The sequence below is a fragment of the Bacillus sp. JJ783 genome, assembly GCF_036963225.1.
Taxonomy (GTDB): Bacteria; Bacillota; Bacilli; order Bacillales; family Bacillaceae_G; genus Bacillus_A; species Bacillus_A cereus_U.
This window is the reverse complement of record NZ_JBALMG010000036.1, coordinates 1-41720: the sequence shown is the minus strand read 5'-3', so window position 1 is coordinate 41720 and position 41720 is coordinate 1. Positions and strand designations below refer to the sequence as shown.

Here is a 41720-nt window from a genome sequence, read left to right as displayed (position 1 = left end):
GAGTCACCTTTTTTATTTTTACCCCTATTTCAAATACCCCAAGCAGAATTTCAAATACTGCCTAGTGTAATTTCAAATTCCGGCAGTATTATTTGAAATTACTCACAATGAAATTTCCTTTCTCATTTTATATTGTAGAGGTACCGCGGAATACTGAAGAGGTATACCTTTTAGAAACGGGCACTGTGTGAAGCCAGCGACTTTTACAGATACGGTTGTTTTGTATGAAGGTATGATTGTAAATCAAATAAAGAGGTTACATATTTACCAAGATTATGAAGAGTATTATCAATGTGGTTTAATTGGTCTTTGGCATGCGTATGAAAGGTATGAGGAGGAGAAAGGTAGTTTTCCTGCTTATGCGGTTGTAACGGTACGTGGTTATATATTGGAGAGGTTGAAGAAAGAATGTGTAGTGCAAGAGAGGTATGTGTGTACCGGAGAGTATGGTGAACGATTTGGGTATGAAGATGTGGGAACGAGGGCGAAGGACTTTATGAGCGTGTTAGATGAGAGGGAGAGGCACATCATTTCAGAGCGATTCTTTACAGGGAAAACGATGGGAGAGATAGCTACTGAAATGGGGATGACGTACTATCAAACGAGATGGGTATATCGACAAGCACTTGAGAAAATGAGAGATAGTGTAAGGAAGTAACAATAAGACTGGAAGGCGAGAAAATGTTGCCTTCCAGTCTATTTATTTTAAGGTAGTGAATCTTTCATGTTCATTCGGGATAATACATGTCCAGATTTTAAAAATTGTTGCTGTAACTTATGAGAACCTATTTGTATTGTTATGGTAGTTCCGTTAAAAAAATGAATGTTAGCTTTGTTAGTTTTTTTGGAAAACCCTATCTCCTCTATATGGTTATAGAACAACCAAATGCAGTTTGGAGACGAAGGAGATTCTGTTGGGAAAACGCAAATGTATTCTTTGTGATTAATCGGAATCGGAACATTTTGTTTGAGCTTAAAGTTTATTTGGACTGCATTACGTCTACCTTGGTAAGTAGAATGAATATGTGTTAGACAATATTTCTTGATGAGTTGTAGACTTGTGTGGCAAGAGTGCAAATGGTTTCCGCTACTGTCGATAATTTTTGTCCGGTAATAAGGGTGTTTACAAGGTTCGAGCATCATTGTAGAGCTAGAAATAAAAATATCATTTTCATTATCCATGATTCTAAATCCTCCCTTATAAAATTATTGTTTCGAATATAATTATATATGAATTATGTAAAGTTATTATTAATCTTCTATTGCGTATTGTAAATTTTTACGGTTCGTTTACAATCAATAGATGATAGTCTTTCTAATTTGCATCGCTTGTACATATATATGAAAATAGAAAAGAGTAGGCGGTGATATAGCATGAAGAAAAAGTATATTATTATGGCTCTAGCTGTTGTTCTCTTAGTTTATTTAGCAAACAGTAATCCGGGTAAGGGAGAATATACGGATTGGGCAGCAAAACAATTTATGAAGCGTAATGATGTGAGTAAGAAGCTAGAAGAGTTTGAGAAAGAAAACAAAGAGGGTATACTTGGCGACTTAGCATCGGCGGGAAAAAAATTGGCAAATAAGTATGTTGAACCACAAGTTGGATTATTAATCGAACATTATACAAAGCGAAATGATTATATTTTCTTCTCAACATATACGACAGAGTTTGATTTAGGCGGAGAGAATTATAAGTATGTTTGTGTTGGTTTTTCAAATATCTTTATCCCAATTGAAATGCCGAAGAAAAAAGACGAATCTGCAAAATAATGCAGATTCGCCTTTTTGATTTACGGAGTGATCTGAACTTCAGATACAGTTTTTTCTACGAGGCGAGCTCCTTTTTTACGAGTATTTTCACCAATTGATGAAAATACAGATGAAGAAAGAATGGTATCCATTACTTGATTTACGACTTGTTCATTTACTGGTGTAATGGGATTATCGATAGAAAAGGCAACTGTTTTTCCATCTTCTTTCACGAAAATTAACTCTAGTACTTGCATGCTTTATTCCCTCCTTTTTAATTACAGGTTAGAAAGATCTGACGTGCTTACAAGTTGTACAGCGTGAAGTGATGATTGTTGTAGTGAAGCAAGAGCGCGTGCTACTTCATGCACTTTTCCTAAATCTGCATTTGTTTTCACACGTTTGAATTGCTTGTTCTTAAAAACTGTTTTACCGTTTTTGTCTAATCCTCCGTTTAATACGAGACGTAAAGTTAAATCCATTACGATTGTTTCAATTGCCATGTTTATCACCCCCTTTCACTTTATAAATAGGTGGTAAATGTCATGTTTTGGCGTGAAATTTTTTCTTTTTTTTGTTACTCTTAAAAGACTAAGAGAGGAGTTTTCCGGAGAATGAATCGTAAATGGTTATTTTGGATTCCTGTATTACTATGGATGGGGATTATTTTCTATTCTTCAGCACAGCCATATAAAAAACAGGATATGCGCTCGGATATTGAGCAATATATAAATGTTGAGTTTGTGAAAGAGCATTTTTCATGGGTATCTATCGATTATGGCGGAGGTACACCTGTTAGTATCGCAAATAAAGGTGTAGGTGGATTTGTTGAGTTTTTCCTTCGTAAAGGTGCTCATTTTATGGTGTTCTTTATGCTCGGTTCATTGACGTATTATGCTTTTCATCAATCGGGTTATTCGAGAAAAAGGTGCTTTGCATACGCCCTCCTTTTCGTTGCGGGGTATGCAACACTTGATGAAATTCATCAATGGTTTACGGGAGACCGTACACCGATGTGGCAAGATTCATTGCTTGATACGTGCGGCGGGTTAACAGGAATTATAATAAGCAATTGGTTTTGGCATAGAAAAAGGAGCTAATCTCAGTTAGAGATTTGCTCCTTTTTCATTTATCCACCTTATCCCGCATTAACGGGCAGTAAAACTCCCACCTCAAAATTCAGCTGGATCAAAGAAGTTAGGTGGGAGATTAACAGCCCGTAAACGCCCGATTGGTGAAGGCTAATAATCAGTGGGGGATGAACAAAACCCCCACTGATTAAAGTTTCACTTTATACGCCAAGTAATTCTTTTAGTTCGTCTGTTGATAGTTCGGTCATCCAACTATCGCTTGTAATGACGGCGTTGTTTAATGATTGTTTTCGTTCTAACATTTCATCAATTTTCTCTTCAAGTGTTCCTGTTGTAATAAGTTTATGAACGTGAACGAAGCGTTTTTGACCGATGCGATAAGCACGGTCTGTTGCTTGGTTCTCTACAGCTGGATTCCACCAACGGTCATAGTGAATGACATGGTTGGCAGCAGTTAAGTTTAATCCTGTTCCACCGGCCTTTAACGATAAGATGAAGATGTCATACGTTCCGTTTTGGAACTGCTCAATCATCTTGTCACGCTCTTTCTTCGGTACGCTCCCGTTTAAGAAGAGGACGCGCTGACCAAATGTTTCTTCTAACATACTTTTTAGCATGTTCCCCATACCAATGTACTGAGTGAAGATTAAGCAACTTTCATTTTGGTCTTTTATATTTTCGATGAGCTCCATTACCGTTTTTGTTTTCATAGAGCGCTCGACGATATTTTGTGGTTCTTCTTCTTTTAAATAAAGGGCTGGATGGTTACAAATTTGTTTTAGCTTGTTCAGCATAAGTAATATAAATCCGCGTCTTTCAATTCCGCTTAATCCTTCTACATTTTGCAATGTATCTTGAACAAGTTGTTCGTATAAGGAAGCCTGTTCACCAGTTAGTGGACAATAAGCTTTCTGTTCTTGTTTATCTGGTAAGTTTAATGCGACTGTTTGATCTTTCTTCGTACGACGCAGTAAAAACGGCGAGATAAATCGTTGAACTTGCTGGATTTTTCCTTCATCGCGGTCCTTTTCAATCGGTGTGACGAAGCGGCGCTGGAATTGTCCTAAGCTTCCGAGATACCCATGATTGATAAAGTCGAAAATAGACCAAAGCTCAGCAAGTCGGTTTTCCATTGGTGTACCAGTCAAAGCAATTTTATGATTTGCTTGTAAGTTTCTTACTGCTTTCGACTGTTTCGTATGTGGGTTTTTTATATTTTGTGCTTCGTCTAAAATAACAGCGTCCCAGCATAACGTACTAAGTTCTTCTTCATCAAGCTGAGCTAATGCATAAGAAGTTAATATAACATCTGCTGATTGAAGAAAATCTTTAAATGACTCATCCTTAGCTCGGTTACTACCATAGTGTAACTGAACACGTAAACTTGGTGCGAAACGCTCAAATTCTTTTTGCCAATTTCCAAGGACTGATGTTGGTGCCACAATTAATGCAGGACCTGTTTGGAGATTGTTTTCTTTAGCGTATAGTAAGTAAGTTATCGTTTGAATACTTTTTCCAAGCCCCATATCATCGGCTAATAATGCCCCAAATCCAAGCTTTCGTAAGTATAGCAACCATTCAATCCCGTGTTGTTGATACGGGCGGAGTGTTGCTTGTAGCGAAGATGGTGTATCTACTTTTGGAATATCTCCAATGTGCAGAAGCTTTTGGAAAAGTTCTTCATAATATCCATCTAGTTCGATTTCAATATCGCTAAACGGACTATCGTCTTCTACAATTTCTGTTTCCGCCGTGCTCGATAAATGTTGCTGCAACACGTCTTTCATTTCTAGTCCATATTTATCGGCACGGTGCATTAGTTTTCTTACTTCTTCAATAAAGGCAGGATCAAGTCTCATCCATTGACCATTTAAATTGAAAAGACGTTTGTTCTGCTCAACGAGTTCGAAAAATTCGCTTTCTGATAAATCAATTCCGTCCGTTGAAATGCGCCAGTCGAAATTAACGAGCGTATTCATGCCGAAGAAAGACTGTGTTTGTGCTGTACTTTGCTTCAGCTGTACACGTAACCTCGGTTTTGTTGCTTTTAAATTTTGCCACCATGATGGTAGTAAAATTGTAATACCTGCTGCGAGTAATTCATTACTTGCTTCGGTTAAGAAGTTCCAAGCTTCCGTTTCAAAGAGTTCTTCTCGGAACTTGTCGTCCTCTTTTAGCCACGGTACGAGCTTACTGAATCCTTCTTGTGTTTCAAGAATCCGTTCTTCGTAATCGTGCCATCGTTTTGGCAAGGAATCGATACTTTCATATACATATATGCGATGCGCACCACGTTTTGGTGTAACTATTGTTTCAAGCTTCCACATTTCAAGTTCTTCTTGCGGTTCTTGTAGTCTTAAGCCGACTGTAAATGGAAGATCATCTTCAATGTAACCAATTTTTCGAAGCCAATCTTCTTCATGTAGTGCTGCTTCCAATTGCCTTTTCGTAAAGTCGTAATGTTCATATAGTCTCTTTGCATCTTCCCATCCGTCATTTGAGCGAGCATCTTGCAAAATACTTTCGTTCACAGCGGCAGAGAAAAGCGATGCTAACATGTCATCTTCAATTGAGGTAGTCTGAACTTTCCAAGATGGCTGCTGAGACCAATGCTTCATGTCAGGTGCGAAGCTGCCGCTGACGAAAGCGTCCCATAATTCACTTGCGTCCTTTGTAAGTGCCGTAATAGGACCGTTCATTTGCATATTTGCAAATGAATTCATCGGTTTATTTGCGATGTATTCAAATGCCTGTGCATTCGTTAACATAACGCCTTGTTTTCCCTCATACGTTGCTTCTTTTAAAAACGTTCCGTAGAAGGAAGTAGAGTGCCATGCGAATGCATTTTTTTTCCAAGTTGCTACGGATAAGAGCGTACCGCTATCATCTTCTCCCCAAAGGAACCAACCTTGACTAACGTGCTGGAGCCTAATTGTTACTTCAGTTTGTATGATCATCGATTAATTTTCCTCTCCGTAATTCCTCTTGTAGTGCACGCAGACGTGAATGTAAGTTAGCGATATGAATAATGAAAGCATCCCATTCATCAGTTCGTTTCAGTCGTTTATAAAGCATACGTAATTTCTTTAAGTAACGAACGGCACGTTTATATGATTTGCGATTTCGCTCTTCAATTGCTTCCATTGCGGCATGGTGATAAAGAGGAAGTGCTGCTTCGGGCGCTTCTTTTTCAATATCTTTCAATGGTTCTTTCAAAAGTTCGATTACTTCGAATCCATATAAGAGCTGAAGCTCCGTCCATGCATGGTATTGTTTCTTCGCAAGTACATATTGTTCATAATTTGTGAAACTATACGGTAATAGTTCTTGTAAAATCATTTCTAATCCCGCTTGTTCATTCGTATGCGTTGCATATGTCTCATACATCATCACAAATAATCGAACGATATCTTGTATGAAGACGGTATTTTCTTGTTCCGTTATCGTTTCTTTTACTTGTTTATAAGTAAAGGAAAGCCAATCTTTCCCGCGGTCCCACTCCATCGCACTTAATAACTCTTCTAACCAATAGAAGTAAAGGCTCACAACAGAAGCAGGCTGTTTTTCCAGTAATTCCATTGCCGATACATCTTCACCGTTTAAAAAGAGCAGGTGAGAAGATGCTAATGCTTTGGAAAGTGGATTGATTTTAGTATCGATTCGTTTTTTTTCTTCTTGTAGCTGCTCTTCTGTTCTTAACAGTTCACCCCATAGGTGACGATAAATGAAGAATCGCTCTTGTGTATAGGCATCGGTAGAGAAGAATGCTTCATGTATGAGCCGCGCTGTTTCTTGTAAAATCGGTTTGGATTCTTCTGGAATCTCCTCTGTTTTTAGGTCCCTAACGGTAGATTCAACTTTATCAACGAATAGGCGAACGACGTTAACTGGTTGGTGATAAGAATATAGTTTGTTTGCTTCAAATTCTTGAATTTCTTCTAATAATTTTTGAAAGCAATAAAGTGCCGCGTGCAACTTAAATAATTCATGAATAGCAACGATGCGCGGAGCTTTCCGCTCTAATTTTGTATAGAAGTCTGTAAAAAGACTCATAAGAAAATACATTTGTTTATAAGTGAGCCGCGCTTGTTCTTTTTTAAATGATTCATATTCATTTTCAAAGTATGTTTGCCAACTTTTATAATCCATTTCTTCAAAAGCTGATGATTGCAATACTTGTCGTGCAGTTCGAATAGGAGGAAGAGAAGGTTTTGTATTATTTTTGAATAAAGTTAATACATCTCCTACCTGCCCAAAACTAGAAGCTGCAGATAGTAACACAGCAAGCATATGCTGACATTGCGTTGGCGCGAAGCAATCGCAATAGCTTTCAGTGACATTACGAATCGGGATGTGAACGCTATATACACTGCCTTCAGCATTTACAGTTCCGGATAGTGTATAGCCATCAAAGTCAACGTTATAGACAACACCACTACGATATAGGTGCCGAGCTGTAGCGACATGCTCTTGATCAGCAACTTGCTGTGGATCAAGCCCTTGAACGAACTCATTCGCAATCATCATAATTTCATCTTTCGTAATTGAGTCTTGCAGCATAATATTCCTCCGTACACAGATTTCTTTCCTTTACCATTATAAACAAAAAATGCTCAAAACAGAAAAAATGAAATTTGGATTACAAAAAAGGATGTTGCCTAGTTGAACTTTCCTACTAGGAACATCCTTTTTGGGAATTAAGAGCGTGATTCTTGTAATACCGCTTTTACATATGGATCATGTAATATTTGTTTTATAATTGGTAGCATCTCTTGCTCGAATGGAATATCAATAGGGAATGGCTTTTGAGAGCCTGGTTTTATTCCGTATTGTACGAGTTTGTAATGTGTAGTTTCTTCATCGCTGAGCACAATTAATTTATAGCGATTGTCATCGTTTGTTAGCGAGAAGTCAATTGCGATTGCATCATATGTTACATCATCTTTATATATGTACGGTTTTGGTGTACCGACCCAGTCTACTTTTGCTTGTATATTCATGGACATAACCTCCTTATAGCTATTATAAAAAAATAAAAGCCAGCTCTCAATAAAGAGAACCGGCTGTAATTTAGCAGTCATTGGTTATTTTAAAATTTTCACTTTAACAGTTTTGCGTCCCCATTTGTTAGCAGCGCTATCTGATCCAAGTAGAATGTCGATACGGTTACCTTTAATTGCACCGCCAGTATCACCAGCGATTGCTTCTCCATAACCTTCTACCCATACTTTAGATCCTAACGGGATTACTTTCGGGTCAACAGCGATCATTTTCATGTTTGGGTTCGCTGTTAGGTCATGACCCATTGCAGTTAATACACGGCCGCCGTATGTGCCACCGTTTTCGCTCGGATGAGCTGTATATGCTGTAGCTACAACAGTTAACTCACGACCATTAGAAGGTTCGCTAGTTTCAGCAGCTTTCACAGCAGGCTTAGCAGCTGTTTTTACTGGTGCAGGTGCTTGAGCCTTAGCTGGTGCTGCAGCTTTAGCAGGAGCTGGCGTTTCTTGTTTCTCAATAACAGGTGCTGTACCTGTTAAGAAAGGAACATGGACATAAGCCGTTTTCCCGTTATATTCAAATTGTAACCACTCATTTTGTACTTGGTTCGTTGTTTCGATCATATCGTCTTTCTTAAGCGTTCCAAGAATTTCTGAGTTTGTGTTCGCTTCAGCACGCACATTTAATACGTTAGCTGTTACATAGTAAGAGTTCTTTGTAAACTCTGCACTTACGAATGCGTCTTTACCATCTAATTTGATTTGTGACCATCCGTTTTCTGTATTTAGAACATCTAATTTATGACCATTCTGTAATTTACCGACAACTTTTGATTCAGTAGTAGGGTTTTCTCGTACGTTTAGTACGTCTGTTTTTACAACAGTTTCTGCGTTAGCAGATGCGGTGAAAATCCCAAGACCAAAAACTGCTGCTGTTGCTATTCCAATTAATTTTTTCATGATAGCCTCCATTGCGTTTGTTTTCGTGTCCTCATTATAGCAACAGATTTTTTCGGAATTTGGGAAAACACACAATTACAAACCATTCGTAATAAGTCGTTAACAATTTGTAATATAGCTAGAATTAGAGGAAAGCGTTTTTCATTCCATATAATTAGTAGGTTTCTAGTTATATTCAAAATATTTAATACAACATAATTTTTCGGTGCAAATAAGAATGTTACAAGAGTATTACGTAATGATTACTATACAGTTACGCTCCTTGAGTATTTTACCGTTTTATGGGTAATATAGTTATATAAACATAAACATCTCGTTTGTGAAGTTATAAACACGCGCTATATACTAGCAAAAAAACCGCATAATTGTTACAAGAAGAAAGGGTTGTAAAGAATAAATCTGCCCTTTTTTAAAACTGTAACACATCCTTTTTTGGGAAAATCTCTTCCCAACCGCATTTTTCTCACACAATTTGACAGTAGTATTCCAATCTTGTAGCTCTTGCAGAGTGAAAAGGTTGTACGGAAGGTAAGGCTGTCCATAAGAACTCTAATTGGTGAAGGCAAACTTGAGAGAGCCGAAAGAGAATCACCACAAAAACTATGGTTTTCTATCCGATTTAACACATCGGAATTTATGATATTTACAAGAAATGAAACATACGAAGGGGGATTTGATGAGGAAACTGACGAAAACATTTATTGTCTCATTAACATTATGCATTGCATTTACACTTTGGGGGATTATTCCCGAATCTATTATTGGAAAAGGTAGCTTAGGAAATGTAACGACTGTAATTCAAGCTGCGTTAGTTAGTAAGTTTGGATGGTTCTATATTATTTCCGTTTCTATTTTCTTAGGAATTGCTATTTTCTTAATTGTTTCTAAGTACGGTTCGATTCGTTTAGGTAAAGATGATGATGAACCTGATTATAGTTATATGACATGGTTTGCTATGTTATTTAGTGCCGGTATGGGAATCGGTTTGGTTTTCTGGGGCGTTGCAGAACCGTTGAATCATTTATACACACCTCCGTTTGGAGAGGGTGCGACTGAAGAGAGTGCACGTCTTGCACTTCGTTTCTCGTTTTTCCACTGGGGATTACATCCGTGGGGATTATATGCACTTGTAGCATTATGTATTGCGTATTTTACATTTAGAAAAGGAAGAGCAAGTACAATTAGTGCGACAGTGGGTCCACTATTTAAAGGCGGTGAACATGGCCGTATTGCCCATATGTTTGATGTTCTAGCTGTATTTGCGACAGTATTTGGTGTGGCAACATCATTAGGACTTGGGGCAAAGCAAATTGCGGGTGGTGTTAGTTATTTAACATCCATTCCAAACTCATTACCAACGCAGCTAGTAATCATCGGAATTGTAACTGTTCTTTATATGCTATCTGCACAAACGGGACTCGATAAAGGAATTAAATATTTAAGTAATGCGAATATTATTTTAGCGTTTGCACTTATGATAATTGTATTATTTGCAGGTCCAACAAACTTTATTATGAATTATTTCACTTCAACAATCGGATCATACATTCAAGAATTACCAAGTATGAGTTTCCGTTTAAGTCCATTAAATGAAGGCGGAAATCAATGGATTCAGTCATGGACAATTTTCTACTGGGCATGGTGGATTGCATGGTCACCATTCGTAGGTACGTTTATTGCTCGTGTGTCACGCGGGCGTACAATTCGTGAATTTGTTATTGGTGTGTTACTCGTACCAACAGTAATTGGTGCGCTTTGGTTCTCTGTTTTCGGAGGAACAGGTATTCATATGGAATTGTTCGACGGGGCGAATATATATGGTCAAATTAAAGAAATGGGCACAGAAGTAGGATTGTTTGCTATGTTAGACCAGATGGGTAGTATGGGTCCGGCTTTATGTGTGTTAGCTATTTTACTTATTTCAACATTCTTTATTACATCGGCAGACTCTGCTACGTTTGTTCTAGCGATGTTAACGACACATGGTAGCTTAAACCCACCAAATCGCATCAAAATGGTTTGGGGTATTGTTCTAGCGGCGATAGCTTCAACCTTATTGTATGTCGGTGGATTAGAGGCGCTGCAAACTGCGTCGATTATTGCGGCATTCCCATTTGTATTTGTTATTTTCTTTATGATTGCAGCGTTGTTTAAAGAACTGCAAAAAGAAGGACGTATGAAACAACATTAATAATAGAAGAAAAAAATTCTGCATATATAAATAGTATTAGGACTGTCGAATGTCGGCAGTCCTTTTTCACTGTTCTATACTATTGTAGGAAAAGCATTACTTTGTTGCGGAATACTATAGATATCGGTAATTCAAAAAGAAAAATCGATATAGTTCGACAATATCCGATATTTTACACATTATATTCATATTTGTGACAAAAATATGTCGGAAATGTGTTGTCACTTTTATGTATATGTGCTATATTATTTCCTGTAAGCGATTTCAAACAGTTTTAAATCGCATTCAAGGGGGACAACTAGAATAATGAAACGTTACGAAAGAAAGTGGAAGCATATTTGCTTGAAACGTGTGGCACATCGAAATGCCCAAGAAAGCACGGAACCGAAGACTGAAACTCGTAAAGAGCATCAAGAGAAGCAATTGGTTCTACAAAAATAGCAATCACTTTTTCGTATATAAATGAAGGTCGATCGTTCGTTGGGGGATGGACGTGAAATAACTTTCTGCTAAGGGGTATTGTCTGATATATAGTATTACGGTAAAAAATAAGCACAGAGCATACGGCGCTCTGTGCTTATTTTTTAATGAAATCTATTTTTCTTTTTTAAATCGTACTGTTTTATCCCAACCAATTACTTGTTTCTTGCTCTTTGCACGTAAGTAAAGAATGAGACTGCGAATAAACAAATACGTAAAGAGCTGTGCGTACGTAAAGTACATAATGACGCTTATGAAAATGTTGGTCGGTGTAAAGGTTCGTTCGACGCTCTGGGCACTAAATAATTGAGAAACATATGTAATATATGCGACATACCACATAAATAGTAATGGAATGCTATATTGAATTTGGAATATGCCGAGCAGTCCAATTACAAACCAAACGTTTGAAATGATTAGGAATAGCCAAAATACGACATACACTAAAACTTGTTGTAAGGAATGGACGAGAAGTTTTCCTTTAAAGAAGCTTAACGAAGAAAACATTTTTTCTAAAATGTATAAGTTTCCTTGAAGCCAACGTGTACGCTGTTTAATAAGAATGTTTAAATGCTCAGGTTCTTGTTCCCATGTAATCGATTCCGGGACGATTGGTAAGAGATAGCCCTTTTGGGTAATTCTTAATGTTAATTCGGCATCCTCTGCGATTGCATAAGGGTCATAGCCGCCAAGTTCTTCTAATGCGGAACGACGAAGAAGCATATTTGTTCCGGTTAGTGAACCTGTTTGGAATAATAGCCAGCGTCCAGATTGCATAAGGAGCTGGAAAATCTGAAATTCTAATGAAATCATTCGTGTAAGCCAATTTCTTTTTTCATTTACTGTACGAACGTGTCCAACTGCTCCAACGGCATTCTTTGTTGTTTCAGCATGTTCTACGAGCATTCGCAGTGCATGTGGTTCAGGTTGATTATCTGCATCGTAAACACAGAAATATTCACCATCCGAAATGCTAAGGCCGTAGTTTAATACACGCGATTTTCCTTTCGGTTCGCCAGGTGGTACACGAATGTGATGAATATGAGCATAAGCTTTGTCGAAATCATCGCCAATTTCAGGTGTTTCATCTTGAGAGTTATCGTTTAATAAATAAACGTTTAGTTTGCCTGGGTATTCAATCTTTGCCATTGCTTCTAATGTATCTTTAATAACAACCCCTTCATTATGAGCGGGTATTAAAATATCTACACTTGGATAATGTTCTAGCGTACGATCTTTTCGTTTACTATTTCGATGGATTAAGCCCGCAATTGTTAAGAAAGAGTAATAAACGAGTAAAGCAGAGAATAGAAAGGCGGTAAAAATTAATACATATTTAATTGAAAATGTGATGCTGATCCAGAAAACAAGTACACAAAACAAAATAAATAAAAGAAGCATAACGAGTGTCATCATAATGAGGTATGTCCTGTTGTATTGATTTGTTCTCGTTTTATTCTAATATCTTGAATTGCTTCAGCAGCAAGCCATTGCTTCATTTTTGGATGTAGACGGTTCATTACAATGTCAGCACCGGCTTTAATTGTGTTTTGTAATAAAATGACTAATGTGTTGCTGTCATATTCAGCAGCAAGGTCAAAGTCAGTTCTGACTGTATCAACTAATAATGAAGCTACACGATCCATGACGCTTTCCTTCGTATATTTACTAAAGGAAGTGAAATCGAAGAAAATGATAATGCCTGTTTCATTACGACGATTCATCGCAGCCTTTAATAATGCTTGTCGTCTTTCGAATTCTTGTCTTGTTAATAATTTTGATTCTCCAATGTATTGCTCAAGCACTCTCACTCGTTCAGTTAACTCTTTATTTTTAAGGATAACCTTTTTTAATAGATGGGTTGAAATATAAACAATGAAGAAGTTAGCTGCCATCAGGAAGTGGGTAATAATATATTCCCATTGATCTGATGTACTCCATAAGTGAAGCCATGCTTCATAAAATAAATAGAATACTGAAATAATGGTTCCCAGTATGAAGAAAATAAATGCTGTTTTATCAGCTAAAAATAGGAATAGTACATTTATGATGACATATATAATTGTAAAAATGAGCGCGTGCTCATATTTCGTCACATGTACAGTAGTAAAATAAAATAAAATTTGTAAAATCCACATAGAGAGGACTTTATAGGACTTATCTTTCACGAAACGTTCCTCCTTAAAGATAATTCGTGCTGGATATTTGTAGTATGCACAATTATTAAGAAATGGACCATGTAGCTGGAAGTCCTTTTTTAGTGAGCGACATCAAGTAGTATCCCTCTTGTACAAGAAAAAATAAACAGACATACTAATTATTGTAACATATTGTCTATACATCTAGACATAAAGGATTTAATATATATAAAAATTATGTTTATACTATATAAAAAAGCCTCCTTTTTAAAAAGGAGGCTTTCATGAATTTATAGGAACATCATACCTGCAACTGCTGCGTTTAAGAAGTTCGCTAGTGTACCAGCGATAACTGCTTTAATCCCTAATTGTGCAATTTGTTTACGGCGAGTAGGAGCCAACGTTCCTGTTACACCTAATTGAATTGCGATAGAAGAGAAGTTTGCAAAACCACAGATTGCGAATGTTAAAATCATATTTGTTTTTGCAGATAACTCTGCCATGTGTGGTCCTAAGTTTGCATATGCAACGAATTCGTTGATTGCAAGTTTTTGACCGATGAAACTTGCTGCTTGCACGGCTTCGCCTGGTGAAACACCGATTAAGATTGCAAATGGTGATAGTAAGTAACCGAAGATTAAATCAAGGCTAAGTTTAATATCGAACCAAGAACCAACCCATCCTAATAGACCATTTAATAAAGCGATTAATGCGATGAAAGCCATTAACATTGCCGCTACGTTAATAACAAGTTGCATACCTTCAGATGCACCGCGTGCAGCTGCGTCAATAACGTTCGCATCTTCACGTTCTGTAGAAAGTTCAACGTTATTATCTACTTTTTCTGTTTCTGGCATAATTAGTTTTGCAATTAATAAACTTGATGGAGCTGCCATAATTGCTGCTGCTAATAAATGCTCTAACGGAATGCCCATCGCTGCATAGCCGACAAGAACCGATCCGGCAACAGCTGTCATACCACTTACCATAATAGTGAAGAACTCACTGTTAGTTAAACGTGCTAAGTAAGGTTTAATTAAAATTGGTGCTTCTGTTTGTCCTAAAAATACAGTCGTTACTGCATTTAAGCTTTCTGCCTTAGAAGTTCCAAGAAGTTTACTTAATGCACCACCAATGAAACTAACTAATTTCTGCATAATACCTAAGTAATATAAGATTGCAACTAATGAACTAATAAATACAATTGGAAGTAGTGCTTGAATAACGAAGATAAATCCCCAAGGTCCTTTTGCGTTGACTAAATCCCCAGCAACGAACTTAATTCCCTCGTAAGAAAAATTGATTAATCCTTGAACACCGTCAGCAGCAATTTTTAAGCCTGCTTTTCCAGCATCCCATCGTAATACAATAAATGAAAATGTCATTTGTAATGCTAGCGCGATTAAAATTGTGCGCCAATTAATAGCTTTGCGGTTGGAAGATAATAAGAAAGCGATTGCTAATACTCCAATCACGCCGCCAATTCCCCATAAAATATTCATGCAGTGTATGCTCCTTCCTCATAGTAAAAAAGTGTATAAACCAGTTGTCTATACTTTTGCGAATATAACATCTTAAGTAACTTATCATAATGGACATCGGAGGTCAAACGTCTAACGAAAAGTTTAAATAAAAAGAAAATTCTTTGAAAAAACACATATGAAATGAATTGACATGAAATAGGTTATGTTTTTTGTGGAAATATATTCATTATGATAACGTTTTGGACAATTTTTATGGAATATAGTGTACGAAATAGGAAAATGGATACATTATTTTTTCGTGGATAGAGAGTAAAAGGAGGGGGATATAGGGAACACATAATAAAAAGAGCCTTCTAGTAAACTAGAAGGCTCTGAAACTATACCTTAAGGTGCTTTCGTATACCCTAAGAAATGGCTTTTCCAATAAGAATTGTTTAATGAAGCGATTGCTACACCTTTATCTCCAGATTGGATAAATGATCCCCCGCCAAGGTAGATACCCATGTGAGAAGGGCCTTTTTTATAAGTGTCTTTGAAATAAATTAAGTCACCTGGTTGTGGATTTGAAGTTTGTGATAAGCTGCTCCAATATCCAGCAACACTTTGGCGGCTAATGTTATGACCAAATTTCTTAAATACGTGGTAGATATAACCACTGCAGTCAACACCATTAGCAGAAGTACCGCCCCAAACGTATGGTACGCCTTGCATAGATTTCGCGTATGCAAGTAGAGAAGAACTGTCACCGCTATTATTAGTGTTATTGTTGTTATTATTTTGATTGTTATTTTGGTTGTCGTTAGGCTTATTATCTACTGCGCCACCAACTGGTGTTTTAGATAGGAAACGTGTTCCGATGTAACCAGTTTGACCGTTGTAGTTAATTTTGCTCCATCCAGAGTTTTCAGAGATTACTTGAACCTTCTGTCCTTGTGGAAGTGCGCCTATGATTCTATAATTTGTACCTTCGCCGCTACGTACATTTAGTGCAGAAGCATTAATGTAGTAGTCGCCAATTGCACCTTGATCAGGTTGTTTCGGTTGTTCAGGAGTAGCAGTGCCACCTTTAACGAATTTTACAAATTCGCTACTAACATAGCCTGTTTTTCCTTGGTAGTTTACTTTAAACCAGCCGTTTTCAGATCCAACTACGTTTAATGTTGTACCATTTAACACGCCGCCAATTACACTATGGTAAGCAGCAGGGCCTGTACGAACACGTAGAGATGTTGCGTTAACGACGTAAGTACCACCAGTTTGAACAGTTCCATTATTATTTTGCTCTTGGTTGTTACCTTGAGTAACGTTTTCGTTAGAGCCGCCTTTTGTTACGTAGTCTTTGCTTAAGTAAGCTGTTTGTCCTGCGTAATTGATTTTGAACCAATCTTGAACTTCGCCTACAACTTGTACTACTTGTCCTTGTTTAACAGAACCTACAGTTGGATGAGAAGTGCTAGGACCTGTACGAACGCGAAGGGAAGATACATTTACTGTATAGTTTCCGCTTGCTGGTTGAACAGTTGCTTCATTGTTACTATTGTTGTTATTGCTTGTAGAGCCAGTATTTGAAGAAGCGCCTGATACAAATTGGCTACTAACATAACCAGTTTGTCCGTTATGGTTGATTTTCACCCAACCATTTTCTTCTCCAATTACGTTTAAAGTTTGTCCTTCATATACACGTCCTGAAACAGAACTAGAAGTGTTAGGAGCTGTACGTACACGTAATACATCAGCAGTAACTTTATTGTTGCCACCTGTACTTACATTGTTATTTGTTTTTGCACCATTTTTTGATACAAATTCGCCACTAACATAGCCTGTTTGTCCATTATGGTTAATTTTGAACCAACCATTTTCTTCTCCAATTACGTTTAATGATTGACCATTATAAACGCGAGAGATGACGTCGTGAGAAGTACTTGATCCTGCGCGAACATGTAGCACGCTAGCATTCACCGTATATGATGAATTGTTTGATGTGGAAGCTTGGACAGTTTGTGTAGCAGCTTTTTGTGTGTTTTGTTCAGGGGCAGCTTGAACGCTATCAAGTGTAGGGGCTGCTCCTCCTGCTACAGACACTGCCGCAAGACCGGCAAGGTATTTTTTCATAATTTTTCGATTCCTTTCTGTCTGTAATGTAGTTAAGAAATATTTACCAACTGTTAAAAATTCTAAAGAGCATGTCGATTACTGTCAAGACTTATGTGGGAATCTGAATATGACAAAAAGATTACAAGAAAAAATCAAGGCATAAATCCACACCTTGATTTCCATTTAAATACATATATTTGATGCGAGAAATGAGAAGATTATTCGTATTTAGGAAGATGTGCTGTTGGATTTTAAAAGGCTTTGAGAAAAGGACCTTTGTAGTAATTTGGTGATAGGGCCAACTTGACCATCTTGAATCGCAGTTCCATCGAGATGGGTCATCGGCAAAATTTCAATAGTCGTTCCCGTAAAGAAGCATTCATCTGCTTGATAAACATCGCGAACGCTGAAAAGCTCTTCTTGTACAGGAAGTTGAAGAGTGTTAGCTAAAGAAAGGACGTACTGACGAATAATGCCGTTTAAAATAAGGTGATTGGCTGGATGAGTATACAGTGTTCCGTTTTTTATGAGAAAAAAGTTAGAGTGGCTACCTTCAGTTACAATACCATTTCGTACGAGAAGTGCTTCTTTACAACCTTTGCGCTCAGCTTTCGTATAAGCTAATACATTTGGTAATAAATTTAGCGATTTAATATCACAGCGGAGCCAGCGCGTATCAGGTTCTGATATAGCACGTACACCGTATTCGATCCATAAAGCTGGTCTTTCCTTTTTTGAAATATAAGCATAGATTGTCGGAGTTGTGTCATATGAGAATGCATGTGCTCGAGCTTGTACACCACGAGATACTTGTAAGTAAATGGTTCCATCTTCGTGGAAATTATTGTTTTCAATTAATTTGTAGAGCAAGGTGATGAGTTCGGCTTTTGAGAAAGGGAGTGATAATTCTATTTCTTCCATGGATCGATATAATCTTGTTAAATGTGGGTCTAATAAGTGAAAGTTTCCGTTATAGAGGCGAATAACTTCATAAACGCCATCGCCAAATTGTAAACCTCTTTCTTCAAGTTCTATGTACGCGCGATGTTTCGTTGTATCAATAACTGCATCATTCCATAGTACAAATCTTTCGTATGCCAATTTTCGTCCCATCCTTTCGTTAGTACATGAATAAAAAGCACTCTAGTTATTTTTATGTAAGCAATTCTCTTCATATGACGTATATGTATTTATTTGCAAATCATAGAGAAGTAGTGGTGACTTATAGCATTTTGTATATACAAATTCGAAAATGAGAAATAAGAATCCTGCTTTTTGAAAAAAAAAAGCAACATTCGTATGGAATGTTGCACAAGGAGGGTAGCTATCTTTCATAGGGACATCGTCTTTAAAGGTTTCATTTATGCAAACAAAACACTTGGAAAGACAATTATAAGAAAGTTGAAAACAAATGATGCGCATATTTCTCTAAGGGATCTTATTGAAGATGAGAGATAAGAAATATGTGGAACCTTGTTTGCATATTTTATTATAAAGATGTTTCGTTAACGTGGTGTAAATATTAGGTGAAGGTTATGTAATTTTAAAGTTAATGTATAGAAGAATTTGTAGAGAGGAAAATAAAAAAGAGGCTGAGATTACTCAGCGCTCTTCTTTTCTTCTTTAATAGCCGTTTTTACTTCGCCAGTTTTGATCTTATTGCTTTCAGAGAAGCGAAGTAAGTCGCCTTCAATGATTTTGTCTGACATATTTAGCTCATTTTGTGCACGGTCAATAAGTGGTTGAGCCTCTTCTTTCGGTAATTGCAGAACTTCACCTGTGTTACGGTCGTAGAATGTACTGTTTGTGTACATGTACTTATCTGTAATGAAGCTACCGTCACGAAGAACAACGAATCCTTTATTGTCTGGTGAGAATACGTCATGACCGAATTGAATTTGATTCGTAGAATCTACACCAAGTAAGTTTAGAATTGTTGGTTTAATGTCAATTTCACCAGTTGGTTTTGAAATTGTTTTACCTTCTTTTTGACCTGGAACGTGAATAAACATCGGTGTTTTTTGTAAGTTCATATGGTCAAATGTAGTAATTTCTTCTTTTCCTAAGAACTGTGCCATTGCACGGTTATGGTTTTCAGAAATACCATAATGGTCACCGTAGAATACGATAACAGAGTTGTCGTAAATACCTTCTGCTTTTAGACGCTCAATAAAGTGTTTCATTGCTTCGTCTAAATAACGAGCTGTTACCATATAGCGGTCAAATACTCCATCACCAGAGTTGTACTCGTCGATTAATTTCGTACTGTCATCATAAGTGAATGGGTAATGGTTTGTTAAAGTAAGGAAGCGAGTATAGAACGGTTGCTTCACTTGTTTTAACATATCGATAGACTGATCGAAGTATTCGATATCTTTTAATCCCCAATTTAATTTTGTTTCTGGCGTAATCTTGTAGTCAAGCTCGTTGTAGTAACGATCATAACCAAGTGCCGGATACATAATGTTACGGTTCCAGAACGTTGCGTTGTTCGCGTGGAATACTGATGTGTGATATCCTTGCTGACGTAAAATTTCTGGAGTTGCTGTATATTCGTTATTACCGTGTGTGAAGAATACAGCACCACGGTCTAGTGGATACATTGAAGTATCTACTAAGAATTCAGCATCAGACGTTTTACCTTGCCCAGTTTGATGGAAGAAGTTATCGAAGTAATAACTTTCTTTCGCAAATTGGTTTAGGAATGGTGTAACTTCTTGTCCGTTAACTTGCGCACCAATTAAGAATGTTTGTAATGATTCAAGAGAGACAACAATTACGTTTTTCCCTTTTGCAGTACCAAACATATTTGGATCTGGTTTACTTTGTGTTGTTTTCACATAGTTTTCTGCTTCTTGCAATTTACTACTATCAGCAAACGCTTTTTGTGAACTTGATTTTGCTTGTAAGCCAAGATCGTATGCTTGGTGTACATATAATCCTAGGTTTTTAACAAGCATAACGCGGTCGAATGAACGTGTTAATAGTTCAGGACGCTCAGCTTCTGCAAGTCCTAGGTTTACGCAGAAAATAGCAACTGTTGACACGAAGTATAGGGAACGCATCGGACGTGCTACACGTTCTGTCGGTGCAAAATCTTTCTTTTTCTTCTTCAATAGAACGAAGAATACGATAATATCCGCAAATGCAAGGATGATTTTGAAGTTAAATAATTCTTTCACACTAGAACCTAAACTTCCGAAATTAGATGTTTGTCCTAGTACTGGTAAAGTAACGAAGTCATTGTAGAATCCGTAGAACATTACGTTACCAACAAGGATGAACGTTAAGATAAAGTTAATTCCTAGTGCTATATAGTTACGTTTTTTCCCTTTTGCAAATAATGCAAGACCCACAAACAGTAATGATGCTGCTAATGGACTAATGAATAAAATGAATTCTTGCATGAAAGATTCAAGTTTTAAATCGAAGCTAGTGCGTGTAATGATGTAGGTTTTTAGCCATACGGCCAAAGCTACGAATAAAGTGAAACGCACATTTTGAAATTGTGATTTCATGGTTTCTTTCATTCATTTCCACCCTTTCTCTATCAGGCTTGGTCGATTTTGGAGCGAAAAATGTTAAAATAAAAAATACATAGTTTTCTTGGCCATAATTAGAGTTTCTATATTCACCCATATACGACTTTAACTATGCATACCCTTTTTGGTTTCTTGTGCTGCTCATAAGCATAACGTCATTTCTGTATTATACAACAAAATTCATTTCTGAGAAACACTATAACATTTTACATTTTTTGTATGTGATTTGTCACCACCAGAGAAAACTTTAACATTCGTTTATAGGCTCGTCAACTAGAAAATATAACAAAAATAGAAAAGAATGTTAAGCGAAATTGAAAGTTTTTTGGTTGAGAAATATGGAATAGAAATCTTTAAGTGGTTGTCTAGAAAACTATTATATGAAGGAAAATACGAAAAAATTAACGAACACTTGTTCTTTTTGGTTTTGTTTGTTACAATGAAATTTCATTGATAGATTATGTGTAATTTTGATGAACTTTTACTGATAACATAACATATTGTAGCTTATTTCTTTTGAAAAATAGGGAGGCTTTTGAATGAAACAAAAATTTTCAGTTGAAGCGTTTTGGAAGAAAATAAAACATGTTGCGAAGCAGGCAGGGCAGTCGGTAATCTATGCGAGTTTATTGTTGTTTTACGTTTTGCAAAGACCGGATGTTCCAAAACGAGTGAAAATTATTGTAATCGGAGCACTTGCTTATTTCATTGCACCGATTGATGCAATCCCAGATTTAGTTGCTGGAATTGGTTATACGGATGATTTAGGTGCGTTAATGGCCGCACTATTACAAGCATCGATATACGTAAATGAAGAAGTGAAAGATAAGGCACGAGTGAAGTTGGCAGAATGGTTTGGTTCGGATATAGACACATCATTTATCGATCAAAAATTAGATCAATAGGTGAGACCTGTCGGATGACAGGGCGAACGTAAGCGAGGAAGTGCATTATGCCATCAGGAAGAACGCATACGAAAATAAACTTAATATCCCTTCCGGTTGTTTTGTTTATGCTCTTTTCGTATGGATTAACAAATTTTGATTTTTTATTAACTTTTGCAATTGGCTTTTTAGTAGGTACTGCATTTTTAACACCGGATTTAGATACGTACAGTAATGCGTATAATAAATGGGGATTCCTGCGCATTTTTTGGTATCCATATCGGAGCGTAATGCCCCATCGTTCCTTCTTCACACATACGATTATAATTGGTGATATTATTCGTATTGCATACATGTTAATCGTGTTTTCTCCGTTTTTATTCCTATTAAATATAATAGCATTCGACGGAAATTTAATAGAAATTGCGAAGGAACACGAGGTTGAAATTGTAACGTTTGTAATGGGGATTGTTGTGGCGAGTACGCTCCACATTATAGCGGATAAGGCGAATACGCGCCGAAAGAAAATGATGAGAAAAAAGAAGAAACGCAGAAGATAAAAAAACCGTCCCAAAAGGTATTTTGGGACGGTTTTTTTCTTATTAATAGGTAGGTTACTCTTGTCGAATCGCCGATAAAATTTCATTTATGATTATGCGACAGTTTAGTTTTAATCAAACGTTTGTTTAAAACTAAGCTTTCAGTACCTTAATCCCTTTTACGATATTCCAAACGAAGTAGTATAAGCTAATGATTCCGCAAATGCATAAGACGATGATTGCTCCAATTCCAAGTGTTACGTCAGGTTGATCAGATCCGATGCCCATAATTCCTAAAATAACTAACCCAATAAATGAAGCGATGCTTGGAATGATATGTGTCCATAGAGCACGTTTTGCATGTGGTTTCGTTTCAGAATCGCCCACAATCCACACGATAATAGGGAATAAGATAGGCGCGAATAGTACACTAAAGTATGATAAAGCTGCTAATATTTTGTTTCCGTTCATATATATCACCTCATAAGTAATGTCCGTTGTTATACCTTTAGTATGCAGTAAATTTGGTAAGCTTCCTATCGATTAACATTACAAGAACGTGACGTTTTTGTAAGATTTTCTGTTTAAATGATAAAATTTTCAAAAAAATCTTTTTAAATGAAAATTGTTGTGATAAAATTAATGAAAACGTTTTCTTGAACGTTTTATATTTTTTAGACTTAAAGGTATGATGACCTGATAGTCTATTGATAAGGTTATATCTATTTAAAAGGGGATTCTTTAGGGGGAGAGAACAATGAACACATGGACACAAGTTTACGATCCGTTCGGTAACATTTGGATTTCGGCAGCAGTCGCACTTATTCCAATCATCTTTTTTTTCTTAGCTTTAGCAGTTTTCCGCATGAAGGGGTATGTGGCAGGATTTATTACAGTTGTATTAACGATTTTGGTGGCGTTATTTGCGTATGAAATGCCATTCACAATGGCGATGGCAGCGACCGGATACGGTTTCTTATACGGATTATGGCCAATTGCGTGGATTATCATTATGTCAGTATTTTTATATAAAATTTCTGTGAAAACAGGTCAATTTGATGTCATTCGTGCATCTGTATTATCCATTACGAATGACCATCGTTTACTCGTTATTTTAATCGGGTTTTCATTTGGAGCATTTTTGGAAGGGGCAGCAGGATTTGGTGCACCAGTAGCGATTACGGCAGCTCTTCTTGCAGGTCTTGGGCTAAATCCTTTATATGCAGCAGGTCTTTGTTTAATCGCAAATACTGCACCAGTAGCATTCGGAGCGATGGGGATTCCGATTACAGTTGCTGGACAAGTAACAGGCATTGATCCACATAAAATTGGACAAATGGCTGGGCATCAATTACCGTTCTTATCTTTATTTGTTCCGTTCTTTATCGTATTTTTAATGGATGGCTTTAAAGGAGTAAGACAAACGTGGCCTGCTTTATTTGTAGCGGGTAGTTCATTTGCAATTACACAGTTTATTACAGCGACGTTTTTAGGGCCAGAACTTCCGGATATTACGTCAGCGCTTGTAAGTTTAGTAAGTTTATCGCTATTCTTAAAAGTTTGGCAGCCGAAAGAAATTTATCAGTCTAAAGAAGCGAATAGTGAAGTAGCAGCAACAACGGCGACATCTATGCCGAAACTAACAGTAGGAAAAGTAGTAAAAGCATGGTCTCCGTTCATTATTTTAACTGTGATGGTAGTCATTTGGAGCCAAAGTTTCTTTAAAGCATTATTCGCTCCGGGCGGTGCTTTAGAAAGTCTCGTATTTAAATTTGAAGTTCCAGGCTTGCACAATTTAGTAATGAAAGCAGAGCCAATTGTAAATAAACCAACACCTTATGAAGCAATCTTGAAATTAGATGTTTTATCAGCGACTGGAACAGCAATTTTAATTGCTTGTATCATTTCTATCTTTATTTTGAAAATGAGTGCAAAAGATGCAGTAGCAACATTTAAAGAAACGTTAAACGAACTAAAAATGCCAATTCTATCTATTGGATTCGTATTAGGATTCGCATTTATCGCAAACTATTCTGGTTTATCTTCTACATTAGCGTTAGCACTTGCAGGAACTGGCGGACTATTCCCGTTCTTCTCACCATTCTTAGGCTGGATTGGGGTATTCTTAACAGGATCAGATACGTCAGCGAACGCACTGTTCTCGAATTTACAAGCAATTACAGCGCAGCAAGTCGGTGTATCTGAAGTGCTTCTCGTTGCAGCAAATACAACGGGCGGTGTAACAGGTAAAATGATTTCTCCGCAATCAATTGCGATTGCTTGTGCGGCAGTTGGACTTGCTGGGAAAGAGTCAGATTTGTTCCGCTTTACATTGAAGCATAGTTTATTCTTCGTTACTATTATTGGGATTATGACGTATGTGCAGGCTTATTATTTAACGTGGATGATTCCGTAAGAGGTTCTAGAGCAAGCGATATTATTAATAAGATAGGTAAAGAAAGGGCAGAAAGGAAAAGTTCTTTTCTGCCCATTTTTGTCCTTATGAGAAAATATTATGTTATTTTATTTTTTTCCACAGCTGTTGGATAAATTCATATGTTCAATAAATAATTTCTTACCAATTTTATGTTTATGCTCTTCTAATGTTCTTTGTATTGCAGCACCTGTCTGACTTTCAAAACTATCATGTAATTCGTTGCTTATATTTTTTAGTTGCTGGTCCATATTATTAAAAAGTGCTAAATTTTTGCGTAGTAACAACTGATTTTCGATTATTACTTCATTTGTTTTTGAGGATACTTCTGTTTTTAAAAATGCTCTGTGCATTTGTTTTTCTAATTGTTTCTTTTCGGCTAATAATTTATCCATGACATGATCTGCCATGTCCCCTATGGCATGCTCAATTTCCTTTTCTATCTTTTTAATTTCTCCTATAAAATCAATCATATTATCGCCCCACTAACCCTTTATAGTCAGCACCTAATTGCTGGTCTTTATCACGCAATGAATTGGCCGCAGAGCAAATTTCATCACTCAAATATGATAATGTTTGTAGTTCTTTCTGTAAGAGAATCATTAAATGTTCCGCTAAACTTGCATTATGAAAATAATCCTTCCCATTTTGTCTCATTTTTGCAATCTCTGCGATTGTATCATCTACCTCGTATTCTTCTAGCAAGTGATATTTACCACCTGGGCCTGTCTCACCTTTTAATTGATTTTTTAACTTTTGGATTGCTTCTTCTTCTTTTCTTTGAAATTCTTCTATATTTCGTATAACATCTCGTAATATATAACTAACGGTTTGCAGTTTTTTTCCTTGTTGTATAATTTCATCTGGTTCTAATTGTAATGTAATATTTCCGTTGGAGTGAAACATACCTTTAAATGTATCCGCGGGATGCTCACCCATAAATAGAAGACCAAGTAAACCATGAGAAGTTCCATTACTTTTTACTGTATACTGTCTACCTATCATTTTAGCGCCAAATTGTGTGAAATTGCCTACTGCGTCTTTCTTATGAGTGTAATCTATTATTTTGTTATTTAGTTCTCCTGAATCTACTCTTTCTTTTGCTTCATTACTTAGTAATTTGTAAATATTTGGTGCGGCATAAGTTGTTGCATAAAAGTTTCTTTCTGATGCTACATAGTGAGCCTCAGCAGCACCTTTGCTATGTCCAGTAGCATGAATATAAGTTGGTTTGTATGTTCGATTTACGTGATCTACAAATTCTAAAGAGCTATCAAATGATGTAGGTTCAAATTTTACTTCCTGTGTTGCAGTGTTTAGCTTATATTTTTTGGGATTTCCTATTGAAATTTGATTTATATCTATAGTAAAATCTCCATCAAATTTGCCGAACTCTGTTCCTCGGAATGCAAAAATTATATTTTCATAATGCTTTTTATTTGGTTCATAATCTTTTGCAGGTACAACAGCGATTGCTTGTAATCCATTGTTTACTTTTTCCTTATCTGCATCAATGGATTCTACAACCCTCCATACTTTACCATTAGCCCCTTCTATTGCAGCACCTTGGTGTAAATAATCGTCATTATAAACATTGTCAGATAACTTGAAATAATCTTCGTCTGTTGCAATTGGATTTTTTTTCAATTCATTCATATGTTTCCACCCGTTTCATGATATATTTTTATTATCTTCACATATAAGGGGATTTTTAATGAAAAAGAAATTATTTGTTTTTTTATCCATTATTTGTATTGTAACAGGAGGATACGTGACGATGGAATATGTAAAGAACAAAGATAAAGAAGAGCAGTTTTGGAAAGAACAAGAAGCGAGAATAGAAAAATATATTCATTATAATATTAAAGAGGTAAAATCGATTACATTTAAAGAGCGTAGTGTGACTCCGATGGGTGTTCCTCATATATCTGGGTACATAAACGAAAATAAAGAATTATGGTTCGATGCAAGTATTAGCACTACGAAAGAGTTTGAAAGAGACTTTGGGTGCTCTGGGGAATTATATGATAATTATGTGAAAAAACCAGCAAAATCCGTATCTGAAATTGAAAAGGAAGAGAAGCATAAACAGTCGGAATAAATGTTTTTAATAAAAAATCATCTGTTTGTCAGTATAGGATGAAATTATATTGATTATTAAAATGCAGGATTACTGAAAATTAGTAAAAGAAATAACCTTTGCATTTTTCAGGTTATAGGTTATGATGGGAAAGTATTGAAAATTAAATCAGTGATAAACTAGGGGTGCCTAACGTATGCGTAGGCTGAGAGAGAAGCGTGTGAACTTCTTAACCCTTTGGACCTGATCTGGCTCGTACCAGCGTAGGGAAGTTAATGGCTTTACATAATTATGTCTTTATGAGCCAGGTCCTTATTTTTTTATGGACCTGGCTCTTTTTATTTTGGCATACGCTGGCCATATCTCGTCCTTGTCACGAACAGGGGGCAATAAAGGTTATGAAACAGTCTGTTTCTGCTGAGCAAATTGAATTGAAATCGAGTTTACCAGGAAGTAAGAAAGTGTATGTGGATGGGCCACGCGCGGGTATGAAGGTGCCGATGCGCGAGATTGAACAAAGCGATACGAACGGTGTTCAAAATCCGCCACTCCGTGTGTATGATACGAGTGGACCTTATACAGATCCAGAGTATAAAGTGGAGCTGGAAAAAGGGATTCCAACGCCGCGCCACTCTTGGACCCTGGGGCGTGGTGATGTAGAAGAATACGAAGGGCGCGAAGTAAAACCAGAGGATGACGGTGTGAAAGTGGCTTCAAAACATACACCTGTTTTCCCGCAAATGGACCGTAAGCCGCTTAGAGCGAAGCAAGGTGCAAATGTTTCGCAAATGCATTATGCGCGTAATGGCATTATTACGTCTGAGATGGAATATGTTGCGATTCGTGAAGGGGTAGAGCCTGAATTTGTTCGTAAGGAGATTGCAGAAGGTCGTGCGATTTTGCCGGCGAACATTAATCATCCTGAAGCGGAACCGATGATAATTGGACGTAATTTTCACGTAAAGGTAAATGCAAATATCGGAAACTCTGCTGTATCGTCTTCTATTGCAGAAGAAGTAGAGAAGATGACGTGGGCGACTCGCTGGGGTGCAGATACGATTATGGATTTATCTACAGGCAAAAATATTCATACAACACGTGAGTGGATTATTCGTAATGCTCCGGTACCAGTTGGAACTGTGCCAATTTATCAAGCGCTTGAAAAAGTAAACGGAATTGCAGAGGATTTAACGTGGGAAGTATACCGTGATACGTTAATTGAGCAGGCGGAGCAAGGCGTGGATTACTTCACGATTCACGCTGGTGTATTACTTCGTTACATTCCAATTACTGCAAAGCGTATGACAGGTATTGTTTCGCGCGGTGGTTCGATTATGGCACAGTGGTGTTTATTCCATCATAAAGAAAACTTCCTATATACTCATTTTGAAGAGATTTGTGAAATTATGAAGCAGTACGATGTTTCGTTCTCTCTTGGAGATGGATTACGTCCAGGTTCTATTGCAGATGCAAATGACGAAGCACAGTTTTCAGAACTTGAAACACTTGGTGAATTAACGAAAATTGCTTGGAAACATGATGTGCAAGTTATGATTGAAGGACCTGGGCATGTACCAATGCACTTAATTAAAGAGAATATGGAGAAAGAACTTGATATTTGTCAGGGCGCGCCGTTCTATACACTTGGGCCGTTAACGACAGATATTGCACCAGGTTATGATCATATTACTTCAGCGATTGGTGCTGCGATGATCGGCTGGTTTGGAACGGCGATGCTTTGTTATGTAACTCCGAAAGAACATTTAGGCTTACCGAACAAAGATGATGTTCGCGAAGGGGTTATTACGTACAAAATCGCTGCGCATGCAGCCGATCTTGCGAAAGGGCATAAAACGGCTCATCAGCGTGATGATGCACTTTCAAAAGCACGATTTGAATTCCGCTGGCGCGATCAATTTAATTTATCTTTAGATCCTGAGCGCGCGATGGAGTATCATGATGAAACATTGCCAGCAGAAGGAGCGAAAACAGCTCATTTCTGTTCGATGTGTGGACCGAAATTTTGTAGTATGAGAATTTCACATGATATTCGTGAATATGCGAAAGAAAATGATTTAGAAACGACAGAAGCAATTGAAAAAGGAATGAAAGAGAAAGCGGTAGAATTTAAAGAAACTGGTAGTCACTTATATCAATAATACGTTACACCTCTTTACTTGATTGATCACACTGTACCTAACTTAAATATAGAAGAAGCCCCCTTTGCTAAGACGGTAGCAAAGGGGGCTTCTGTTGTCTATAAGGAGAAGAATAAGTGTACCCAGTAGTATAAGAGGAATAATGTGACGACTGTTGTGAGTGGGATTACGATGAGAGATACGCTTAAATAATCCTTCCATTTCACTTTAATTTTGTTTTGTCTTAGTATATACATCCAAATGAGGGAAGCTAGCGTACCGATTGGTAATAATAGTGAACCGATGTCACTACCAATGATATTTGCGAGATAGATAGTTTTTAATGTGACTGGATCTAGGCCCATTTCCGTTAACGTAATGGTACCAATCATAAGTGCAGGGTGGTTATTGAAGACGTTAGAGAGGAGGGAAACGAGTCCGCCCATTGCAAAGCTGGCATAGAGTAGATGCTGACTTACAACTGGTTCGAGCCAACTTACAAGTGCCGCTGTTAATCCTGCGTTATGAAGCCCGTAAATAATTACATACATAGAGAAAGCGAAAATTAAAATGTGCCACGGTGTCTTTTTCAAAATATCGACTGGGTTTGTTCGTAAGTAGTACCATCTCCAGATGAGAAGAACGAGTGAACCGAGTACAGCAACAATTTCGATTGGAATCGATAAGAAGGATGCAACGAATAGAAGACAGCGCATAAGGAAGACGAAGCCTAATACTTTTAACATGAATTTTGTACGTTTTTGTTTTGTATCAACAGAATTTTTTCCTTTTAACGGATGGAAGTTTTTCGTGAAGAAAATTTCTTCGATATCATATGAAGAAACAGGTAATCTTTTTGGTAGCTTTTTCTTTAAAACCGCGTACATGAGCCATGACATAAACAATAATCCTAGTGTTGCGGGTACAAACATCATAGCAGTATGCATATAAAGAGTCATATGGACGATATTTAAGGCGATTAAGTTTACGATATTACTTACACCAATTGGTGCACTAGATGCAGTGGCGATTAAAGCACCGCTTAATAAATAAGGGATTTGTTGATGAGGTTTTAATCGAAGGTTTCTCAGTAGTAAAATTAGGATTGGCGTTGTAATTAAAATACTACCGTCGTTATTGAATAAAAGAGTCATAAGAAAACAAAGTAATTGAATATACCAGTATAAACGGCGACCGGAGCCCTTTGCTAAATTTGCAAGTTTTGCTGCGGACCAGTGGAAGAAGCCGAAGCTTTCTAATATAACCGCCATAACGATGGTCGCTAATATTGTTATGGAGGCACCGCCGATTTTACTTATAATGTCCATGACGTCTGGTTTCGATACAAGTCCAGTAATGAGGATAATGCCAGCGCCAATTGCTGCCGGCCATGCCTCATTTAAGCCACGGGGTCGCCAAAAGACAACAATCATTGTTAAGAAGAATACAATAATAGTAATCCATATTTCAATGCTCATATTTAACCTACCTTTCTATTTTCCCTTGAACAAATGTAGCTTGTCTCAAGTTTATATTGCTAGTATATTCAGCAGGAAATAAGAAGAACTAGGCATATAATGGAATGGCGTGAATATGTGTTTTTTGAGCTATAGGACAAGTATCATTGGTAGTGTAATAACTATTAGGAGAGACGTCTAATAAATGAGGGGCATTCTATGTACGAATGCCCCTCATTTATCCCGCTATTTGTGGGCAGTAAGACTCCCGCCTCAAAATTCGGCTGGAGCAAAGAAGTTAGGTGGGAGCCCTGTTGCCCGTAAACGCCCGATTGGTGAAGGCTAATAATCAGTGGGGGATGAATCCCCCCACTGATTAAAGTTTCACTTTATTATTTTTCCTTCAAAAAAGTTCGATCCTTCAAGAATAAATTCCAGAAGAAAATGAATCCGGGTAGTAAAATTGCAATCCCGATTGCGTAAAGAATAAGAAGTGCATAGAATGTTTCGACCGTCGTAAAGCTTGTAAATACAGTTACATCCGGATAAATGATATACGGTAAATGGGCGACGCCGTAAGCGTAGCTTGCAAATGCATATTGAGCGACGACAGCTAAAACTGCAATGCGAGGAAATCCTAGTGTGCCATACTTCTTATTTGTCCACCAAAGGGAGGAATATCCGATAACAAATAAAATGATAGAGACTGTAAACCATGGGAATTGCTTTATTAGTCCTTGCATAAGCCAGTGTGTTTCAGGGTCCATTACAACGAGAGCGATGATAGCAGTCACGAGCGTTGCAGGACCAAGTATGATGGCATTTCTCCTATAAATTCGGTACGTATCTTCAGAACCTTGTTCCCTAGCAAAATCAGCAAGAAAGAGAGAGGATAGAAATAGTTCCGAAGTTAGTCCAAAGAGCATATAACAATAAATAACGGGACTAGAAAGAAGTTTTCCGTAAAGGAGCACCTCTTTTCCTTCAGACATCGTAATATAGGCACCTTCTGTAACGGGTAGCACGGTAATTAATAGAGCTGGGATTAAGAGCCCTGTAATACCTGAAATAATACGAAGAAGGTGTTGGTACTTTGGCAGGGAGTAAGCGAATACCATAAATGTACTGCGAATCGCAACGAGTACTAAAATTAACATAACTGGTACAAACATAACCGTTGCCAGGGTAAAGGCTGCTTTCGGAAAGAAACCGAGAAAAGCGACAACGACAAAGACAAGAAACGTATTTGTTACTTCCCAAGTTGGTGATAAGTACCGATTAGCAAGCTTGGCAGCAAGCGTCGGGTGTTTAGCGTATACCATGCCCCAAAAACCAGCCCCAAAATCAATAGACCCTAGTATGCTATATACGAAAATAAGAGCCCATAAGATGATGATTGCAATGCTTTCCTCATGCACGAGAATCGCCTCCTTCGTGATGTAAATCATTCTTTAACGGATGTTTCTTAAAGAATGTCCGTAGTACAAAGACTGTTAAAATACCGAGTCCAATATACAAAATGATGAATAAAACAAATAAAGGACCGACGAAATCAGCGCGTGTAGAAGCATCGACCGTGCGTTGCATGCCATAAATTGTCCATGGCTGACGACCACTACAACTAAAAATCCATCCGAATTCAATACCGAGCAACATAACGGGTCCACATGCGGCAGCTCCCCAAAGAAGCCACTTCGGTAACTCTACTCCTTTTTTTCGGTAAACAAAGTGCCAATATAAGAGGGCAATAGTTGCAACTGCAAAGGTAAAGGCAGCAGTGCCGACCATTAAGTTGAACAGTGTATGTGTGTAAAATGGTGGCCACGTTTCTTGCGGGAATTCCTTTAGACCTTTTACAACGGTGCTAGGGTCTAGTCCCACTAATAAGCTAAGCATGTTCGGAATTTCAAGGGCATAGTTTAGTTCAAGTGTGTTAGGATCCACAACCCCGCCAAGCGATAACGGAGCGTGGGATGTCGTTTCAAACAAAGCTTCAGCAGATGCTAGTTTTTCAGGTGAATGTTTATGTAAGGCAATAGCAGATTCGTGTCCTGAAAGCCACATCGTAGCACCAGTGATAAATGTAACGACAAGCCCTAACAGTAATCCTTTTTTATGGTAAGCAATTTCACGCGCACTTAAATTTTTCTTTAATAATTTAAATCCAGCGATAGAAGCGATAACAGCTGCTCCAGTTGTATAGGCTGTAATAACGACATGGAATGCACTTGTGCCAAAGCTTGGATTAAAGAAAGCTTTCCACGGATCAACGTTAAAAACTGAGCCATCTGGCCCCATTGAAAAGCCCGCAGGTGTGTTCATCCATGTATTTGCTGATGTAATAAGCACGGCGGATGCAGTGGCACCAATCATAACGAAAAATAGCGAGATTAATCTCATAACTGGAGGTAGTTTATCAGCTGCATATACATAAATAGACATGAATAAAGCCTCTAAAAAGAAGGCGAAAATCTCAATTTGAAACGGAACGGAAATAACTTGACCAACAATTTTGGCGAAACCAGGCCAAAGAAGTGAAATTTGTACACCAACAATTGTTCCAGTTGGAATTGCTACACCGAGAAGGATAGCAAAAGCCTTTGTCCATCTTTTTGCCATAATGGCATAGTCGGAATCTTTCTTCCAGTGATAGAGTATTTCACTTATAAAAATCATTAAAGAAAGCCCGACTCCAAGCGTTGCAAAGATGATGTGGAATGCTAATGAAGAACCAAAAAATGCCCTTGCTAATGTTACGGTATCCATATGTATACTCCTCTTCTTTTTTGCCATTATTTTCTGATTGAATTGGAAGATTTATTCAAAAAACTGCCAAAAATATATATGTATTTAAAAAATGAGTATGGTAATATAATGCTGGAATGTTCCGAAAAGAAAGAAATTAAAATTTGATAATATTTTATTTGTTTTTTAGGTCTGAATCTTTTATAATCTTTTATGCGAACGTAAGTTCTGTTTCCAGGGTGAAGAAGTTTATGTGAAATGGAGAGGGTGTTTTATGTATCCTGAAGTCATTAAAAAGATGGCATTTTCAAGAGAGCATAGAGATTTATTATTAAAGTTGTATAATAAAGAAATTACGCGTCGTGAATATGATCGACTTGTGGAATCGCTATATAGACCTTCTAAAGAGGCTTGCGAAGGATAAGGTGGGAGAGACAATCTAAAGGATTGTCTTTTTTATATTTGCGTATGTTCTGGTAAAATTAAGGTTAGCCTTAAAAGGAGGTGAAAAGCTTGCGAAAACGTTTATATATAGGGTTTGGAGTTGTTTTCTTAATCGTATTAGTCGGAATTGTATTTTGGTCGGCTTTACAAGGAAACCGTACGGAGCATTTTATTTTAAGGCATATGGTAAATGAAAATGGGACACTTGCAACGTACCGTTTAGAGGATACAAAGGCAGGAATGGGTGAAGCGAAGGGCCGTGAAGCTTTATCAGAATCGGCAGGACTATGGTTACAATATACGCTTGATAAAGATGATCAGTCACTATTTGATGAGCAAGTAAAGGTCATTCAAAATAATTTTGTACATAAGGAACACATCGTTTTATGGAAAATCTCTGAAAAGGGAGAAATGCAGTCAGCCACAAATGCACTTATAGATGATCTTCGTATTATTGAACAATTATATCGTGCTTATGAAATGTATAAGGAAGAGCGCTATAAAAACCTTGCTGATCAATTGAGCAATGCTGTACTTCATTATAATAAAAAAGATAATTATTACGTGGATTATTATGATGCAGATGCAGGTAAACAAAATAAGTTTACAACAACATCCTACATAAATCCTCATGCATTCTCTTATATGAAAAAGTACGGAAAAATTTCTGCACAGCAGTATCAGGAAGTTGTTCAGTTTTTAGCTGATTATCCGAGAGAGGGTTGGGCATTTCCGAAGGAGTATAAAGAAGATGGTACATTTACGTACGATAAAGAAGTGAATCTTATTGATCAATCATACGTTGCTTATCATCGCAGTTTAGGCGGTCTTTCATCAGATGCTTATTTAGAATTTATAAAGAAGAAATTTCGCGAAGACGGAAAGTTATACGGACGTTATAACTTAGAAACGGGAAAACAAGCTGTGAACTATGAATCACCAGCATCTTACGGATTAACAATTTTGTACGTACTACAAACAGGTGATACAAAGTTTGCGAAGGAATTGTATGAGCGGATGACTACATTCCGAAATGATAATGTATTTAGTAGATATTATGGTGGATATGTAACAGGTGAGAATAATAATACACATATTTTCGATAACGTATTACCGCTTCTAGCTGAAATGGAATTGGAGAAGAGTAAAAAATAGAGTGCCACCCTAGGGGTGGCACTTTTTTCTTATTTCTTTTCCATAACTGCAAAGTAATTATTTTCATTATCGGCGAAGTTAAATGCTCTACCAGTAGGTAAATCTACAACTTGTCCAACTGTGACATTTTTCTCAGAAAGATCTTTATAAAGTTGATCTAAGTTATTAGAGAAGAACATGAGTGAAGGTGTATTTAAGTTTAATTCAGGCTGCATCTTTGCGATTAACGCTTTATCGTGAAGGACGATGCTTGTTCCTGCTTCGTTTGTCGGCGCAATTTCAATCCATCGGAATCCTTGGCCGTTATTTTCTTCAGCAACGATATGAAACCCTACTTTTTCTGTCCAAAATTGTACTGCCTCATCTTGATTGTTTACATATAACATAATTTGTCCAATTTGATTAATCATAGGTGTCTCCTGCTTTCTTTTCTTATATGTGTATTAGTATATCAAATATATGGTTTAAATACTTTTTCATGATTTTTCCGAATGGCAATCTTCGCCCATTTCATATTTGTCGTAGGGGAAGGTCCTGTAACCCATGTATGAAATGGTAGTGTACTGCAAATGACCATTGTGAATATAGAAAGTACGGCTGTTACTGAAAATAGTAATAGACTATATACTATTGTATTTTCTTGTAGTGCAAATAGAGAAAGAAACTTTGTGCCTATATGTAAAAAGAAAAAGTGGGCTAAATAGGCGCCGTACGTATAGTTTCCGATAAATTTTAACGTTTTATATAATAAGCCTCTTCGTTTTACAATCATAATAGATAACACGTACAGTATCATAATTTCGCATACTATATATAGAAACATAGATGGTTTTAAATAGGTAGAAACGGTTAAATGAATAGAATTGGCGCCGTAAAAACTAAATAACTCATAATTGATGAATAAAAATAAGATGAAAAATAAGATTGTTATAAGCGGAATATGTTTCATGACAAATATACGCCAAGTTTGTAATGCTACAGCAGCTATTCCTCCCATGACGAAATAGAATGAGTAGAAGAAGAAGGAACGATCTGTATAATGTAAAATGGTTGAACTAGTCAGTTTCTCTCCATTAAAAATGTAGTGAGAAGAGTACCACATTAAGAAGAAATATAGACAAGCGAAAATGGTCATATATTTATATATGTCTTTTTTATTTTCTGTTCGTTTTTGAAACCAATAAAATAGTGTGCATAGTAACGGGAACAATAAGTGAATTTGGAACATCATAATAACGTACCAAAGATGAGGTGCAGCTGTTCCGAGTAATAAACTTTTTAGTCCGCCTTGTAGTGTAATGACATCGTTTGTTGTTACTAGATAAAGAATAGACCAGAAGAAATAAGGGATGAGTAAATGTGTGGCTTTTTCATAAATATATTCTTTGTAAACGAGTTGCTTCGTATATTGCCGAATTAAATGGAAGCCGACGATAAATATGAATGCAGGTGCTGAAAATTTTGCAAGATTAAATAGCATACCCATAATGAGGGATTGCTCGAGTAAGACATTTCCTTGATTCATTGTATATAATAAGGAACTTTGCAAAACGACAGCAAGAAATGCAATGCTTTGCAAAACTTTAAATTCTGGTGCGCTTTGTGTCATTGTGTCCATCTCCTTTTCCATACATGATTATAGTACGGAGAAAGGATGAAAGGTGTGGAATATTTGTGAAGATTATAACAAATTTGTGGCGGGAGGGGATTATACTAACGGTTTTGCTAATATATCTATCGTAATTTCAAATATATCAACGATTTTTCCGATATATCGATTCACTGACAAATAACAACAAAAAGAGGATGCTCAAAGCGGGCATCCTCTTTCTATATATTAAGCAAATTTATTTTTGATCCAGTTTTTACCTTCTACAAGACGAGCTGTCATTACGGCACAAGCGTTATCTCCTGTTACGTTTAACACTGTTGCAGGAGGATCGATGATTGTACTAATTGCGGCGATAATTGGCAATGCTTCTGGTGGGAATCCGTATAGAGAAACGATTAACATTTCACCAATCATACCTCCGCCCGGAATAGCACCCATTACTGTTCCTACTAATAGAGAAACAACAAGTGCAATTGCTAATGTTTTCGGTCCTTCGAATTCCATGTTGAAAATACCGAATAAGAAAGAAATTTTTAATACCCCGCCTAAAACAGATCCGTCTTTATGAAGTGTAGATCCAAGAAGGACAACTGTTTCACGAACGTCAGAAGAAATACCCATTTTCTTCGTTGCTTCTAAGTTCGCTGGAATACTTGCGGCACTACTACAAGTTGCAAGTGATGTAACTGTAGGAGAGACCATGTTCTTCCAAAATACTTGTACACCTTGTTTGCGACCTGCAAGGTACGCATAGAATGTAAAGAATACAAAGAAGTAAATAAGAGAAGCCGGATAGTATACCATTGCTGCTCGGAAGTAAGTTCCAAGAAGTTGTGGTCCGAATTCACCAACTAATGCTGCGAAGTAGGCAGCTAGTCCGATTGGAGCGTAGTACATAATGAAAGATACAACTTTCATTGAAATTTCTGCACCAGCTTGTAAGAATGTAGCGAATGGTTTCCCTTTTTCACCAACTGCTGAAGTTGCAACCCCCATTAAGATAGAGAAGAAAATAAGAGCTAGCATGTTCTCACGAGATAGTAACTTTGAAAAGTCTGATACTGTTAGGATACCAACAATTTGATCAGCAACGCTAACTGCTTTTTCAGCTTTATCAGGCTGCGTTAGTTCTAATACAACACCTTGTGCTGGCGGGAATACTTTCACGATAATAATCATAAAAATAGCAGCTAAAATACTTGTAAATAAGAAAGTTCCAGCCATACTAGACATAATTTTACCGAAACGTTTTAATCCATCCATATTAGCAATAGATGACGCGATGCTAAAGAACACTAACGGTACAACAATCGTAAACATTAAGTTTAAGAAAATGTCACCAAGCGGCTTTAAAGCAACTGCATCGGCACCCATGAAATAACCAATGAAACCACCAATTAGGATAGAAGATAATAAAATAAGCGGAAAGCGATATGCCTTCATAAATATACCCTCCTATCGATTATAAAAAATCATACTGAATCATTATAGCGAGTTAGAGACTTCTTTACTAGGAAAATACGGATAGATGGAATAGCGTGAAAACCGAGAAATTTTTGTTTTTAAGCTCGGCATACAGTTAGAAATCTAGACATATATATTTGTAACCTAGTGGTGGCAAGGGCTGCACCATAACTTAGGTTTAGAAAAAGAGGGAGGGAAACAGGATGAATATTTTGCTTTGCTGTGCAGCGGGAATGTCTTCCAGTTTGATAGTTACAAAAATGGAGAAAGCGGTACAGGCAAGGGGGATAGAGGTAAAGATTTGGGCTGTATCAGGTTCAGAAGTGCGAGAGCATATCGATGATGCGGATGTACTTTTACTTGGACCACAAGTACGTTATTTATTACCGAAAATGAAAGAATTATGTAAGGAGAAAGGAATACCTGTTGATGTCATTCAATCTGTCCATTATGGGCTTTGTAATGGAGAAGCTATCTTGCAAGCAGCTTTGTCAATGAAACCATGAGGAGAGTGGGATAGATGATTGGATTTTTAGAGAAATATGTGATGCCAGTAGCAGGAAAGGTTGCAGAGCAGAGACATTTGCAAGCGATTCGTGATGGGATTATTTTGACGATGCCTTTCTTGATTATCGGATCTTTTTTTCTAATTATTAGCGCTTTACCCATACCAGGGTATAATGATTTTATGGCAGGATTGTTTGGGGAGAGTTGGCAAAAGGCTTTGGGGTATCCAGTTAGCGCAACATTTAATATAATGTCTTTAATAGCCACTTTTGGAATCGCTTACAGACTTGGAGGATACTATAAGGTCGATGCATTAGCGGCAGGGGCGTTATCACTTGTGACATTCTTACTTGCAACTCCATTTCAAGTTGCATATATAATACCAAGTACGAAGGAAAGTGTACTTATAGAAGGGGCTATACCAGCTGTATTAATGGGAAGCCAAGGGTTATTCGTTGCGATGATTATAGCACTTATATCTACTGAACTTTATAGATTTATTGTACAAAAAAAGCTGATTATAAAAATGCCAGAAACGGTACCGCCAGCTGTGACACGTTCGTTTGCAGCGCTCGTTCCAGGATTTATTGTTGTAACTGTTATTTGGATCTTGCGCTTAATGATAGAAAACACTTCTTTCGGCAGCATCCATAATATTGTGGGAAAAATTTTACAAGAACCACTTAGTGCACTTGGTGCCAGTCTTTGGGGCGCAGTAATAGCCGTTATTATTGTCCATGTACTTTGGGCATGTGGAATTCATGGCGCTGCAATTGTTGGCGGTGTAATGAGCCCGATTTGGTTGTCGTTAATGGACCAAAACCGAATTGCTTTTCAGGCTGGTCAAGACGTACCGAATACGATTACTGCGCAGTTCTTTGACTTATGGATTTATATGGGCGGTTCTGGCGCAACACTTGCTTTAGTTGTAGGAATGTTATTATTTGCGCGAAGTCAGCAATTGAAAAGTTTAGGACGATTGTCGATTGCACCTGGTATTTTTAACATTAATGAAATGGTGACTTTTGGAATGCCGATTGTAATGAACCCACTTTTACTTATTCCATTTATACTGGTTCCAGTCGTGTTAACGGTTGTTTCTTATTTTGCAATGGAATGGGGATGGGTTGCACGTCCGAGCGGAGCTGCTGTACCTTGGACTACACCTATTCTGTTTAGTGGATATTTAGGGTCAGGCGGGAAAATTTCAGGGGTTGTTTTGCAACTCGTTAACTTTGCGCTTGCATTCTTTATTTACTTACCATTCTTAAAAATATGGGATAAACAAAAAGTAGCGGAAGAAAAGGGGGAGTAAAGAAATAAAATGGATACGATAGAGACGAAAGTTTTTCATTTAATCTTGCACGGGGGAAATGCGAGAAGTTGTTCAATGGAAGCAATTGATTGTGCTAAGCGCGGTGAATTTAAGGAAGCGGAAGCTAAATTACAAGAAGCGTTAAATGAATTGCAAGAGGCGCACCGCTTACAAACAGAGCTCATACAGAAAGAAGCTGGCGGGGAAAAGACAGAAGTTACCCTGCTGATGGTACATGCGCAAGATCATTTAATGAACGCAATTACAGTGAAGGAATTGGCGAGTGAGTTTGTAGAATTATATAGGAAGATGTGAGTAGCTGAATGAACCTTGCGTATGCAAGGTTTTTTTATGTTTTTAAAAGAGACAGTTATGACGAAAAGAGGGCCATTTACGCATGACTGCATGTGTTATTTACAGGTTTATGTAAAAATGAAAATGTAAAGTGGGCTTCATTATATGGTTTATGATGACTTTATATTGGAAACGAAAAATAGCAAAATTAAATCATCAATTAAGATAAAGTGAAACTTTAATCAGTGGGGGTTTTGTTCATCCCCCACTGATTATTAGCCTTCACCAATCTGGCGTTTACGGGCAGTGGATCTCCCACCTAACTTCTTTGCTCCAGCCGAATTTTGAGGTGGGAGTTTTACTGCCCGGCGAATAGCGGGGTGAATAGAATATGTATGTGTGCTTACCATCAGTGGAGTGTTATAAGTTCCACTGATGGTATTTTTATATTAACAAGCCTCCTTCTTCATGGTGGAAATGGGGATGATAACTAATCGATAGTAATAAATTCTCCTACACCACGAATTAATTTTTTTATATGCATACGTTCTGGTTTTAACACGCTTATTATAGAATCAATAGCTTTTTGAGGATCAACAGATGTGCCACAAGTATAACAATCAATTGCTGCAAATTTCTTTTCGGGATAAGTGTGAATCGAGAGATGGCTTTCTGATAATAAAATTAATACCGTAACTCCATATGGGTGGAATTCCTTGCTACTTACATTTAAAACGTGGGCACCAGAGCGATTCGCAGCGGCAACTAAATGATGTTCTAAAAAATGAATATCATTTAATAGAGAAAAATCTACGCCCCATAAATCTACTATTATATGACGCCCAAACGTAGAATATTCCATATACTTTCCCTTCCTTGTCAAAATATTATTAGAACTTCATTTCTTGTTGATAGCAATGATGTAGAGTAAGGTCCGATTCTGAATTTAAAACGGCATTATTGCGGTGCTCTAAATGTTCTTCTTTAAATTGAAATAAAGGAGCAAGAAGAGAAGGTAATGTTCGAGGAACTGGTACTACGTATAATTGTTCAATTTGATCAAGTACAAACGAGGAGTTAGCAGCAATATGAAATCCCCAGTCAGTTCCGAAAGAAGGAACAATTATATGATAGCTTTTTACAATTAATCCGGCATGTTCAATTGTGTTACCAATACTCCAATATACAAGAGGTGCATCAGCAGGCGAATTAGATTGGCAGACAAATGCGCCATCCTCTGTTAGGAACGTAGCTATACGAGCAAAAATTTCACTTGTATATAAAGTGCTTAATAACTCTGTCGCTGGATCCGGAAAATCAATAATAATTACATCGTATAAAGAGGAAGGAGATTTCAGAAATTCTTTTGCGTCACATACATGTACATTTGCACGATCATCAAAAAATGCCTGTTGGTTTAAAGAAACTAATTCTGGAACATTGCGAGCCATCTTAATCATTTCTTCGTCTAAGTCCACGAGGTCTACATGGATAACCGTTTCATATTTTAAAACCTCTCTTAAAGCAAGACCATCGCCACCGCCTAATATGAGAACACGCTTTGGATCTATTACCTTTGACATAATCGGATGAACTAGTGCTTCATGATAGATTTGCTCATCGACGGAACTAAATTGTAGTTGCTTATCCAAATATAGACGGATATCACTTACTTGTAGTAAATTAATGTTTTGATAATTGCTTTTTTCTTCAAATAAACTTGTATGTTCGCCAGCTTGTATTTCTTTTAGTGAAATTTCATCCCATATATCTAAGCTGTACGAATCTGTTGGTACTATTATTACATTTTCCGATTGTACTTGCTTATCGTCTTCGTCCTGTTTATCTTGCTTATCTTGCTTATCTTGTTTATCTGGTTTGTCTTGCTTGTCTTGTTTATCTTGTTTGTCTTGTTTATCT

40 protein-coding genes and 1 riboswitch are annotated in these 41720 nt (G+C 37.2%); of the genes, 16 read left to right on the top strand and 24 right to left on the bottom strand.

Translation table 11 applies throughout. The features are described from left to right. Positions 1-187 precede the first annotated feature (187 nt). Entirely contained in the window at positions 188-658 is a 471-nt protein-coding gene (locus V7038_RS07410; RefSeq protein WP_335469699.1) for a sigma-70 family RNA polymerase sigma factor, read from the top strand. Between the two features lie 47 nt (positions 659-705). On the opposite strand, the gene V7038_RS07405 is transcribed toward V7038_RS07410, so the two are convergent. Then, complete coding sequence (locus tag V7038_RS07405; protein WP_002198818.1) at positions 706-1182, bottom strand: competence protein ComK; 477 nt, start codon at positions 1180-1182, stop codon at positions 706-708. A gap of 192 nt (positions 1183-1374) precedes the next feature. Here V7038_RS07405 and V7038_RS07400 point away from each other — a divergent pair, with 192 nt between their 5' ends. After that, positions 1375-1773 carry a DUF4359 domain-containing protein gene (locus V7038_RS07400; RefSeq protein WP_070129194.1) on the top strand — a complete coding sequence of 133 codons (399 nt, stop codon included), beginning with the start codon at positions 1375-1377 and terminating at the stop codon, positions 1771-1773. A gap of 20 nt (positions 1774-1793) precedes the next feature. Here the strand turns inward: V7038_RS07400 and V7038_RS07395 are convergent, their stop codons facing one another. Continuing rightward, positions 1794-2009, bottom strand: a complete 216-nt coding sequence (locus V7038_RS07395) for a DUF2922 domain-containing protein (protein ID WP_002112952.1) — start codon at positions 2007-2009, stop codon at positions 1794-1796. A 21-nt stretch (positions 2010-2030) separates the two neighbouring features. After that, the gene (locus tag V7038_RS07390) at positions 2031-2255 is read right to left on the bottom strand and encodes a DUF1659 domain-containing protein (protein WP_002112951.1); all 225 of its coding nucleotides are present in this window, start codon (positions 2253-2255) and stop codon (positions 2031-2033) included. A gap of 111 nt (positions 2256-2366) precedes the next feature. On the opposite strand from V7038_RS07390, the gene V7038_RS07385 reads away from it, so the two are divergent. Then, positions 2367-2852, top strand: coding sequence for a VanZ family protein (locus tag V7038_RS07385; protein ID WP_070168181.1), 486 nt, complete (start codon positions 2367-2369; stop codon positions 2850-2852). Positions 2853-3043: 191 nt separating this feature from the next. On the opposite strand, the gene V7038_RS07380 is transcribed toward V7038_RS07385, so the two are convergent. The 4 genes from V7038_RS07380 to V7038_RS07365 form a co-directional block, all read right to left on the bottom strand. Next, on the bottom strand, positions 3044-5800 hold the full coding sequence (locus tag V7038_RS07380) for a DEAD/DEAH box helicase (protein ID WP_335469694.1): 2757 nt from the start codon (positions 5798-5800) through the stop codon (positions 3044-3046). Beyond that, positions 5784-7403: an SWIM zinc finger family protein gene (locus tag V7038_RS07375; RefSeq protein WP_335469691.1), complete on the bottom strand. Its 1620-nt coding sequence runs from the start codon at positions 7401-7403 to the stop codon at positions 5784-5786. The genes V7038_RS07380 and V7038_RS07375 overlap by 17 nt, the downstream gene beginning before the upstream one ends. 137 nt (positions 7404-7540) lie before the next feature. Next, entirely contained in the window at positions 7541-7843 is a 303-nt protein-coding gene (locus tag V7038_RS07370) for a DUF3910 family protein (protein ID WP_070147002.1), read from the bottom strand. A gap of 84 nt (positions 7844-7927) precedes the next feature. Continuing rightward, positions 7928-8803 carry a cell wall-binding protein EntA gene (locus V7038_RS07365; protein WP_070129190.1) on the bottom strand — a complete coding sequence of 292 codons (876 nt, stop codon included), beginning with the start codon at positions 8801-8803 and terminating at the stop codon, positions 7928-7930. 676 nt (positions 8804-9479) lie between these two features. Here V7038_RS07365 and opuD point away from each other — a divergent pair. Both opuD and V7038_RS07355 read left to right on the top strand, forming a co-directional pair. Continuing rightward, positions 9480-10994: a glycine betaine transporter OpuD gene (gene opuD, locus V7038_RS07360; RefSeq protein WP_002112946.1), complete on the top strand. Its 1515-nt coding sequence runs from the start codon at positions 9480-9482 to the stop codon at positions 10992-10994. Between the two features lie 306 nt (positions 10995-11300). Then, positions 11301-11435, top strand: a complete 135-nt coding sequence (locus V7038_RS07355) for a hypothetical protein (RefSeq protein WP_002068447.1) — start codon at positions 11301-11303, stop codon at positions 11433-11435. Positions 11436-11588: 153 nt separating this feature from the next. On the opposite strand, the gene V7038_RS07350 is transcribed toward V7038_RS07355, so the two are convergent. The 6 genes from V7038_RS07350 to V7038_RS07325 all read right to left on the bottom strand — a co-directional run bounded on the left by V7038_RS07350 (position 11589) and on the right by V7038_RS07325 (position 20720). After that, complete coding sequence (locus tag V7038_RS07350; RefSeq protein WP_335469687.1) at positions 11589-12890, bottom strand: glycosyltransferase family 2 protein; 1302 nt, start codon at positions 12888-12890, stop codon at positions 11589-11591. Further along, positions 12887-13642, bottom strand: coding sequence for a dGTP triphosphohydrolase (locus tag V7038_RS07345; protein WP_335469684.1), 756 nt, complete (start codon positions 13640-13642; stop codon positions 12887-12889). The genes V7038_RS07350 and V7038_RS07345 overlap by 4 nt, the downstream gene beginning before the upstream one ends. Positions 13643-13902: 260 nt before the next feature. Further along, positions 13903-15114, bottom strand: coding sequence for a NupC/NupG family nucleoside CNT transporter (locus tag V7038_RS07340; protein WP_002112942.1), 1212 nt, complete (start codon positions 15112-15114; stop codon positions 13903-13905). Between the two features lie 366 nt (positions 15115-15480). Then, positions 15481-17208, bottom strand: a complete 1728-nt coding sequence (locus V7038_RS07335; protein ID WP_335469682.1) for a C40 family peptidase — start codon at positions 17206-17208, stop codon at positions 15481-15483. Positions 17209-17418: 210 nt separating this feature from the next. Then, positions 17419-18303 carry a D-amino-acid transaminase gene (locus V7038_RS07330; RefSeq protein ID WP_080013674.1) on the bottom strand — a complete coding sequence of 295 codons (885 nt, stop codon included), beginning with the start codon at positions 18301-18303 and terminating at the stop codon, positions 17419-17421. 485 nt (positions 18304-18788) lie between these two features. Then, positions 18789-20720 carry an LTA synthase family protein gene (locus V7038_RS07325; RefSeq protein ID WP_071151642.1) on the bottom strand — a complete coding sequence of 644 codons (1932 nt, stop codon included), beginning with the start codon at positions 20718-20720 and terminating at the stop codon, positions 18789-18791. Positions 20721-21271: 551 nt separating this feature from the next. Between V7038_RS07325 and V7038_RS07320 the strand changes: the two genes are divergently transcribed. Together V7038_RS07320 and V7038_RS07315 are read left to right on the top strand one after the other, a co-directional pair. Beyond that, positions 21272-21637 (top strand): YkvA family protein, encoded by a 366-nt coding sequence (locus V7038_RS07320; protein WP_002112935.1) that lies wholly within the window; start codon positions 21272-21274, stop codon positions 21635-21637. Positions 21638-21684: 47 nt separating this feature from the next. After that, positions 21685-22176 (top strand): metal-binding protein, encoded by a 492-nt coding sequence (locus V7038_RS07315; RefSeq protein ID WP_002112933.1) that lies wholly within the window; start codon positions 21685-21687, stop codon positions 22174-22176. Positions 22177-22308: 132 nt separating this feature from the next. Here the strand turns inward: V7038_RS07315 and V7038_RS07310 are convergent, their stop codons facing one another. Then, the gene (locus V7038_RS07310; protein ID WP_002112931.1) at positions 22309-22626 is read right to left on the bottom strand and encodes a DUF4870 domain-containing protein; all 318 of its coding nucleotides are present in this window, start codon (positions 22624-22626) and stop codon (positions 22309-22311) included. A 286-nt stretch (positions 22627-22912) separates the two neighbouring features. Between V7038_RS07310 and lldP the strand changes: the two genes are divergently transcribed. Next, complete coding sequence (gene lldP, locus V7038_RS07305) at positions 22913-24571, top strand: L-lactate permease (protein WP_283746940.1); 1659 nt, start codon at positions 22913-22915, stop codon at positions 24569-24571. Between the two features lie 107 nt (positions 24572-24678). On the opposite strand, the gene V7038_RS07300 is transcribed toward lldP, so the two are convergent. Both V7038_RS07300 and V7038_RS07295 read right to left on the bottom strand, forming a co-directional pair. After that, positions 24679-25062 (bottom strand): hypothetical protein, encoded by a 384-nt coding sequence (locus tag V7038_RS07300; RefSeq protein ID WP_002112927.1) that lies wholly within the window; start codon positions 25060-25062, stop codon positions 24679-24681. 1 nt (position 25063) lies between these two features. Next, positions 25064-26245 (bottom strand): hypothetical protein, encoded by a 1182-nt coding sequence (locus V7038_RS07295; RefSeq protein ID WP_070140124.1) that lies wholly within the window; start codon positions 26243-26245, stop codon positions 25064-25066. 58 nt (positions 26246-26303) lie between these two features. On the opposite strand from V7038_RS07295, the gene V7038_RS07290 reads away from it, so the two are divergent. Then, a complete protein-coding gene (locus V7038_RS07290; RefSeq protein ID WP_033714062.1) occupies positions 26304-26690 on the top strand; it encodes a DUF1433 domain-containing protein in 387 nt (128 codons plus the stop codon). 150 nt (positions 26691-26840) lie between these two features. Then, a riboswitch (TPP riboswitch) is annotated at positions 26841-26956 on the top strand. Positions 26957-27067: 111 nt separating this feature from the next. After that, positions 27068-28828 (top strand): phosphomethylpyrimidine synthase ThiC, encoded by a 1761-nt coding sequence (thiC, locus tag V7038_RS07285; RefSeq protein WP_002112922.1) that lies wholly within the window; start codon positions 27068-27070, stop codon positions 28826-28828. A 98-nt stretch (positions 28829-28926) separates the two neighbouring features. On the opposite strand, the gene V7038_RS07280 is transcribed toward thiC, so the two are convergent. Continuing rightward, complete coding sequence (locus tag V7038_RS07280; RefSeq protein WP_002112919.1) at positions 28927-30285, bottom strand: arsenic transporter; 1359 nt, start codon at positions 30283-30285, stop codon at positions 28927-28929. Positions 30286-30469: 184 nt separating this feature from the next. Between V7038_RS07280 and V7038_RS07275 the strand changes: the two genes are divergently transcribed. Further along, positions 30470-30610 (top strand): hypothetical protein, encoded by a 141-nt coding sequence (locus V7038_RS07275; RefSeq protein WP_002112917.1) that lies wholly within the window; start codon positions 30470-30472, stop codon positions 30608-30610. 46 nt (positions 30611-30656) lie between these two features. On the opposite strand, the gene V7038_RS07270 is transcribed toward V7038_RS07275, so the two are convergent. Both V7038_RS07270 and cydA read right to left on the bottom strand, forming a co-directional pair. Then, the gene (locus V7038_RS07270) at positions 30657-31682 is read right to left on the bottom strand and encodes a cytochrome d ubiquinol oxidase subunit II (RefSeq protein WP_002089640.1); all 1026 of its coding nucleotides are present in this window, start codon (positions 31680-31682) and stop codon (positions 30657-30659) included. Then, positions 31675-33030: a cytochrome ubiquinol oxidase subunit I gene (cydA, locus tag V7038_RS07265; protein ID WP_002112915.1), complete on the bottom strand. Its 1356-nt coding sequence runs from the start codon at positions 33028-33030 to the stop codon at positions 31675-31677. Before cydA ends, V7038_RS07270 begins: the two co-directional genes overlap by 8 nt. Before the next feature lie 253 nt (positions 33031-33283). On the opposite strand from cydA, the gene V7038_RS07260 reads away from it, so the two are divergent. Continuing rightward, positions 33284-33433 (top strand): hypothetical protein, encoded by a 150-nt coding sequence (locus V7038_RS07260; RefSeq protein WP_002016173.1) that lies wholly within the window; start codon positions 33284-33286, stop codon positions 33431-33433. Positions 33434-33522: 89 nt separating this feature from the next. Continuing rightward, entirely contained in the window at positions 33523-34608 is a 1086-nt protein-coding gene (locus V7038_RS07255; protein WP_002112913.1) for a hypothetical protein, read from the top strand. A 29-nt stretch (positions 34609-34637) separates the two neighbouring features. On the opposite strand, the gene V7038_RS07250 is transcribed toward V7038_RS07255, so the two are convergent. From V7038_RS07250 to V7038_RS07240, 3 genes are all read right to left on the bottom strand, one after another. Then, positions 34638-35018, bottom strand: coding sequence for a VOC family protein (locus tag V7038_RS07250; protein ID WP_002112910.1), 381 nt, complete (start codon positions 35016-35018; stop codon positions 34638-34640). A 41-nt stretch (positions 35019-35059) separates the two neighbouring features. After that, the gene (locus tag V7038_RS07245; RefSeq protein WP_070168176.1) at positions 35060-36217 is read right to left on the bottom strand and encodes an acyltransferase; all 1158 of its coding nucleotides are present in this window, start codon (positions 36215-36217) and stop codon (positions 35060-35062) included. Between the two features lie 228 nt (positions 36218-36445). Next, entirely contained in the window at positions 36446-37663 is a 1218-nt protein-coding gene (locus tag V7038_RS07240; protein ID WP_002112907.1) for a dicarboxylate/amino acid:cation symporter, read from the bottom strand. Between the two features lie 224 nt (positions 37664-37887). Between V7038_RS07240 and V7038_RS07235 the strand changes: the two genes are divergently transcribed. From V7038_RS07235 to V7038_RS07225, 3 genes are read left to right on the top strand one after another with little or no spacing between them, the layout of a single operon-like run. Then, the gene (locus V7038_RS07235) at positions 37888-38190 is read left to right on the top strand and encodes a PTS sugar transporter subunit IIB (RefSeq protein WP_335469676.1); all 303 of its coding nucleotides are present in this window, start codon (positions 37888-37890) and stop codon (positions 38188-38190) included. A 14-nt stretch (positions 38191-38204) separates the two neighbouring features. Next, on the top strand, positions 38205-39506 hold the full coding sequence (celB, locus tag V7038_RS07230) for a PTS cellobiose transporter subunit IIC (RefSeq protein ID WP_070129182.1): 1302 nt from the start codon (positions 38205-38207) through the stop codon (positions 39504-39506). A 9-nt stretch (positions 39507-39515) separates the two neighbouring features. Then, positions 39516-39821: a PTS lactose/cellobiose transporter subunit IIA gene (locus V7038_RS07225; RefSeq protein ID WP_002112903.1), complete on the top strand. Its 306-nt coding sequence runs from the start codon at positions 39516-39518 to the stop codon at positions 39819-39821. A gap of 469 nt (positions 39822-40290) precedes the next feature. Here V7038_RS07225 and speD read toward each other — a convergent pair whose 3' ends face one another. Both speD and V7038_RS07215 read right to left on the bottom strand, forming a co-directional pair. Further along, entirely contained in the window at positions 40291-40662 is a 372-nt protein-coding gene (gene speD / locus V7038_RS07220; protein ID WP_002112902.1) for an adenosylmethionine decarboxylase, read from the bottom strand. A 28-nt stretch (positions 40663-40690) separates the two neighbouring features. Next, a partial coding sequence (locus tag V7038_RS07215; protein ID WP_335469673.1) for a polyamine aminopropyltransferase occupies positions 40691-41720 on the bottom strand: 1030 nt, incomplete at its 5' end.

What these genes read in the sequence shown, in the direction of transcription:
- V7038_RS07225 (WP_002112903.1), top strand. Translation starts at nt 39,516, where the DNA reads ATGGATACGATAGAGACGAAAGTTTTTCATTTAATCTTGCACGGGGGA.
- thiC (WP_002112922.1), top strand. Translation starts at nt 27,068, where the DNA reads ATGAAACAGTCTGTTTCTGCTGAGCAAATTGAATTGAAATCGAGTTTA.
- lldP (WP_283746940.1), top strand. Translation starts at nt 22,913, where the DNA reads ATGAACACATGGACACAAGTTTACGATCCGTTCGGTAACATTTGGATT.
- V7038_RS07375 (WP_335469691.1), bottom strand. Translation starts at nt 7,403, where the DNA reads ATGCTGCAAGACTCAATTACGAAAGATGAAATTATGATGATTGCGAAT.
- V7038_RS07295 (WP_070140124.1), bottom strand. Translation starts at nt 26,245, where the DNA reads ATGAATGAATTGAAAAAAAATCCAATTGCAACAGACGAAGATTATTTC.
- V7038_RS07300 (WP_002112927.1), bottom strand. Translation starts at nt 25,062, where the DNA reads ATGATTGATTTTATAGGAGAAATTAAAAAGATAGAAAAGGAAATTGAG.
- speD (WP_002112902.1), bottom strand. Translation starts at nt 40,662, where the DNA reads ATGGAATATTCTACGTTTGGGCGTCATATAATAGTAGATTTATGGGGC.
- V7038_RS07290 (WP_033714062.1), top strand. Translation starts at nt 26,304, where the DNA reads ATGAAAAAGAAATTATTTGTTTTTTTATCCATTATTTGTATTGTAACA.
- V7038_RS07395 (WP_002112952.1), bottom strand. Translation starts at nt 2,009, where the DNA reads ATGCAAGTACTAGAGTTAATTTTCGTGAAAGAAGATGGAAAAACAGTT.
- V7038_RS07380 (WP_335469694.1), bottom strand. Translation starts at nt 5,800, where the DNA reads ATGATCATACAAACTGAAGTAACAATTAGGCTCCAGCACGTTAGTCAA.
- V7038_RS07260 (WP_002016173.1), top strand. Translation starts at nt 33,284, where the DNA reads ATGTATCCTGAAGTCATTAAAAAGATGGCATTTTCAAGAGAGCATAGA.
- V7038_RS07315 (WP_002112933.1), top strand. Translation starts at nt 21,685, where the DNA reads ATGCCATCAGGAAGAACGCATACGAAAATAAACTTAATATCCCTTCCG.
- V7038_RS07355 (WP_002068447.1), top strand. Translation starts at nt 11,301, where the DNA reads ATGAAACGTTACGAAAGAAAGTGGAAGCATATTTGCTTGAAACGTGTG.
- V7038_RS07275 (WP_002112917.1), top strand. Translation starts at nt 30,470, where the DNA reads ATGAGGGGCATTCTATGTACGAATGCCCCTCATTTATCCCGCTATTTG.
- cydA (WP_002112915.1), bottom strand. Translation starts at nt 33,030, where the DNA reads ATGGATACCGTAACATTAGCAAGGGCATTTTTTGGTTCTTCATTAGCA.
- V7038_RS07335 (WP_335469682.1), bottom strand. Translation starts at nt 17,208, where the DNA reads ATGAAAAAATACCTTGCCGGTCTTGCGGCAGTGTCTGTAGCAGGAGGA.
- V7038_RS07365 (WP_070129190.1), bottom strand. Translation starts at nt 8,803, where the DNA reads ATGAAAAAATTAATTGGAATAGCAACAGCAGCAGTTTTTGGTCTTGGG.
- V7038_RS07235 (WP_335469676.1), top strand. Translation starts at nt 37,888, where the DNA reads ATGAATATTTTGCTTTGCTGTGCAGCGGGAATGTCTTCCAGTTTGATA.
- V7038_RS07390 (WP_002112951.1), bottom strand. Translation starts at nt 2,255, where the DNA reads ATGGCAATTGAAACAATCGTAATGGATTTAACTTTACGTCTCGTATTA.
- V7038_RS07350 (WP_335469687.1), bottom strand. Translation starts at nt 12,890, where the DNA reads ATGATGACACTCGTTATGCTTCTTTTATTTATTTTGTTTTGTGTACTT.
- V7038_RS07385 (WP_070168181.1), top strand. Translation starts at nt 2,367, where the DNA reads ATGAATCGTAAATGGTTATTTTGGATTCCTGTATTACTATGGATGGGG.
- V7038_RS07245 (WP_070168176.1), bottom strand. Translation starts at nt 36,217, where the DNA reads ATGACACAAAGCGCACCAGAATTTAAAGTTTTGCAAAGCATTGCATTT.
- V7038_RS07405 (WP_002198818.1), bottom strand. Translation starts at nt 1,182, where the DNA reads ATGGATAATGAAAATGATATTTTTATTTCTAGCTCTACAATGATGCTC.
- opuD (WP_002112946.1), top strand. Translation starts at nt 9,480, where the DNA reads ATGAGGAAACTGACGAAAACATTTATTGTCTCATTAACATTATGCATT.
- celB (WP_070129182.1), top strand. Translation starts at nt 38,205, where the DNA reads ATGATTGGATTTTTAGAGAAATATGTGATGCCAGTAGCAGGAAAGGTT.
- V7038_RS07340 (WP_002112942.1), bottom strand. Translation starts at nt 15,114, where the DNA reads ATGAATATTTTATGGGGAATTGGCGGCGTGATTGGAGTATTAGCAATC.
- V7038_RS07240 (WP_002112907.1), bottom strand. Translation starts at nt 37,663, where the DNA reads ATGAAGGCATATCGCTTTCCGCTTATTTTATTATCTTCTATCCTAATT.
- V7038_RS07250 (WP_002112910.1), bottom strand. Translation starts at nt 35,018, where the DNA reads ATGATTAATCAAATTGGACAAATTATGTTATATGTAAACAATCAAGAT.
- V7038_RS07330 (WP_080013674.1), bottom strand. Translation starts at nt 18,303, where the DNA reads ATGGGACGAAAATTGGCATACGAAAGATTTGTACTATGGAATGATGCA.
- V7038_RS07280 (WP_002112919.1), bottom strand. Translation starts at nt 30,285, where the DNA reads ATGAGCATTGAAATATGGATTACTATTATTGTATTCTTCTTAACAATG.
- V7038_RS07320 (WP_002112935.1), top strand. Translation starts at nt 21,272, where the DNA reads ATGAAACAAAAATTTTCAGTTGAAGCGTTTTGGAAGAAAATAAAACAT.
- V7038_RS07310 (WP_002112931.1), bottom strand. Translation starts at nt 22,626, where the DNA reads ATGAACGGAAACAAAATATTAGCAGCTTTATCATACTTTAGTGTACTA.
- V7038_RS07400 (WP_070129194.1), top strand. Translation starts at nt 1,375, where the DNA reads ATGAAGAAAAAGTATATTATTATGGCTCTAGCTGTTGTTCTCTTAGTT.
- V7038_RS07370 (WP_070147002.1), bottom strand. Translation starts at nt 7,843, where the DNA reads ATGAATATACAAGCAAAAGTAGACTGGGTCGGTACACCAAAACCGTAC.
- V7038_RS07325 (WP_071151642.1), bottom strand. Translation starts at nt 20,720, where the DNA reads ATGAAAGAAACCATGAAATCACAATTTCAAAATGTGCGTTTCACTTTA.